50 protein-coding genes (1 of these 50 only partly in view) are annotated in these 56,595 nt (G+C 63.7%); 19 read left to right on the forward strand and 31 right to left on the reverse strand.

Annotated elements, in window-relative coordinates:
- Window positions 1–393, forward strand: a 393-nt coding sequence (locus AC0Z42_RS18635) for an integrase core domain-containing protein (protein ID WP_485469684.1), incomplete at its 5' end; no start/stop codon positions are given.
- 39 nt (window positions 394–432) lie between these two features.
- On the opposite strand, the gene epsC is transcribed toward AC0Z42_RS18635, so the two are convergent.
- Window positions 433–1,368, reverse strand: a complete 936-nt coding sequence (gene epsC / locus AC0Z42_RS18640) for a serine O-acetyltransferase EpsC (protein WP_485469685.1) — start codon at window positions 1,366–1,368, stop codon at window positions 433–435.
- 189 nt (window positions 1,369–1,557) lie between these two features.
- On the opposite strand from epsC, the gene AC0Z42_RS18645 reads away from it, so the two are divergent.
- Entirely contained in the window at window positions 1,558–2,736 is a 1,179-nt protein-coding gene (locus AC0Z42_RS18645) for a multidrug effflux MFS transporter (RefSeq protein WP_485469686.1), read from the forward strand.
- A 99-nt stretch (window positions 2,737–2,835) separates the two neighbouring features.
- On the opposite strand, the gene AC0Z42_RS18650 is transcribed toward AC0Z42_RS18645, so the two are convergent.
- Together AC0Z42_RS18650 and AC0Z42_RS18655 are read right to left on the reverse strand one after the other, a co-directional pair.
- Window positions 2,836–3,132, reverse strand: coding sequence for a hypothetical protein (locus AC0Z42_RS18650; protein ID WP_485469687.1), 297 nt, complete (start codon window positions 3,130–3,132; stop codon window positions 2,836–2,838).
- Window positions 3,133–3,211: 79 nt separating this feature from the next.
- The gene (locus AC0Z42_RS18655; RefSeq protein WP_485469688.1) at window positions 3,212–3,652 is read right to left on the reverse strand and encodes a carboxymuconolactone decarboxylase family protein; all 441 of its coding nucleotides are present in this window, start codon (window positions 3,650–3,652) and stop codon (window positions 3,212–3,214) included.
- A 96-nt stretch (window positions 3,653–3,748) separates the two neighbouring features.
- On the opposite strand from AC0Z42_RS18655, the gene pdxR reads away from it, so the two are divergent.
- Window positions 3,749–5,200, forward strand: a complete 1,452-nt coding sequence (gene pdxR / locus AC0Z42_RS18660; protein ID WP_485469689.1) for a MocR-like pyridoxine biosynthesis transcription factor PdxR — start codon at window positions 3,749–3,751, stop codon at window positions 5,198–5,200.
- On the opposite strand, the gene AC0Z42_RS18665 is transcribed toward pdxR, so the two are convergent.
- Window positions 5,201–5,782 carry a DUF1287 domain-containing protein gene (locus tag AC0Z42_RS18665; protein ID WP_485469690.1) on the reverse strand — a complete coding sequence of 194 codons (582 nt, stop codon included), beginning with the start codon at window positions 5,780–5,782 and terminating at the stop codon, window positions 5,201–5,203.
- A gap of 130 nt (window positions 5,783–5,912) precedes the next feature.
- Here AC0Z42_RS18665 and AC0Z42_RS18670 point away from each other — a divergent pair, with 130 nt between their 5' ends.
- Entirely contained in the window at window positions 5,913–6,395 is a 483-nt protein-coding gene (locus tag AC0Z42_RS18670) for a hypothetical protein (protein ID WP_485469691.1), read from the forward strand.
- 19 nt (window positions 6,396–6,414) lie between these two features.
- Here the strand turns inward: AC0Z42_RS18670 and AC0Z42_RS18675 are convergent, their stop codons facing one another.
- From AC0Z42_RS18675 to AC0Z42_RS18685, 3 genes are all read right to left on the reverse strand, one after another.
- Window positions 6,415–9,396 (reverse strand): sensor histidine kinase, encoded by a 2,982-nt coding sequence (locus AC0Z42_RS18675; RefSeq protein ID WP_485469692.1) that lies wholly within the window; start codon window positions 9,394–9,396, stop codon window positions 6,415–6,417.
- Window positions 9,397–9,510: 114 nt separating this feature from the next.
- Window positions 9,511–9,957, reverse strand: a complete 447-nt coding sequence (trxC, locus tag AC0Z42_RS18680; RefSeq protein WP_485469693.1) for a thioredoxin TrxC — start codon at window positions 9,955–9,957, stop codon at window positions 9,511–9,513.
- 121 nt (window positions 9,958–10,078) lie between these two features.
- Window positions 10,079–10,480 carry a DoxX family protein gene (locus tag AC0Z42_RS18685; RefSeq protein WP_485469694.1) on the reverse strand — a complete coding sequence of 134 codons (402 nt, stop codon included), beginning with the start codon at window positions 10,478–10,480 and terminating at the stop codon, window positions 10,079–10,081.
- 191 nt (window positions 10,481–10,671) lie between these two features.
- On the opposite strand from AC0Z42_RS18685, the gene AC0Z42_RS18690 reads away from it, so the two are divergent.
- Window positions 10,672–11,589: an AraC family transcriptional regulator gene (locus AC0Z42_RS18690; protein WP_485469695.1), complete on the forward strand. Its 918-nt coding sequence runs from the start codon at window positions 10,672–10,674 to the stop codon at window positions 11,587–11,589.
- Window positions 11,590–11,614: 25 nt separating this feature from the next.
- Here the strand turns inward: AC0Z42_RS18690 and AC0Z42_RS18695 are convergent, their stop codons facing one another.
- Window positions 11,615–12,220, reverse strand: coding sequence for a LysE/ArgO family amino acid transporter (locus tag AC0Z42_RS18695; protein WP_308921983.1), 606 nt, complete (start codon window positions 12,218–12,220; stop codon window positions 11,615–11,617).
- A 210-nt stretch (window positions 12,221–12,430) separates the two neighbouring features.
- On the opposite strand from AC0Z42_RS18695, the gene AC0Z42_RS18700 reads away from it, so the two are divergent.
- Window positions 12,431–13,321, forward strand: coding sequence for a LysR family transcriptional regulator ArgP (locus tag AC0Z42_RS18700; RefSeq protein WP_485469696.1), 891 nt, complete (start codon window positions 12,431–12,433; stop codon window positions 13,319–13,321).
- Between the two features lie 76 nt (window positions 13,322–13,397).
- The gene (locus AC0Z42_RS18705; RefSeq protein WP_485469697.1) at window positions 13,398–14,330 is read left to right on the forward strand and encodes an alpha/beta hydrolase; all 933 of its coding nucleotides are present in this window, start codon (window positions 13,398–13,400) and stop codon (window positions 14,328–14,330) included.
- A gap of 111 nt (window positions 14,331–14,441) precedes the next feature.
- On the opposite strand, the gene AC0Z42_RS18710 is transcribed toward AC0Z42_RS18705, so the two are convergent.
- The 7 genes from AC0Z42_RS18710 to AC0Z42_RS18740 form a co-directional block, all read right to left on the reverse strand.
- A complete protein-coding gene (locus AC0Z42_RS18710; protein WP_485469698.1) occupies window positions 14,442–15,074 on the reverse strand; it encodes a phasin family protein in 633 nt (210 codons plus the stop codon).
- Between the two features lie 234 nt (window positions 15,075–15,308).
- Window positions 15,309–15,623, reverse strand: a complete 315-nt coding sequence (locus tag AC0Z42_RS18715) for a DUF2628 domain-containing protein (protein WP_485469699.1) — start codon at window positions 15,621–15,623, stop codon at window positions 15,309–15,311.
- Window positions 15,624–15,630: 7 nt separating this feature from the next.
- Window positions 15,631–16,905, reverse strand: a complete 1,275-nt coding sequence (locus tag AC0Z42_RS18720; RefSeq protein WP_485469700.1) for a YncE family protein — start codon at window positions 16,903–16,905, stop codon at window positions 15,631–15,633.
- A 58-nt stretch (window positions 16,906–16,963) separates the two neighbouring features.
- The gene (locus AC0Z42_RS18725; RefSeq protein WP_485469701.1) at window positions 16,964–17,818 is read right to left on the reverse strand and encodes a creatininase family protein; all 855 of its coding nucleotides are present in this window, start codon (window positions 17,816–17,818) and stop codon (window positions 16,964–16,966) included.
- 143 nt (window positions 17,819–17,961) lie between these two features.
- A complete protein-coding gene (locus AC0Z42_RS18730; protein ID WP_485469702.1) occupies window positions 17,962–19,599 on the reverse strand; it encodes a methyl-accepting chemotaxis protein in 1,638 nt (545 codons plus the stop codon).
- Between the two features lie 62 nt (window positions 19,600–19,661).
- Window positions 19,662–20,771 (reverse strand): patatin-like phospholipase family protein, encoded by a 1,110-nt coding sequence (locus AC0Z42_RS18735; protein WP_485469703.1) that lies wholly within the window; start codon window positions 20,769–20,771, stop codon window positions 19,662–19,664.
- 291 nt (window positions 20,772–21,062) lie between these two features.
- On the reverse strand, window positions 21,063–21,980 hold the full coding sequence (locus AC0Z42_RS18740; protein ID WP_485469704.1) for a LysR family transcriptional regulator: 918 nt from the start codon (window positions 21,978–21,980) through the stop codon (window positions 21,063–21,065).
- 104 nt (window positions 21,981–22,084) lie between these two features.
- Between AC0Z42_RS18740 and AC0Z42_RS18745 the strand changes: the two genes are divergently transcribed.
- The 11 genes from AC0Z42_RS18745 (at window position 22,085) to AC0Z42_RS18795 (ending at window position 37,258) form a co-directional block, all read left to right on the forward strand.
- On the forward strand, window positions 22,085–23,599 hold the full coding sequence (locus AC0Z42_RS18745) for an MFS transporter (RefSeq protein ID WP_485469705.1): 1,515 nt from the start codon (window positions 22,085–22,087) through the stop codon (window positions 23,597–23,599).
- A 169-nt stretch (window positions 23,600–23,768) separates the two neighbouring features.
- Window positions 23,769–24,989, forward strand: coding sequence for a carbohydrate porin (locus AC0Z42_RS18750; RefSeq protein ID WP_485469706.1), 1,221 nt, complete (start codon window positions 23,769–23,771; stop codon window positions 24,987–24,989).
- Between the two features lie 413 nt (window positions 24,990–25,402).
- Window positions 25,403–26,416 (forward strand): substrate-binding domain-containing protein, encoded by a 1,014-nt coding sequence (locus tag AC0Z42_RS18755; protein ID WP_485469707.1) that lies wholly within the window; start codon window positions 25,403–25,405, stop codon window positions 26,414–26,416.
- Between the two features lie 222 nt (window positions 26,417–26,638).
- Window positions 26,639–28,279, forward strand: coding sequence for an alpha-amylase family glycosyl hydrolase (locus tag AC0Z42_RS18760; protein ID WP_485469708.1), 1,641 nt, complete (start codon window positions 26,639–26,641; stop codon window positions 28,277–28,279).
- Window positions 28,280–28,357: 78 nt separating this feature from the next.
- A complete protein-coding gene (locus tag AC0Z42_RS18765) occupies window positions 28,358–29,446 on the forward strand; it encodes an ABC transporter ATP-binding protein (protein ID WP_485469709.1) in 1,089 nt (362 codons plus the stop codon).
- 101 nt (window positions 29,447–29,547) lie between these two features.
- The gene (malE, locus tag AC0Z42_RS18770) at window positions 29,548–30,768 is read left to right on the forward strand and encodes a maltose/maltodextrin ABC transporter substrate-binding protein MalE (RefSeq protein WP_485469710.1); all 1,221 of its coding nucleotides are present in this window, start codon (window positions 29,548–29,550) and stop codon (window positions 30,766–30,768) included.
- 145 nt (window positions 30,769–30,913) lie between these two features.
- Window positions 30,914–32,425 carry a maltose ABC transporter permease MalF gene (gene malF / locus AC0Z42_RS18775; RefSeq protein ID WP_485469711.1) on the forward strand — a complete coding sequence of 504 codons (1,512 nt, stop codon included), beginning with the start codon at window positions 30,914–30,916 and terminating at the stop codon, window positions 32,423–32,425.
- Window positions 32,426–32,435: 10 nt separating this feature from the next.
- Window positions 32,436–33,326 (forward strand): maltose ABC transporter permease MalG, encoded by an 891-nt coding sequence (gene malG, locus AC0Z42_RS18780; RefSeq protein ID WP_308921999.1) that lies wholly within the window; start codon window positions 32,436–32,438, stop codon window positions 33,324–33,326.
- Between the two features lies 1 nt (window position 33,327).
- On the forward strand, window positions 33,328–34,956 hold the full coding sequence (locus tag AC0Z42_RS18785) for an alpha-amylase family glycosyl hydrolase (protein ID WP_485469712.1): 1,629 nt from the start codon (window positions 33,328–33,330) through the stop codon (window positions 34,954–34,956).
- On the forward strand, window positions 34,953–35,864 hold the full coding sequence (locus tag AC0Z42_RS18790; RefSeq protein ID WP_485469713.1) for a carbohydrate kinase family protein: 912 nt from the start codon (window positions 34,953–34,955) through the stop codon (window positions 35,862–35,864). Before AC0Z42_RS18785 ends, AC0Z42_RS18790 begins: the two co-directional genes overlap by 4 nt.
- A gap of 95 nt (window positions 35,865–35,959) precedes the next feature.
- Window positions 35,960–37,258 (forward strand): O-acetylhomoserine aminocarboxypropyltransferase/cysteine synthase family protein, encoded by a 1,299-nt coding sequence (locus AC0Z42_RS18795; protein ID WP_485469714.1) that lies wholly within the window; start codon window positions 35,960–35,962, stop codon window positions 37,256–37,258.
- Between the two features lie 6 nt (window positions 37,259–37,264).
- Here AC0Z42_RS18795 and AC0Z42_RS18800 read toward each other — a convergent pair whose 3' ends face one another.
- The 9 genes from AC0Z42_RS18800 to AC0Z42_RS18840 form a co-directional block, all read right to left on the reverse strand.
- On the reverse strand, window positions 37,265–38,296 hold the full coding sequence (locus tag AC0Z42_RS18800) for an AAA family ATPase (RefSeq protein ID WP_485469715.1): 1,032 nt from the start codon (window positions 38,294–38,296) through the stop codon (window positions 37,265–37,267).
- Window positions 38,293–39,681, reverse strand: a complete 1,389-nt coding sequence (locus tag AC0Z42_RS18805) for a phenylacetate--CoA ligase family protein (protein WP_485469716.1) — start codon at window positions 39,679–39,681, stop codon at window positions 38,293–38,295. Before AC0Z42_RS18805 ends, AC0Z42_RS18800 begins: the two co-directional genes overlap by 4 nt.
- Entirely contained in the window at window positions 39,666–40,259 is a 594-nt protein-coding gene (locus AC0Z42_RS18810; protein WP_485469717.1) for a hypothetical protein, read from the reverse strand. The genes AC0Z42_RS18805 and AC0Z42_RS18810 overlap by 16 nt, the downstream gene beginning before the upstream one ends.
- An 85-nt stretch (window positions 40,260–40,344) precedes the next feature.
- Window positions 40,345–42,111 (reverse strand): VWA domain-containing protein, encoded by a 1,767-nt coding sequence (locus tag AC0Z42_RS18815; protein WP_485469718.1) that lies wholly within the window; start codon window positions 42,109–42,111, stop codon window positions 40,345–40,347.
- Window positions 42,108–43,079, reverse strand: coding sequence for a hypothetical protein (locus tag AC0Z42_RS18820; protein ID WP_485469719.1), 972 nt, complete (start codon window positions 43,077–43,079; stop codon window positions 42,108–42,110). Before AC0Z42_RS18820 ends, AC0Z42_RS18815 begins: the two co-directional genes overlap by 4 nt.
- Window positions 43,080–43,083: 4 nt before the next feature.
- Window positions 43,084–43,551: a hypothetical protein gene (locus tag AC0Z42_RS18825; protein WP_485469720.1), complete on the reverse strand. Its 468-nt coding sequence runs from the start codon at window positions 43,549–43,551 to the stop codon at window positions 43,084–43,086.
- Window positions 43,548–45,128 (reverse strand): AAA family ATPase, encoded by a 1,581-nt coding sequence (locus AC0Z42_RS18830; RefSeq protein WP_485469721.1) that lies wholly within the window; start codon window positions 45,126–45,128, stop codon window positions 43,548–43,550. The genes AC0Z42_RS18825 and AC0Z42_RS18830 overlap by 4 nt, the downstream gene beginning before the upstream one ends.
- 72 nt (window positions 45,129–45,200) lie before the next feature.
- The gene (locus AC0Z42_RS18835) at window positions 45,201–45,806 is read right to left on the reverse strand and encodes a glutathione S-transferase (protein WP_485469722.1); all 606 of its coding nucleotides are present in this window, start codon (window positions 45,804–45,806) and stop codon (window positions 45,201–45,203) included.
- Between the two features lie 3 nt (window positions 45,807–45,809).
- Complete coding sequence (locus AC0Z42_RS18840) at window positions 45,810–46,661, reverse strand: alpha/beta fold hydrolase (protein ID WP_485469723.1); 852 nt, start codon at window positions 46,659–46,661, stop codon at window positions 45,810–45,812.
- A gap of 99 nt (window positions 46,662–46,760) precedes the next feature.
- Between AC0Z42_RS18840 and AC0Z42_RS18845 the strand changes: the two genes are divergently transcribed.
- Window positions 46,761–47,627, forward strand: a complete 867-nt coding sequence (locus AC0Z42_RS18845) for a LysR family transcriptional regulator (protein WP_485469724.1) — start codon at window positions 46,761–46,763, stop codon at window positions 47,625–47,627.
- Window positions 47,628–47,634: 7 nt separating this feature from the next.
- Here the strand turns inward: AC0Z42_RS18845 and AC0Z42_RS18850 are convergent, their stop codons facing one another.
- From AC0Z42_RS18850 to aspT, 7 genes are all read right to left on the reverse strand, one after another.
- Window positions 47,635–48,312: a DUF1906 domain-containing protein gene (locus tag AC0Z42_RS18850; protein WP_485469725.1), complete on the reverse strand. Its 678-nt coding sequence runs from the start codon at window positions 48,310–48,312 to the stop codon at window positions 47,635–47,637.
- Between the two features lie 68 nt (window positions 48,313–48,380).
- On the reverse strand, window positions 48,381–49,514 hold the full coding sequence (locus AC0Z42_RS18855; protein ID WP_485469726.1) for an ABC transporter permease: 1,134 nt from the start codon (window positions 49,512–49,514) through the stop codon (window positions 48,381–48,383).
- Window positions 49,511–50,689, reverse strand: a complete 1,179-nt coding sequence (locus tag AC0Z42_RS18860; protein WP_485469727.1) for an ABC transporter permease — start codon at window positions 50,687–50,689, stop codon at window positions 49,511–49,513. Before AC0Z42_RS18860 ends, AC0Z42_RS18855 begins: the two co-directional genes overlap by 4 nt.
- A 6-nt stretch (window positions 50,690–50,695) precedes the next feature.
- Window positions 50,696–51,670, reverse strand: coding sequence for an HlyD family secretion protein (locus AC0Z42_RS18865; protein WP_485469728.1), 975 nt, complete (start codon window positions 51,668–51,670; stop codon window positions 50,696–50,698).
- Window positions 51,667–53,079 carry a TolC family protein gene (locus AC0Z42_RS18870; protein ID WP_485469729.1) on the reverse strand — a complete coding sequence of 471 codons (1,413 nt, stop codon included), beginning with the start codon at window positions 53,077–53,079 and terminating at the stop codon, window positions 51,667–51,669. Before AC0Z42_RS18870 ends, AC0Z42_RS18865 begins: the two co-directional genes overlap by 4 nt.
- A gap of 191 nt (window positions 53,080–53,270) precedes the next feature.
- Window positions 53,271–54,869: a bifunctional aspartate transaminase/aspartate 4-decarboxylase gene (locus AC0Z42_RS18875; protein ID WP_485469730.1), complete on the reverse strand. Its 1,599-nt coding sequence runs from the start codon at window positions 54,867–54,869 to the stop codon at window positions 53,271–53,273.
- 54 nt (window positions 54,870–54,923) lie between these two features.
- A protein-coding gene (aspT, locus tag AC0Z42_RS18880) for an aspartate-alanine antiporter (RefSeq protein ID WP_485469731.1) crosses the window boundary here: on the reverse strand, window positions 54,924–56,595 show its 3' portion. It continues 17 nt past the right edge of the window; 1,672 of the gene's 1,689 nt are visible here — the last part of the coding sequence; its start codon lies beyond the right edge, outside the window; it ends in the stop codon at window positions 54,924–54,926.

Genomic DNA, 56,595 nt, shown 5'->3' on the forward strand with positions numbered 1-56,595 from the left:
CTGCCGATCGCGGCCTTGAGGATGGCCATCGTGCAGCGCAAGCCGCCTGCCAATCTGATCTGCCATACCGATCAGGGCAGTGTGTACGGATCGGCAGCCTATCGCAGCGTGCTGCAGGAACATCAGTTGCGACCCAGCATGAGCCGGCGCGGCAACTGCCACGATAACGCCGTGGCCGAGAGCTTCTTCTCGCAGCTGAAAAACGAAATCACGCACAATACGACGTATGCCACACGCGAAGAGGCCAAGGCCGCTATCGTCGATTACATCGAGGTGTACTACAATCGGATGCGCTTGCATCAAAGCTTGAAATACCGCACCCCAATCGAGGTTGAGGTGCAGTACGCATCGATTAAAAATCCCCCGCGCCGCGAGGGAGTGACTCTCCATTAAAACCGGGATACCTCAGACCCGACGGGTCTGACCCCGGTACTAATCATGTCGGCTGTGCGCTTGCGACACATTGCTGTTCGCCGGCACGCTGTGCGTCAGCCACACATTGCCGCCCACGGTACTGCCAGCACCGATGGTGATGCGCCCCAGCACCGTGGCGCCGGCGTAGATCACCACGTCGTCTTCGACGATGGGGTGGCGCGGCGTACCCTTGATCAGGACGCCCGATTCATCGGCCGGGAAGCGCTTGGCACCCAGGGTCACGGCCTGGTACAGGCGCACGCGCTCGCCGATAATGGCCGTCTCGCCGATCACCACGCCGGTGCCATGGTCAATGAAGAAGCTCGCGCCAATCCGTGCGCCCGGATGGATATCGATGCCCGTCAGGGTGTGGGCAATATCAGCCACCAGGCGCGCCAGGAATGGTGAGCCGAGTTTGTGCAACTGGTGCGCCAGGCGATGATACAAAATGGCGATGGTGCCCGGATAGCACAGCATGATCTCGGCCACCGAGGTGGCGGCCGGGTCGCCCGCGTACGCCGCCTGCACGTCGGATACCAGCAGCGCGCGGATTGCGGGCAGGCTGGCGGCGAACGCGCGCGTGATCTCGCGGGCCCTGGCGGCCAGCGCGTCGTCGCTGGCCTCGGTGTGCACATCGCCCGGCGCGACGGAAAACAGCAGGCCGCGCCGCACCTGTTCGCTCAGGCGGTTGAGGGTGGTATTGAGCGTGTCGCCGACAAAATAATCGATGCTTTCATCGGTCAGGTTGGGCCGCCCGTAATGGGTGGGAAACAGCGCCGCCGACAGGCCGTTGACGATGGTCGTCAGGGCTTCGCGCGACGGCAGTTCGCGCACGCGGCCGTTGTGGCGGATCTTGTGTTTTTCTTCGCGCGACACGCGCAGCGCGGCAATCACGGGGCCGAGGTTCCACTGGACCGTGTCGTCAACGCTGGCCGGAGTATCTATGCTGTGCATGGCTGTTCATTTCAAATAAAACGGCGCGCAGGCCGGGTCGCCCCAGCTTAGCGGCTGCTGCCTGCCAGGCCAAGGAAGCATTTCACGCTTCCATATATGAAAAACGCATAACAACTGGCGGCCGAGCGGGGGCCGACGCCCTGCGCCTTGCTAGCGTAAAATGGCGGACTAACAAAATCACTACAGAACATGACTAAATTATTAACCTGGATACTGGCGGGCCTGGCAATGGTCGGACCGCTTGCAATTGACACTTACCTGCCGTCTTTCCCCGCCATCGTGCACGATTTTAACGCCAGTCCTTTGCTGGTGCAGCAGACCCTGAGCTTTTTCCTGTTTTGCTTTGCCTTCATGATGCTGTTCTACGGCACCTTGTCCGATTCGTTCGGCCGCCGCCCGGTGATCCTGGTCTCGCTGGTGCTGTACGTGATCGCCTCGGTCGGCGCCGCGCTCGCGCCATCATTGGGCGCTCTGCTGGCCTGGCGCGTGCTGCAGGGCCTGTCCGCTGGCGCCGGCTCGGTGATCGGCCGCGCCATCGTGCAGGACCGCTACTCGGGCGCCGAAGCGCAAAAAATCCTCTCGCACATCATGATGGTGTTCGCGCTGGCGCCGGCGATCGCGCCCGTGCTGGGCGGCTGGCTGCAAGTAGGCCTGGGCTGGCGCTGGATCTTCTGGTTCCTGACCGCCTTCGGCGTGCTGATGTTCGTTGTCGTCTGGCGCGCCCTGCCGGAAAGCCTGCCAAAGGAACAGCGCCACGCCTTCCACCTGGGCAGCATTGCCGTCAACTACTGGAACGTGCTGCGCCACCGCCAGTTCCTGCTGCTGTCGACCGCCATCGGCGCGGCCTTTGGCGGCTTCGCCCTGTATATCGGCTCGGCCGCCTACTTCATCATCAATATCTTGCACCTGCCGGAAACGGCGTTTGCCTGGCTGTTCATTCCTTTGATCAGCGGCATGGTATTCGGTTCGGCCTTGTCCAGCAAAATCGCCCACCGCTACAGCCAGCGCCAGATGGTGTGGGCCGGCTTTGTGCTGATGCTGGTGGCGGCCGCCGTCAATATCGTCTACAACTACTTCTTTGCCGCCGAAGTGCCATGGGCCGTGCTGCCGCTGTTCTTCTATTCGTTCGCCCTGTCGCTGGCGATGCCGCCGATGACCCTGATGGCGCTGAACCACTTCCCCAACAACAGCGGACTGGCCTCGTCGATGCAGTCGTTCATCCAGATGCTGCTGTTCGCGCTGGTGTCGGGCCTGGTCGCGCCGCTGCTGTTCGACAGCGCGCTGAACCTGGCGTATGGGGTGATGGGCGGACTGGTGGTGGCGTTGGTGTGTTGGGTGCTGGCCCAGGGGATTCGTAGGTCGGATTAGGCTGAAGGCCGTAATCCGACACCACCGTTGGCCGTGTTAACAATGTTGTCGGATTACGCGCGTAGCGCTAATCCGACCTACGCGACCTGCACGTTGTCATCAAGGCCAGGGCGCCGGTGTCACATCGCGATACTGCGCGCCGCCATCTTCCGGCTCGGCCTCGCCCTTTTGCGACGGCTGGCTCAAGGGCCCGGCCGGCGAGCGCAGGCCGAGGATTTCCTTGCGCGACTCGACGAAGTCGGCCGAGCTCAGAGGATGCTGCTGGTCTGGCCAGTGGCCCACGGCCCATTCCTGCAAGGCCTCGAAGCGCCGCCAGAGTTCGGCGATGAACTCGCGGCGTGCCGCTTCCTGATGCTCGGACGTTTTTTCGGTAACGTCGCCCACATTTGCTTCCATGGCTGCTCCTGGCTGATAAGTCGTACTGCCAGCTTAAGCATGGCCAGGTATAGCGTCTGTACGCGAACGAACGCTCAGGCTATGCCGGCATCTTGCCAAAACCCACGGCCAGGCGGTTCCAGGTATTGATCGAGCCGATCGCCAGGGTGACGTTGACCATCTCTGCCGGCGTCAGTTCGGCCGCCAGCGCCGCATAAGCGTCGTCGGACGGATGGGCTTGCGCGATCAGGGTCAGCGCTTCGGTCCAGGCCAGTACCGCCCGTTCGCGCGGCGTGAAGAACGGCGTTTCGCGCCAGACCGACACGGCGTACAGGCGGCGCTCGGGTTCGCCGGCCTTGCGGGCGTCGCTGGTATGCATGTCGACGCAAAACGCGCAGCCATTAATTTGCGAGGCGCGCAGGCGTATCAGTTCCATCAGCGAATGTTCAACGCCCAGCTTGGCGATCGCCGCCTCGAGCGCGTACATGGCCTTGTTGGCGTCGGGCGAGGCTTGTACAAAGTCTATGCGTTGCTGTGTCATGATGGCGTTCCTTGCTAAAGTTGAGATACGCCATTGTAGAAGCGCGGCAACATGCTGCGGCAGGCCAATTTTCCCTGAAAACAGCAGACCATTACCATGGAATTACACATCAGCCTTGAGGGCAAACGCGACCTGGGCGGCCAGTTGTACCGCCAGCTGAGCGAAGCGATACGCAGCGGGCGCCTGGCCCATGGCCAGCAACTGCCGCCATCGCGGCTGCTGGCCAGCCAGCTGGGGCTGTCACGCCAGACCGTATCGGATGTGTATGACAGGCTGGGCTATGAACAGCTGCTGGTGGGCAAGGTCGGCATCGGCAGCTTCGTGCAGGCGCCGCAAGCAGCGCCGCAGCCGCGCCCGGCCGGCGCCCCGCTTGCCAGCAGCGCGCGCCTGGCGCGCTGGGAAGCCATGCCGCTGCCACTGGTGCAGGGACCGCGCAGCGAGTTTGCGCGCTACGCCTTTATCGGCGGGCGCGCCACGCCGACCCTGTTCCCGCACGATGAATGGCGGCGCTGCGTGCAATATGCGCTGCGCCAGGAACGCGGCGAGCGCGGCAATTACGGGCCGGTGGCAGGGCTGCCTGTGCTGCGCACGGCGATTGCCGGCCACGCTGCTTTTACCCGCGGCATCGTTTGCACGCCCGAACAAGTATTGGTCACCAATGGCGCGCAGCAAGCCTTGTCGCTGCTGGCCCACGCCCTGCTCGAACCTGGCGACACGGTGGTGGTGGAAGAGCCGGGCTACCCGATGGCGCGCCAGCTGTTCGAGGCGATGGGCGCGCACGTGGTGGGCGTGGATGTGGACGAGGAAGGCATGGTGGTCAGGCAGATACCGGACAGCGCCAGGCTGATCTATGCAACGCCTACCCACCAGTTCCCGCTCGGCATGCCGATGAGCATGGCGCGCCGCCAGGCGCTGCTGGAGCGCGCGGGCGCGTTGGGCGCCATCATTATCGAAGACGATTACGACAGCGCCTTTCGCTACGAAGGCCGGCCTACCGATGCGCTGCAAAGCATGGACCGCCACGGCCTGGTGGCCCATGTGGGCAGTTTTTCCAAGACCATGCTGCCGGAATTGCGCATCGGCTATGTGGTGCTGCCCGCGGCACTGGTGCGCGCCGTGCAGACCGTGAAACACCTGACGGACTGGCATACGCCCAGCCTGGCGCAACTGGCGCTGGCCCGCTTTATCGACGACGGCCACTTGCTGCGCCATATCCGCCGCTGCCACGATGTGTATGCAGGCCGGCGCGAACGGCTGCGGTACTGGTTCGACGGTCCGCTGGCGCCGTGGTTTGCACTGGTGCCGACGACAGCCGGTTTTCATGTGGCGGCGCTGGTGCGGGAACATGTGCGGCTCGACATGGTTGAACTGCTGCGCCGCGCGCGCCGGGCCGAGGTCGGACTGCTGTCGATCGCGCCGTTTTATCACGGCGCGCCGCGCCGGCAAGGACTCTATCTGGGCTATGGCGCGATCGACACGCTGGACATTGATGCGGCGCTGGCCATACTGCTGGGCATCTTGCAGGATATGCTGCCCCTGCCAGCCTGATTACTTGCCCTGCCAGCGGTAATGCCCGGTGACGGGATAGGCGAACAGGATGTTTTCTTCCTTGGTGCCGGCGCCGATATTGTGGATGATCAGCGGCACGCCGCCGCCGGCCGGCCTGTCGCTGACAATGCCGATATGGGTGAGGTTGCCTGGCAACATCCAGGTCACGATATCGCCCGGCTTGTAGTTGCGGCCGTCCTTGCTGACCGGCAGGCTGCTGCCATGGCGGCTGAAAAACGTCGCCAGGTTCGGCACGCGGCGATGGTCGATATTGCGGTCCGGCGCCTTCATCTGCCAACGCCCCTTCTTCTGGTAGACATCCCACGCCTGTTTCATGTCCTGGTGCACCAATACCTGCAAGTCGGCCCCCAGCTTGCGGTAGGCGCGCACCACCACGTCGGTGCACACGCCGCGCTCGAGCGGCACGTCGCCGCCCGGATAGGCCAGCCGCTCGTAGCGCGGATCGTAAGAGAGCGTGACGCCGACCTGGCTGCGGGCGGCGTCGACCAGGCCGGTGGCGGAGGCGCTTGCCGCAGCGGACAGCACCGCCAGCACGATGGTGGATAACAGTTTGACGAACATGCGGGGGCCTGGACGTTGAAGGAAACAGGCGGACTTTACACTATCGGCCTGCCGTGCGGCGCACCGCGCCAGCCCGGGTCGCCTGGGCTATACTGCCAGCCTTTACCTCACGCCAGAAAGTTTTTCACCCATGTCAACAGCGGCCGAATTTTTCCACGCGATACTGCGCGCGGCGATCGACGATATCAAGTCGCGCAACGTCCCCGTGTACACCTTTGCGTTTTACCATGACCACGCAGCGCGCGCCGTCTCGGTCTGCGTCGATACGAAAGCCAGCTCGCAACGCGCGGTGCAGGAGTCGAACACAGTCAGCCTCGAGTATTTCCTGGAAGCGCTGGCCGACGGCGACCTCAAGGAAGCCAGCCAGTGGCCGGCCAATGGCGGCAGGAGCCTGACGCTGAGTGACTTCGCCTTGGTCAATATCGCCCGCCAGGAGATCGTCGACCTGCGTGTCAACAAGCAGTTTCATGGCCAGATGATACGGGCCGTGATGGCGTTCCAGGATGAAATTGCCAGCTTGTCGCAGGAACCCGCGGAGCTGCTGCTGACCTGCTCGGGCGTTGACGAAGAAGTGGAGTATGTCTGGTCGCTGCCCCTGGCCGGCCAGCAATAGCCAGCCCACGCTGCGCACGTCAAAAGCGCTGCCACCAGCGCCGGCGCTGCGCATAGGCCAGGCGCGCCGGCAGCCTGACGACAATCCGCGTGCCCGGCGCCGCCGCGCCGTCGATGGTCAGCTTGCCCTGGATGCGCGCCACCCTTTCGCGCATGCCAACCAGACCCCAGCGCCCCTTGCCGGCGCAGGTCGCCATGCCACGGCCGTTGTCGCAGACGCTCAAGCTCAGCTGGCGAAAGCCGAAATCAAGCGTGACCTCGACCTGGCGCGCATCGGCGTGCTGGAAAGCATTGCGCAGCGCTTCGCGGGCAACCTCGACCAGTTCATCGGCGACGATATCGCGCAATGGCACGCGCGTGCCGCTGACCTGCAGCCGGAACGCCGTGCGTGGCGCATCGCGCATCAGGCATTCGCCGGTGTCGGCAATCGCGTCCTCGATGCCGCCGGCCGGACTGAGCCGCAAGGCGCTGACTTCGTCGCGGCCCTCGACATAGGCCTGGTCGGCGTCGACGATGACCTGCTCCAGCCGTGCGCGCACGGGGCTTCCCTCTGGCAGCGCGCCGCGCGCCACATGCAGGTGCAGGATGATTCCCTGCATGCTTTGCAGGATGGTGTCGTGCAGCGCACGGGCAATGCGCGCGCGTTCGCCCAGGCGTTCGTTCATGCGCACATGCAGTTGTGCCGACATCCGCGTCAGGCGCCAGCGGTGCAGCCGCCATGCCAGCAGCAGCAAGGAAAGCACGCACAGCACGCGGAACCAGGCAGTTTGCGTGAGCCCGGGCTGTATCTCGAACGACAGCTGCGCGCCGGTCTGGTTCCACAGGCCATCATCGTTCGAGGCCACTACGCGAAAGCGGTAATGACCAGGCGCCAGGCTGGTGTACTGCACCGAGCGCCGCCCGGCCACCTCGTGCCAGCCCTGCTCCAGGCCTTCGAGCCGGTAGCGCAGGCGCATGCGTTCGGGCGCGCGCAGGCTCAATGCGGTGAAGTCAATCGCCAGTTCGCCCACATGCGGCGGCAGGCGCAGGCCGTCATGCACGCCATATTGCTTGCCATCGGCCTTTAGTGAAGTAATGTAGACGGGCGGCACCAGGCGATTGCGCGGCAGGCTGGCCGGCTTGAAAGTGTAGACGCCGCCCAGGGTCGAAAACCACAGCGCGCCATCGTTGCTGCGCACGACCGACGGAAACGGCGTGATCGGCCCGGCCGTGCCCTGCAGGCCGTCGCGGTAGTCGAGGCGCGAAAATTGCACGCGGTAGCCGGGCTCGCGCCGGGCGCGCTGCAACTCGCCGGGCGCAATCGAGGAAATGCCGGCGCCGCCATTGATCCACAGCGTGCCATCGGCGTCAAATACCAGGCCGGTGGCGCCGGCAAACGGGTCGTCGCCAAAGCCGCTGAGCGGAATGACTTTCTGGCCTTCGACGCAGGCCACGCCATTTTCGCCACCGATCCAGGCTCCTTGCGCGGTCGGCAGTATCGCCAGCACCGTGCCCAGGTGCACCCCTTCTGCGCGGCCGATATGGCGCAAGTTGCCGCCTTCGAGCACCACCAGCCGGTCATTGGTCGAACCGAACCAGGTACGGCGCGCATCGCTGGCGACCACCGACGGCGCAAGCCCGGCCAGGCCCGGCACGCCACCGTTTTCCAGCCATGCGCCAGCGCGCAGCGTGTACAGGCCACGCCTGCCCATGCCGACCCACAAGGCGCCTGCGGCGTCGGTGGCGATCGACAAGACCACCGTGCTCGCAGGATCGGCCAGGCCCGGCGGCAGCGGCACGCTCACGCGCTGGCCCTGGTCGATGCGCCACAATGCGCCGATGCCGCCGCTCCACAGCACGCCGTCCGGCGCCGCATGCAGGGCCGTGGTCAGGTCGGTGGCGGAAGACGGCGGCGCAAACGGCTCGGCCGCTGCACCCGCATCGGCCAGGAACGAGCGGTCGGCCCAGACGCCGCCCGTGCTGCGCGGGGCCAGTGCACGCGCACCGGCCAGGTAGCGCGGCAAGGAGACTGGCGCGATCCGGTACGTGCGAAAACGGTCGAGTCCGCTTTCAGTGCCTACCCAGATATTCTGTTCGCGGTCTTCGAACACGGCAAAGCCATGCTGGCCCGACAGGCCCTGCCCGGCACCGGTACGCTGCGCTGGAAAGGCGCCGGCACCGGCCACGCTCACCACGCTCACCACGCTCACGCCGTTATAGTTGGGCATCCACAGCTTGCCTGCATGATCGAACAGAAAATAGCTGATGTTGCCCAGGCTGGCAGAGTCGGGAACCGTGGCCCCCGGTACGCCTGCCAGCAGTTGCAGGCCCGGCTGCATGGTCGCGGAAGTCCAGATGCTGCCGTCCGGATGTTCGGCCAGCTTGCCGAAACCTGCCACGGGGAGACCTGGCGTGAAGCGCGCAGCGTGTTTTTCCAGCGTGTAGACAGCGTTGCCACCACGCACCCATAACCTGCCGCCACGATCGCGCAGCATCGCGGTGGCAGCGTCCGGCGCAGCCATGGCTGGCGCCGGCTCGCGCCAGTTGCCGTCGCCACCGAGCCACTTCAGCCCGCGCGAACCGGCAAGCCATAGCCGCCCATCGCCGTCCAGTTCCAAGCCTGTGGAAGTGCCGCCCGGCATCGCATGTTCGCCGACGCGGAAATGCTGCATGCCTGCCGCCGACATCAGGCTGGCGCCACCAAACTTGTAGGTAATCCACAGGCGGCCGTCGGACAACAGGCCCAGCGCATGGATGCTGGACGACAGCGGCGCCTGCGCCCCGGTCATGCGCTCGAAACGTACGCCGTCAAAGCGGAACAAGCCCACCGCGCTGCCTATCCACAACCAGCCGTCGGCAGTCTGGGCAATCGCCGTGATGCCGGTTGGGGCACCGTCTTTCGCAGTCCAGCTGGTGTGCTGCATGTCGATCACTGGCCGGCTATCGGCGGGCAGCGACTGGGCGCTGGCGGCGAGCAGATGGCACGCCAGCACGCAAGCGGTGGCGAATCGGAATAAGTGCATGGGAAACTGCCGGGTATGTAAGTGAGCAGCATCTTACTGGAACCACGGCAGTTTTTATACTGGCAGCAAGATCAGCGCCAATGCTCCCATTTTAGGCTTTGGCATGGCATCGCGCTAGGCCTTGCTCCTGGCCCAGCTGACGATGGCATTGGCGTCTACCGCGCCCGGCTGGCGCGCCACTTCCATGCCGTTGCGGAACAAGGCCAGCGTGGGGATGCTGCGGATGGCAAAACGGGTGGCGATGTCCTGCGACGCTTCGGTATTGACCTTTACCACGCGAAACGCCGGCTCCAGGGTTTGCGCGGCCTGGGCGTAGAACGGTGTCATGGTGCGGCAGGGGCCACACCAGGGCGCCCAGAAATCGACCAGCACGGGAATGTCGGTGCGCTCGATATGCTTCAAAAAGCGCGCGCTTGAAAGATCCACCGGCGCGCCGGTAAACAGATCCTTCTGGCACTTGCCGCAGGTGGGCTGTTCGCGCAGCCGCGCGGGCGGCAGGCGGTTGACGGCGTCGCAATGGGGGCAGACGATATGCAGGGCTTCTGGCGTGGTTGAGGTCATGACAAGTCCGAAAAGCAGCCCCGGAGCGGATAGTGCCGGGGCCAGTCAGTAAAATCATACCTTAGCAGAAATCGCGCCGCGCTTCCGTTGACACGCGTACGGCGCGTCGTTCATCACCCCATCATCGCTTCCAGCGGCCCCACGCGATAAAGGTGCAGACAGCGAGAAATACCGCGTTGACCGGCAGCACCGCCATCTCCCCTCGCGCTGCATGAAAGACCATCGCACAAATCTGCAGGAAGACACAACCGAGAGCGGCGAGGCTGGTCAAGCCAGGCTTGAACCGCCAAAAAGCGGGCAGGCACACGCCGAGTCCACCGGCAAGGTCTACCCACCCCAGCAGCCTGACGGCGCTGACGGGCAAATCGCCCGTCCATGGCCAGGTGAGGGCCAGCTGCGCTATCGGCGTCGCCACTTTCATGACGCCTGCCCAGCAGAAAGAGACGGCGACAAGCGCCTGGGCAAGCCATAGCGCGCCGTGCAGGTAGCGATTGTTGACAATGCGGGTGTTCGAGTCAGTCATATGTCTATCCTTTTGATGGCCTGGCCTGCCATCGGCAAGAGCGCCATGGACAGGTACGCCATTGCATCATGGCAGCTGCCATATCGGATAAGACAAAGCTACTTGTTTACTGCACAATCCTGCCAATTACGGTGCTAACATGCACTTACACGATCGACCTTCCGGCACCATGCCCCACCCCACCATATGACATGACTACGAAAACCTTGCTCAAGCTGAAAGAATTGATCGCCAGGCATGGCACGCCGGAGCATGCTGCGTTGCGCGCGCTACCGGGTGTCACGCTCATGGCGATCGCCCAGCCGACACAGCCCTTCCTGCATGTGTGCGAGCCGGCCCTGACCATCGTGGCGCAAGGCGTGCAGCGGATCAGCCTGAGCGAGACGCCGCTCGATTGCGGCGCGGGACAATATCTGGTGATCCCGGTGGACCTGCCGCTGGCGGTGCAGGTGCTGCAGGCCAGTCCGGAACGCCCTTTCCTCAGTCTCAGCCTGTCGCTCAGTGCGGAAAAGATTTCAAGCTTGCTGCTCGATGCACAGATGGGCTTGCCGCACGATCCCGCGCCGGCAGGCCTGGCCGTCAGCGATACGGCGCACGCCCTGATCGACGCGGTGGTGCGGCTGCTCGGGATGCTGGAACAGCCGGCGGACATTCCCGTCCTGGCCGCAGCGGTCGAACGTGAAGTGTTGTGGCGCCTGATCAATGGACCGCAGGGCGCGATGGTGCGCCAACTGGGCATCGCCAATAGCCGGATGACACAGATCGGCATCGCCATCGGCCGCCTGCGAAGTAGCTATGCCGATCCGATCAGGGTGGCGGAGCTGGCCAAGGCCGTGGGCATGAGCGTCACTTCGTTTCATCGGCATTTCCGCGCGATTACGTCCCTGACGCCGATCGCCTACCAGAAGCAGATACGTTTGCAGGTCGCTCGCAGCCGTTTGATGTGCGCCGCCGAGGATGTCGCGGCACTTGGTTTTGCGGTCGGCTATGACAGCTCATCGCAATTCAGCCGCGAATACAAACGGCTGTTCGGCCATCCGCCCCGCCAGCATGGCGAACGCCTGCGGCGACAGGGCAATGCACGCTCCGAAGACCCGCCCCGGCAATGATAAAGCCGGGGCGAGTATCCAGGTCTTACAGGAACAGCGAGGCCGCAATCGCCCACATTACCAGCGCGATGATGCCGTCGAGCACGCGCCAGGCCACCGGCTTGGCAAACACGGGCGCCAGGTAGCGCGCGCCAAAGCCCAGCACGAAAAACCACAGCGCCGAGGCCATGATGGCGCCGCCGGCAAAATACACGCGGCCGCTGCCTTCGTGCTGGCCGCCGATCGAACCCAGCAAGATCACGGTGTCAAGAAAGGCGTGCGGGTTCAGCAGGCTGAACGCGAGGGCCGCGCCGATCACGGCCCAGTAGCCATCGGGCGCCTTGGCGGTCGAGGCCGTCAGGGCGGCAGGACGCCAGGCGGACTTTGCCGCCCGAAGTCCGTAGGCGATCAAAAAGGTGGCGCCGCCGGCCTTGGCCCACAGCAAAAAGCTGGGGTTGTTGGCAATGACAGTGCCCATGCCGGCCACGCCGGCCGAGATCAGCAAGGCGTCGCACACCAGGCAAACCAGGATGCAGGTCAGCACATAGTGGCGTTTCAGGCCCTGTTTCAGTAAAAAAGCGTTTTGCGTGCCGATGGCCACGATCAGGCTGGCACCCAGGCCCATGCCTTTCAAGAAGATTGCGCTATCCATGATAATTCCTTTCAATTGCTTTCCGTCAGCGCGCAGCCGCCCACGCCCGGCCGGCAAGACGCTCGGCGAGGCTGTAAAAGGTAGAAGGACGGTGGGCGCAGGCCATGCAAGACGCTGCGCGCGGAAGAAGTTGTTACCCTAAGGCAGTAGTGTAAAGAAAAAGTAAATATAAGTATAATCAATGATTCTAACCTTATATAAGAGATGCTTATGCGCGTAGTCGACTACCGCGGCCTGGCGGCGCTCGACGCCGTGGTCGGCTTGGGCAGCTTTGAAAAGGCGGCGCAATCGCTGGCCATCAGCCAGCCAGCCGTCTCGCAGCGCATCCGCACGCTGGAAAACCTGGAAGGCACTTTGCTGATCATCCGCAGCCATCCGCCGCTGCCGACCGAAGCGGGCCAGCGCCTGATCGCCCATTACCGTCAGGTCAAGCTGCTCGAAGCGGCGCTCGACACCCAGCCCGGCCCCAGCACCCGCTTGCCCGAGCTGGCGATTGCCGTCAACGCCGACAGCGCCGCCACCTGGATCCCGGAAGCGCTGGGGCCGCTGTTGACGCCGCCATCGTGCCTGCTCGATATCCGCCTCGACGACCAGGACCATACGCTGAGCCAGCTGCGCGAGGGGCGCGTGTTTGCCTGCGTCACCAGCGCTACCGATCTGGTAGCCGGCACCACCGCCACGCCGCTGGGAGGCATGCGCTATCTGTGCGTGGCCTCGCCGGCGTTTGCCGCGCGCTGGTTCGCCGACGGTTTCACGGCCGAGGCCGTCAGCCAGGCGCCCGCCATCACCTTCGGCAGCAAGGACGCGCTGCACGAGCGCTACCTTGAACACCGGCTGGGGTATCTGGGCCGCTACCCGCACCACGTGCTGGGCTCGGCGCGCGACTTCGTGCGCTTTATCGAAGCGGGCTACGCCTATGGCATGGTGCCGCTGCTGCAGGCGGAAACGGCGCTGGCCGCCGGCCGGCTGGTCGACGTGGCAGCCGGCCAGGCGCTGGATGTGCCTTTGATCTGGCATGCCTGGGATATCCAGACGCCGCTCACGCGCACCTTGTCAGACGCCGTGATCGCCACGGCCCGCAAATGGCTGCTGCAACCATGAGCCGGGCCGCCAGCAGTGTGCGCTGGCAGCGCCGCTTGGCCTACACTGAGGCAACAATAACCAACCAGCCGATCCCATGAGCATTGCGCGCACCACCATGCTGGCTTTGCTGGCCATGGTTCCCCTGACAGCCAGCCTTGTCGCCTGTTCGCCACTGAGCGCCATCAATGCGCTGTCGTCCGGCAGCGCATCGACGGTAACCGCCGGCCTGCCGTACGGACCATTGCCCCGGCAAAAGCTCGATGTATATGCGCCAAAAAGCCATGCTGGCCTGTCGCCGGTGGTGGTGTTCTTTTATGGCGGCAACTGGAGCTCGGGCGAACGGGCCGACTACGCCTTTGTCGGCCATGCGCTGGCCTCGCGCGGCTATGTGGCCGTGATCGCCGACTACCGCCTGTATCCGCAGGTGCATTATCCGGAAATACTGCAGGACGCTGCCCGCGCAGTGGCCTGGACGGCACTCGAAGTGCGCCGCTACGGCGGCGACCCGGCGCGCCTGTTCGTGATGGGCCACAGCGCCGGAGCCTATAACGCGGCCATGGTGGCGCTCGACGCCAGCCTGCTGGCGCGCCACGGCATGCGCCCGCAAGATTTGCGCGGCTGGATAGGGCTGGCCGGCCCGTATGACTTCCTGCCGGTCGAAAACCCCAACGCCAGACCGGTATTTTTCTTCCCCAACACCCCTGCTTCCTCGCAGCCGATCAACCATGTGACGGTGGACGCACCGCCGGCGCTGCTGATTGCGCCCCAGCCTGGTCACGACAAGCTGGTCAATCCGCAGCGCAATACCGGCGGCCTGGCCAACGCCCTGCGAGCACAAGGCCGGCCCGTCACGGAGCAGTATCTCGATGGCGTCAGCCACGCTACCCTGGTCGCCTCGCTGGCCAGCCCCCTGCGCATGCTGGTGCCCACGCTGGACCGGGTCAGCGCCTTTATCGACGCCAACAGCGCGCCCGACACGACCGTTACCGCTGCACCACCGCCGGAAACAAAAACGCCCGTCCGGTAAGGGACGGGCGCACAGGCGTACGAGGCGCAATTGCCTGCTCAACGGTCAGCGTGAGCTGTCAACCCGGGTCTCGGTCCCCGTGCCGGCAGCTCGGCGCTGGCCCTGTGCGACTTACTCCTTGCGACTGCCGGCTTTCGCTTGCGAGCCGGCGGCCTGGTTGCCGGGGGCAGCGGCTTGCGGGGCGGCACCATCGGTGCCTGCCTGGGCGGCATTGGCACCGCTTTGAAAGCTTTGACCGTCACGGCCCTGAGCGCCCTGCTGGTCGCGGCTGTGTCCATTGCCATTCTGGAAGCCCTGGAAAGGCTCGGCGATGCGCTGCATGGTTTCCTGCTGCTTGCGCAGGTTTTTTTCCGTTTCTTCCGAAGCTGTACGGGCCACTTCTTCGGCCAGCGCCTTGGCCGTGCGGCTGGTTTCGGACACATGCTGTTCGGCCACGCTGGCAAATTGCACCTGGGCGTCGGCAGCCACGCGCGACAATTGCTGCTGATACACACGCAGTTGTTCGGTGGCCGGCTGGCCGGAGGCTGCGGCCACGCGGAAAGCATCTTCCGGACGGTCGAGCGTGATCAGGTTATGCGTGGCGATGGTGGCTTCTTCCAGCAGGCTTTGCGCCAGCTGCACATGCAGGTCGCTCACTTGCTGCACCGATTGGAACAGCGATTTCGAGATACCGTTAAAGAACGACAACTGCGCTTCCAGATGGCTTTTGGCGGCAGGGCTGACACTACGCGAGTATGGATACATGGAGTTCCTTTGGGATAACGTTGGATAACGATGCCAAGGCGGCATCGGGCGACACGCGGGAAACATGGAAAAGATGCTTGGCAACGCGAGTCCCAAGGCTACGTGAGCACCGCAGGCGAAGGATGATCTGTATCAAAGATGCGCAGGGCTGCGCAAGGATTTTTGAGGAGTGGCGCACCGCTGTTGCCGCGCAAAATAGTGAAGAAGAAACTATGCGGGCCTGATGGAAACGTCTCAGGCAACCCGCACATAGCCCTGGCGCTGCAGCGACGCCGCCAGCCAGCGGTTGCCATACCAGCCGCGCAGCAGCAGATAGGACAGCTGCACGCTGCTGGCCAGCAGCATCGCGACCTCCCTGCCCTTGAGGTCGGCCAGCTCGCTGCAGGCCGACAAGGCCAGCTCCAGGCACAACATGGGCAGCAGCCACCACCAGCGCCGCTTGGCGATCGCCCACAGGGTGCCGAAGAAAAACGCGGGCCAGGAAAAGCCCGCGTGTACATAGGCATAACGGCCGGCGCCGTCAGCATACAGGGTACTGCCTTGTTTCATGCCATCCTTAACGCAGATTGCCCGTATGGCCCAGCGAATAGCGGCCCGGCTGCGGCCACACGGTCAGGCCATGCGGCTCCTGGCCCACTTTCACTTTCGATACCTCGCCGCTGGTGGTATTGATGCGATACACCACATCGTCGAAACGGCCGGACAGCCACAGGTATTTGCCGTCGGCCGAGACATTGCCCATGTCCGGGCTGCCGCCGCCCGGGATCACCCACTGCGTCACCACTTTTTCGGTGGCGAAATCGATCACGCTGACGCTGCCCTTGCCATTGCGCTTGCCATGGATGCGGTGCGTGCCGCGGTTGGCCACGTACAACCTTTTACCATCGCGGCTGGGGTACAGGCCATGCGCGCCAACGCCGGTCTGGATAAAGCCGATTTCCTTCAGGGTGGCGCCGTCGACGATGTGCACGCCGTCGGCGTCCATGTCGGCGATAAAGAACTTCTTGCCGTCAGGCGAAATGCGTATGTCCTGCGGCATGCCCTTCTTGACGCTGCAGATTTCATTGGCCGGGCCACCCACCGGGCCGGACTCGGCAAAGCGCTTGGCCGGCATCTGCAGCTTCAGGTAGCCATCGACCTTGCGGTTCACCAGGTCGATCTTGGCGATGGTGCCGTCGAACTCGCAGGTAAACATGGCGTAGCGGCCGTCGTTCGAAAAGTCGGCGTGGTTGATGCCGCCGCACTGCGGCGTGTCGATCGAATACTGCACCGCCATGGTCTTCGGATCCCTGAAGTCCAGGCGGTGGCGCGCTTCGGCCACCACGATGGCCGACTTGCCGTCCGGCGTGTAGTACATATTATAGGGATCATCAACCGCCACTTCCTTGCCGTGCTTGCCCGTCAACGGATCGATCGGCGTCAGGCTGCCCTTGTCGGTGCGCTCGGCATTGTTTGCCACCCACAGGGTGCGCAAGTCCCACGACGGCACCACGTGCTGCGGACCCAGGCCGACCTTGAACTTGTCGACCACTTTCAGGCTTTCCTGGTCGATCACATACACATCGTTCGAGCGCAGGTTCGGCACGTAGACGCGCGGCAGATGGTCCTTGACCACGGCGCTCATGTTGGCCGGGCCTATGCTGCCGTAGACGTTTTTCGGATCGACCAGCGGCGGCATGCCAGGCAACGGCGAGTAAGCGGGCGCTGCCGCGGGGACCGGGGCTGCAGCCGGGGCGGCGGCACCGATGACCTGGCTGGCCACGCCCAGGCCGGCCAGTGCGGCAGCCAGGGCGGAAACGGTGACGATGGTGCGTCGTTGGAGTATTTTCATGTAAGTTCGCGTATTTTCGTGGCAAATGCCGGTCGCCGCTGGCGTCCGGGTGGAAGAATTATTTATGTTGCAGCAATTGTTTGATGGCCGCCACCGAGGTGTCGACCTGCAGCTTGATGCCGATCTGGCCAAGTTCTGCCGTGGCCCGCGTGGCGTCGCCGCGCACGCCGTCGGCCACGCCGGGCTTTGCGCCATGGGCCATGGCCTCGCTGCGCACCATGGTCGGGTCGGTCGCCAGCATCAGCGCCGCGTCCGCCAGGCCCGCATGCAGGCCGATCTCGGCGGCGCTGAAGCCGCGCTTTTGCAGTTCAGCAATATATTTCGTCTGGGTAATATCGTAGTAGTCGAGCAAGGCCCAGGCGCGCGCATCCTGGCCCGTATCACCCTTGCCCTTGCTCCAGGCGCGGTTCAGTTTGGCGGCGACATTCTGTTCGTTCTTCTGGTAGCCGCCATGGTCGCCGATAAAGATAATGTCGCGAAAGCCATGCTGGCGCAGGCTGGCGGCCGCGCCTTCGAGCACGGCTTCAAAGGCGGCCGGCGGTATCGAGATCGTGCCCGCATGGCGCATATGACCGGCCGGCGGGGAAATACTGCCTTCCGGCACGTACGACACGACCGGCGCGACGATGGTATTGCCGAGCTTTTGCGCGATCTGGCGCGCCAGCATGCCGGCGCGCACATTGTGCTTGCCCAGTGCGATATACGGACCGCTCTGCTCGACGCCGCCGATCGGGATAATGGCCGTGGTGGCGCCATGGGCTATGCGCTCACGCAATTCGGTACTGGTGAGTTCTTCCAGCACCACGCTGGACGACGGCGCGGCCAGGCACGACAAGGGCAAGGCGAGGGTCAGGGACAGGGCAAGCAGGCAGGCGCGTGGCGCCAGTGGCAGGCGGTACTGCAAATTCATCATCAAACATCTTTCGTGGTCATCAGGCGTGACGCCCTGCCTGGCGAGACCAGGCAAGCTGCTGCCACGAGGAATTGTATTCCATCGGGGCAGCAACAGCACGTTAATTTGACACGATTTGGTGCGAATTGACTACAGGCAGGTTTTTAAGCCAGCAGGCGCTGCGCACGCTCCGATGGACGGCGTGGCGCGGCCTGTGCCGGCAAGCCGCCGGCCACGCTGAGCTTGCGTCCGCTGGCGTCGCCGCGCAGGCGAAACACCGCCACCACGTCGACCAGTTCCACGGCGCGGTCCTGCAGCGAGGCGGCGGCGGCGGCAGCCTCTTCCACCAGCGAGGCGTTCTGCTGGGTCACCTGGTCCATCTGCGAGATGGCCTGGTTGACCTGCTCGATGCCGGCGCTCTGCTCATGGCTGGCGTTGGCGATCTCGCCCATGATGTCGGTCACGCGGCGGATGCTGGTGACGATCTCTTCCATCGTGGCGCCGGCCTGGTCGACCAGGGCGCTGCCGGTGTTGACTTTCTCGACCGAATCTTCGATCAGGCCCTTGATTTCCTTGGCCGCCGCCGCGCTGCGCTGGGCCAGGTTGCGCACTTCGGTGGCGACCACGGCAAAGCCACGGCCCTGCTCGCCGGCACGCGCCGCTTCGACCGCCGCGTTCAGCGCCAGAATATTGGTCTGGAAGGCAATGCCGTCGATGACGCCGATAATGTCGGCGATCTTCTTCGCCGAGGCGTTGATCGAGCCCATCGTTCCGACCACCTGCGCCACCACGGCGCCGCCCTTGCTGGCCACTTCCGAAGCGGACACGGCCAGGGTATTGGCCTGGCGCGCATTGTCCGTATTCTGGCGTACGGCCGAGGTCAGCTCTTCCAGGCTGGACGCGGTTTCTTCCAGCGACGAAGCCTGCTGCTCGGTGCGTACCGACAGGTCGGCATTGCCGGCCGTGATCTGCCCGGCGGCCACGCTGACCGTATCGGCCGAGGTGCGCACGGTGGCGATTACCTCGACGATGCGTTCGAGGAACTGGTTGAAGGCGGTCGCCGTGCGGCCCACTTCGTCCATGCGCTCGACCGGCATCGCCGCCGACAGGTCCAGGGTGGAGCTGACGCGCTCGAGCGTGCTCTGGATATTGCCCAGGCCGCCGCTGATGGTGCGGTAGATATGCCAGGCCAGCGTGCCGGTCAGCAGCACGGCCACGGCCAGCACCGCCAGCATGGTGTACAGGGCGGTGTCGTAGGCGGCCAGGCTGTCGGCCTTGACGTCCGACACCAGTTTGTTGTTGTAGGCGATATGGTCATCGAGGCTTTTCTTGGCGGCAGCTGCCGTCAGGGCCAGCGGCGTGCCGGCGAGCAAGGTGGCGCGCACGCCCTCGATGTCGTCCGCATACGCGGCGGCAAAGAACGGCACCAGTGCGCGCCGATATGCTTCCATCGCGGCCTGGTCGGCGTCGAGCATCTTGCGGTCGGTTTCATCGTAGATGCGTTCGGCACGGTATTTCGCGACCAGATCATCGAAATCCTTGTTGGCGGCGGCCAGCGCCTTGTCCAGCGCGGTCTTGTCGGCCAGATTGGAAAACACCGACAGGCGGTAGCCGGCCAGGCGCGAATCGGTCAGGGCGGCTTTCGCCGCGTTCAGGCCCTGGATGCTGGGAATGATGCGGTTTTGCACGGTGTCAAAACGTTCTTGCGCACGCTTGAGCTGGATGGCGCCGCCACTGCCCAGCAACAGCAGGGCCAGCAAGGCGATGGTCAAAGTAAGTATTAATTGCTTGGTGATATTCATGATGTGCTCGTCAGTGAAGCAGGGCTGGATAAATAAGGTAATTGCGTCATTCAATCAGTGGTTCAGGCCGCTAGCGCGGTGTCCTTGGCCGCGCGGCGCAGCAAATCGCCATGCTCCTGGCAAAACGCGGCGCCGGCCTTGTAGCCCACGTCGAACAGCAGTTGCATGTTCGAACTGGACCAGTCCAGCGTATCGGGCCAGTGCTGTTCCGGGATGCCACCCATCAGATCGAGCTTGAGCAGGCGGCGCTTGGGCTGGCCCGTGCGCGCATCCGTGTTGTGCTCGAGCTCGAACAGGCGCAGTTCGGTCTTGGAAATTTTCACCAGCGGCGTGATGATGGAACGCACCCAGGCGTCGTACAGGTTGCGCGGCTTGCGCAGCAGGCGCTCGTCGCCGAGGATGTCGAGGATGACCAGCGTGTCGGCATCGTGATGTTCGCCCTTGCCTTCGATAAACGGGTCGAAATTGAGGGTATCGAGCGCAGCGCCTTCGATATAGTCGTTGCCGGCGATATTGGTCGGCGCGTACAGGAAGGGAAACGACAGCGCCGCGCGCACGTGCTCCGGGGCGATTTCATGCTTGCCCCAGTTCTGCATGCGGTGTTCGGTCAGGTTGTAGGCATTGATGTAGAACTGCGGGCGCATGGTTTTCACGCCGGAAAAGTCCACCGCCTTTTCCAGGAACGGCAAATGCGCGCACAGGCCCAGGCTTTTCGACGACAGGTCCGACGGCGACAAGGACGACAGCATCAGCTTGCCCCAGTCCGACCAGGCTGTCGGCGCACCCGCAAACGTTTGCTTGAATGCCTGTACGAAAGGGTTGCTGGCCGGTGGCTGGAACGCGTCGCGGAAGGTGCTGGCCTGCATGCCCGGCTTCTGGAAAATCTTGTAGTTAATCGGGATCATCTTGTAGATGCTGTCGGCCACGCCCGTATCGGCCCAGCTTTGCAGCGCCTGGCGCGGCGTGGCCTCGTGCGGCGTGGTGTACAGCAAACCCATCAACACACCCGCACCGGACGCCGAAATCACGTCGAACTCCAGCCCATCGTCGACAAAGGCGGCCAGCGCACCGGCGATCAGGGTGGAATTGGGGGCGCCGCCGCCCAGCAGCAAACCGGTTTTGCGGGCTGGCACCGAACTCACGGCGGGGGTTTTTAAGTGGACAGATTTCATGCACAACTCCTGTATGGCGGAGCAGTCATGCGCCCCTGGGATCAATAACCACTCGACTTGTATGCCGCACTATTCCACTGGAACAATGTTGCAAAATGAGATAGTAAATTAACATAAATAAATTCCACATGGCAATTTAGTTAACGTATATGTGACATTCAGAAAGGCCATAAGTCGTCCCCATGCGGCTTGCAGGTGTTGCATTGCAGCAAAAAATATTATGAAATCCTGATAATAAGTGTTGCTACATAGAAAATTTAGCAACTTCGAGAGGACGGCGGATGCGCAGTCTCAGGGACTCGCAGAGAAATGCAGATGAGCACACAGGAAGTCGACAAAGACCCGCAATTTGGGCGACAAGTGACGGCTCGATGGCCACAATATCCAGAACTTGCTCGACGTTAGTAGATATTGCTGCAATACCGGGCGCAGCTCGCCGCGCGCAACGGCATCCGCCACGATAAAGTCCGGCAAATAGGCCAGTCCGACGCCCTGGCTGGCCGCGCCGATCAGCGCTTCGATATTGTTGCAGGTAAGCGCGGTACGCAAGCGCAACTCCGGCGCACCTGCGTTTTCAGCGTCGCCATGCTGCAGCGCCCACTCCTGCAGCTTGCCGGTGCTGGGAAATTTGTAGCGCACGCAGGCATGCGACTCCGACTCCAGTGCCAGCGGCGTGGCTGGCACGCCATGGCGGGCAAAGTAGGCTGGCGAACCGACGATGGAAAATGCAAATGGCCCCAGTTCGCGCGCCATCAGGCGCGAATCGGTCAGGGTACCGCTGCGCACGGCCACATCGACGCCCTCGGCCACCACGTCGACCAGGCGGTCGTTGAAGTCGAGATCGAGTTCTATTTCGGGATACTTGCGCGTGAATTCGGCCAGCAAGGGCAGGATGATGCGGTAGCCGATCACCGGCAGGCTGACCTTGAGCTTGCCACGCGGCGCCTCGGCCAGATGCGACAGTTCTGCCTGCGCATCGTCGATATCGGCCAGGATGCGCAGGCAGCGCTCGTAGAACAGCGCGCCCTCGTTGCTGAGGCTGATGCGCCGCGTGCTGCGGTTGAGCAGGCGCACGCCCAGCTTTTCTTCCAGCCGCGCCACGCTCTTGCCCACCGCCGAGGCCGACACCCCGAGCTTGCGCCCGGCCGCCACATAGCTGCAGGTTTGCGCCGCCTGCACGAAGGCAGCGATGCCGCTCAACTGATCCATGGCCATGATTAAGGAATTTTTCTCCGTTATGAGTGGATTTACAGCCACTTTTTCAATGATTAAAGACATCCTATCATCGAATTCCCTCTTTTCGGAACACGATCATGACCAACCTTACTTCCGATAAACCGCGCAGGCTGCAGGTGCTGGCCGCGGTCTGCCTGGCCGCCCTGTGCATGCCGCTCAGCTTTACCGGGCCCGCGATTGCCATCCCGGCGATGGCGGCCGAATTGCACGGCAGCGCGCTGGCGCTGGCCTGGATCAGCAATGCCTTCATGCTCAGCTTTGGCGGCTGCCTGATGGCGGCCGGCGCCTTGGCCGACCGCTATGGCCGCAAGCGCTTGTTCCTGCTTGGCTTGTCCGTCTTTACCGCTGCGGCCCTGGCCCTGGCGTGCGCGCCCACCATCGCCGTGCTGAGCCTGCTGCGCGCCGTGCAGGGACTCGGTTGCGCGCTGGCCCTGTCCAGCGGCCTGGCGGCGCTGGCGCAGGAATTCGATGGCGCGGCAAGGGCGCGCGCCTTCAGCCTGATCGGCACTGCCTTTGGCACTGGCCTGGCCTTTGGCCCCATCGTGGCCGGCACGCTGGTCGAAGCCAGCGGCTGGCGCAGCCTGTTTGTCGTCACCGCGCTGGTGGGCCTGGCGGCGCTGCTGCTGGCGGCGCGCACCTTGCGCGAATCGCGCGATCCGCAGGCAGGCGGACTCGATATCGCTGGCGCCCTCAGCTTCACGGGCGCCCTGTCGCTGTTGACGTATGGCTTGCTGCAGGCACCCCATGGCGGCTGGAACAGCCTGGCCAGCCGGGCCTTGCTGGGTGGCGCGGCGCTGTTGCTGGCGCTGTTCGTGCTGGTCGAACGGCGCCAGCCGCGCCCCATGCTCGACCTGTCGCTGTTTCGCCTGCCCGCCTTTGCCGGGGTGCAACTGCTGGCCGCCGCGCCGGCGTTTTCCTTTGTCGTTCTGCTGGTGCTGCTGCCGGCGCGCCTGATCGGCATCGAGGGCTACAGCGCGACGAAGGCCGGCGCCCTGATGCTGGCGCTGTCGGCGCCGATGCTGGTGCTGCCGATGCTGGCCGGCCTGGCCGCGCAGCGCCTGGCGCCCGCTATTGTCTGCAGCGCCGGCCTGTTGATCACCAGCGGCGGCCTGCTGTGGCTGTCACATTGTGCGCCGGGATTACCCGCCGCCACCCTACTCGGCCCCTTGTTGCTGATCGGCGCAGGCATCAGCCTGCCCTGGGGTTTGATGGATGGCCTGGCGGTCAGCGTGGTACCGGTAGAGCGGGCCGGCATGGCGGCCGGCATCTTCAATACCACGCGCGTGGCCGGCGAAGGCATCGCGCTGGCCATCGTCGCCGCACTGCTGGCGTCGTTCACCATGGCGGCGCTGCGCGCCCTGCCCGGCGTGAATGCACAGGACGCGGGCCTGGCGGCGCCCCTGCTGGCGATCGGCGAACTGCGCCAGGCGGCCACGCTGCTGCCGCACGCCAGCGCGCAGGAACTGGCACAGGCCTATGGCGTGGGCTTTCGCCATCTGCTGCAGGTGCTGGCCGCGATCAGCACGGCCTCGGCGCTGTTGATACTGGCCTTCCTGCGCCAGCCTGCCAGCGCCCCGGCAAGCGTGCGCTGACGTTTCTTCGCAACACGCGTCAAAATCTCCTGCTCTAAACAAGTTTACTTATCAAAGCGCTTTGAACTATAATCCAAAGCGCTTTGAAATATAACTAAAGCGCTTTGGCTACGTCGATTCAGGCAATGAACGGCGCCCGCCCTGCCCCTATAAAAATACTGGAGATAAGATGAACAAGCATTTCTTGAAGACCTTGCCGGCCGCCGTCGCCCTGACCTTGAGCGCCTCCGCGGCCCAGGCCGCCCTGCCGATCGATTTCGGCGGCTACTTCCGCTCGGGCTTCGGCACCAGCAGCGAAGGCGGCAAGGAATCGTGCTTCGGCCTGGCTGGCGCCTCGTCTAAATACCGCCTGGGCAATGAGTGCGAAACCTACGGCGAACTGAAATTCGGCGGCGAAGCCTTCAAGGCTGCCAACGGCACCACCTTCCGCATCAATACCCTGGTGGCGTTTTCCGTCAACCAGAACTTCGACTGGGAACAATCGGACCCGGCCTGGCGCGAACTGAACGTGGTGGCCGACAAGATCGGTACCGGCGCCTTTGCCGAAGCGCGCGCCTGGGTCGGCAAGCGCTACTATGACCGCCAGGACGTGCATATCACCGATTACTACTTCTGGAATAACAGCGGCCCTGGCGCCGGCCTGGAAAATATCGACCTGGGTGCGGCCAAGCTGGCCTACGCCATCGTGCGCACCGCCGACGACACCGACAGCAAGCGCATGGTGTTCTCGCATGACCTGCGCTTTTCCGGCATCAAGGTCAACCCGGACGGCGAACTGACGGTCGGCGCGCAATTCAACCAGAAGCGCAACGCCGACGGCGCCGCGCCAGTCGCCAGCGGCCATCTGCTGACGCTGATGCACACGCAGGGCAATCTGCTGGGCGGCTACAACAAGGTCGCGCTGCAGTACGGCAAGGGCAGCGGCGCCAATACGGGCGGCGCCAGCCTGTCGGCCAACCGCGACGACAAGGTCGTGCGCCTGACCGAACAACTGATGGTGCAGCCAAAAGGCGCTTGGTCGGGCATGGCCACGTTTGTCTATGAAGACAAGGAAACGGCGGGCGTCAGCAGCAAATGGACCTCGGTCGGCGCGCGTCCGATCTACCACTTTACCGACAACTACAGCCTGGCAGTGGAACTGGGCCATGACATCGTCAAGCCCGAAGGCGACAAGACCCGCAACCTGACCAAGCTGACCATCGCACCGCAACTGTCGGCCGGCAACAGCTTCTGGTCGCGCCCGGTGCTGCGCGCCTTCTACACCTATGCCAAATGGAACAAGGCGGCGCAGTCGGCAGCCGTGGCGGAATCGGCCCTGTCGTCGACCGGCGTGTTTGGCGGCAAGACCAATGGCAGCTCCATGGGTTTCCAAGTGGAATCCTGGTGGTAAGAACACTGAAAAACGTCCATGGCGGCGTTGCAAGGCCTTGCCGTACTAGCGTACTGTCTGCGCCCTTGCGCCTTGCCCTGAACGTTTTGTCAGTCGTTCTTTAAAGTCAGAACACTGGCCGGTTTTTCATCAACTGGCCACTGGGAGCAACACCGCCTGCAGTGACGGGGCACGCAATACCGGAACCACCATCGCGCTGCTCCATGCCATGGCCGGCAGTTTCATTGTAGTGATTCAGCAATCCTCTTTTTGCGCGGGCGCCCTCGGGTTGGCCCGCGTCTTTTTTTGCGCAGGCTCCGGCCGCAGTTCTCTGATCAAGCTTGCCATTATCAGATAAACTACCTGCCATTACATCGTCCCCGCCTGTCCACCGGCCAGTGGCGGCGGCTAGATCCACCCCTGACGCAGCATCCATGAACCTCAAAAATCTCGCCAAAACGCTAGGAATTTCCGAAACCACCGTCAGCCGCGCCTTGAATGGCTATCCGGAAGTGAGTGAACGCACGCGCGAGCGGGTGCTGGCCGCTGCGCAGGCGGCCGGCTACCGGCCCAATCCGATGGCGCGCAGCCTGGCCGTGGGCCGCACCAATATCGTCGGCATCATCTACCCGCTGCTGCCAAATGACCTGGCCGACCCGATGTTCATCGATATCGTCGGCGGCATGTCGGAAGCGCTCGAAGCGCAGCAGATGGACATGATGATCTCGCCGGCCTCGGCCACCAACGAGTTCCATACCTATGAACGCATGGTCAAGGGACGCCGCATCGACGGCCTGATCGTCGGGCGCACCAAGCCCTTCGACGAGCGCATCGCCTACCTGGCGCAGCAGAACATGCCGTTTGTCGCCCACGGCCGCACTCAGCTGAACCAGCCGCATGCCTGGTTCGACTACGACAACGAGGCCGGCATGCGCCTGGCCGTCGAGCGCCTGATGTCGCTGGGGCACCAGCGCATCGGCCTGATCAGCGCCACGCCCGACCTGAACTTCGTGCGCCAGCGGGTCGAGAGTTTTCAACATGCCATGCGCGACGGCGGCCTGACTGTCGATCCCGACAACCTGGTCGACAACGCCCACGACCGCCGCGCCGGCTACCAGGCCATGCAGCGCCTGCTGGCCCGCTCACCGCGCCCCACCGCCATCATCGTCGACAACCATATGTCGGGTGTCGGCGCCATCCGCGCCCTGCTCGACGCCGGCGTGGCCATCGGCAGCGAGATGTCGCTGATCGTCTGGGGCGTGATGGAAGATTCCCTGGCCGGCCACAACGTCACCACCGTGGTCCAGCCCGACCCGCGCGGCGCTGGCGCCAAGATGATACAGATGCTGTTGGCGCTGCTCGATGGCACACCGGCCACCGACTTGCAGGAGCTGTGGCCTTGCGAGTTGTTGCCGGGGGAGTCGGCTGGAGCTGTCGTAAAAACCTGATTTACCTCTTCACTGTGAAACCCGCGAACAGCCGGGGTCGGACCCTAGGGTCCGACCCCAGTCTTCGTTCAGGGTTTCGACTTACCATCATCTAAAAATTTCCCAAGTTCTGGTACCTATTCGCTTTACTTTTCAAAGCGCTTTGAACTATACTCATTTCAGACCCAAAGCGCTTTGAATTACTCAAGACGCCGCCTTCCAACCAGCGTTCAGAAATCATCCATGCCGACCATCAAGAACAATCTCGCCAACCTGCCCGCCGACTGGTGGCGCAGCGCCGTCATTTACCAGGTTTATCCACGCAGCTTCCTCGACAGCAATGGCGACGGCATCGGCGACTTGCCCGGCATTACCAGCAAACTCGATTACATCGCCGCCCTGGGCGCCGATATCGTCTGGATCTCGCCCTTCTTTACCTCGCCGATGAAAGACTTCGGCTACGACGTGGCCGACTTCTGCGATGTCGACCCGATGTTTGGTACGTTGGCCGACTTCGACCGCCTGGTGGCGCGCGCCCATGAACTGGGCCTGAAAGTGATGATCGACCAGGTGCTGTCGCACTCGTCCGACAATCACCCGTGGTTTGTGGAAAGCCGCGAAAGCCGCGACAACCCGAAAGCCGACTGGTATGTCTGGGCCGACCAGCAGCCGGACGGCACGGCGCCGAACAACTGGCTGTCGGTGTTCGGTGGCTCGGCCTGGCAGTGGGAACCGCGGCGTGGCCAGTATTACCTGCACGACTTCCTCGTCAGCCAGCCCGACCTGAATTTCCATAACCCGGCCGTGCAGCAGGCGCAACTGGACAACCTGCGCTTCTGGCTGGAACGCGGCGTCGACGGCTTCCGTTTCGACTCCTGCAATTTTCCCTACCACGACCAGCTGCTGCGCAACAATCCGCCAGCGGTCCAGCGCGACGCCAGCAGTGTCTCGGCGATCAACCCTTACGGCATGCAGTCCCACGTCTACGACAAGACCCAGCCGGAAAACATCGGCTATCTGCAGCGCGTGCGCGCCGTTCTGGACGAATACCAGGCCATCTCGATCGGCGAAGTGGGCGACGACGATGCGCTGGCCACCATGGCGGCCTACACCACCGGCGGCGACAAGCTGCACATGGCCTACAGCTTCAATTTGCTGACGGCCGAGTTTTCAGCTGCGCATATCCGCAAGCAGGTCGAAGAATTCGAAGCAAAAGTGACCGACGGCTGGGCTTCCTGGTCGGTCGGCAACCACGACAGCGTACGCGTAATGACGCGCTGGGGCGGCGCCCACCCCTCGCCATCGCTGGCCAAGGTGGTGCTGGCGGTGCAGGCGGCGCTGAAAGGCACGCCCTGCCTGTACCAGGGCGACGAACTGGCGCTGACGGAAGCGGACATTCCTTTCGAGGCCTTGCAGGACCCGTACGGCATTCCGTTCTGGCCGCAGTTCAAGGGCCGCGACGGCTGCCGCACGCCGATACCCTGGGTCGGCGACGCCGCAAACGGCGGCTTCAGCACCGCCAAGCCCTGGCTGCCGGTGCCGCCCGAACACCTGGCGCGCGCGGTTGACGTGGAAGAAAAAGACAGCGCCTCGGCACTGCAGTTTGCGCAGAACATCCTGGCCTGGCGCCGCACCCAGCCGCAGCTGCTGCGCGGCGAGATCGTCTTCTTCGACGCACCGGAGCCGGTGCTGGCCTTCAGGCGCGACCTGGACGGCCACCCTGGCATCCTGGCCGCTTTCAACCTGGGCGCGGAGGCGACCAGCTTCAGCTGGCCGGCCGCTGCCGAAGCGAGCGCCCTCGCCGGCCACGGCCTGGCGGGCAGCGCGCAAGGCGCGGCAATCACCCTGCCGGCGCATGGTGGCTGGTTCGGCACGCTGGTTTAAGGACACCCTGGCGGCATGGCCGCCAACTACAATAATGAGCCCCGCGTTTCAGCGGGGCCGGATTGAGTGAGGAAGACAATGGCAGGATTGAAATTGAGTGGCCTGAAAAAGGCGTATGGCGACGTGCAAACCCTGCACGGCATCGACCTGGAAATCGCCGATGGCGAATTCATGGTCTTCGTGGGGCCGTCCGGTTGCGGCAAATCGACGCTGCTGCGCAGTATCTGCGGGCTGGAAGAAATCAGCGGCGGCGACCTGTATATCGGCAAGACGCGCATGAACGACGTGCCGCCCGCCAAGCGCGGCATCGCCATGGTGTTCCAGAGCTATGCGCTGTACCCGCACATGAGCGTGGCGCAGAACATGGCCTTCGGCCTCAAATTGGCCGGCATGAACAAGGTGCAGATCGCCGACGCCGTGCAGCGCGCGGCGCAGATCCTGCGCATCGAGCCGCTGCTCGAACGCAAACCGAAAGATCTTTCAGGCGGCCAGCGCCAGCGCGTGGCGATTGGCCGCGCCATCGTGCGCAAACCCGACGTGTTCCTGTTCGACGAACCGCTGTCCAACCTGGACGCTTCGCTGCGCGTGCAGATGCGCATCGAACTGGCGAACCTGCACCGCGAACTGCGCTCGACCATGATCTACGTCACCCACGACCAGGTCGAAGCGATGACGCTGGCCGACCGCATCGTGGTGTTGAACGCCGGCCGCATCGAACAGGTCGGCGCGCCTTTGGCCCTGTATCACCACCCCGCCAACCTGTTCGTGGCTGGCTTTCTCGGCTCGCCGCGCATGAATTTCCTCAAAGGCAAAATCCAGTCGTACGCCGATGGCGTGGCGACGGTCGCCACTGCGGCCGGCGGCCTGCTGCAGGCGAACCTGACGCAGGCGCTGCCGAATGGCGCCGCCGTCACGGTCGGCGCGCGCCCGGAACACGTGCAGGCATGCGCGCCGGGCACGCTGGCTTCGGCTATCACGGCAAGCGTGCAGGCGGTGGAAAAACTGGGCGACATCAGCTATCTGTACGTGATGGTCGCCGGCGCCGACGAGCCGCTGGTGGTGCGCGCCGATGCCGAAACCGACTGGGCCATCGGCCAGCAGGTGGCATTGCAGGTGGCAGCGGCGCGCGTGCACGTGTTCGACGAGCACGGCCAGACGCGCACCTGATTATCTTGCGGGCCAGGCGCTACAGGCGCCGCCTGGCCCGGTTTCAGCTTTCAGCCTTGACGCAAATTGACACACCCATAAAAACAGCACTGGAGATCGACATGTCTTTACTGAACACCAAACGCACCCTGATCAAAACTACCCTGCTCGCCGCCGCACTGGCCGGCATTGGCAACCTGGCCGCCGTCTCGACGGCCACTGCGGCCGAAGCGGGCACCCTGCTGATCTGGATCAATGGCGACAAGGGCTACAAAGGCCTGGCCAAGGTCGGCGAGGAATTCACCAAAAAGACCGGCGTGAAAGTCGTGGTCGAGCACCCGGAAGACGCGCCGAACAAATTCCAGCAGGCCGCTGCCGCCGGCAAGGGCCCGGACATCTGGATCTGGCCGCATGACCGCCTCGGTGGCTGGATCGACGCCGGCCTGCTGCAACCGGTCAATCCTGGCAAGGAGGCGCGCGCCGCCATCCTGCCGCTGGCGTGGAACGCCTTTACGGTCGGCGGCAAGACCTGGGGCTACCCGATGTCGATCGAAGCAGTGGCGCTGGTCTACAACAAGGACCTGGTACCGACCCCGCCAAAAACGTTTGAAGAAATCGCCGCACTGGACAAGAAACTCTCAAGCCAGGGCAAGAAAGCCATCCTGTGGGACTACACGAATACCTATTTCACCTGGCCGCTGCTGGGCGCCGGTGGCGGCTTCCCGTTTGAAGTCAAGGCCGATGGCCGCTACGATGCGGCCAAGACGGGCGTGAACAATGCCGGTTCGGTGGCGGGCGTGAATGCCGTGATGAACCTGATCAACAGCGGCGCCATGGCCAAGGGTGCTGGCTACGCCGAAATGGAAGCGGGCTTCAACCAGGGCAAGATCGCCATGATGATCAACGGCCCATGGTCGTGGGACAATGCGCGCAAGTCGAAGATCAACTTCGGTGTGGCGACCATTCCTACCGTGGCCGGCAAGACCGCCACGCCGTTCGTGGGCGTGCTTGGTGCGATGATCTCGAAAGCCAGCCCGAACAAGGACCTGGCCGTCGAATTCCTGGAAAACCAACTGTTGCAGATCAATGGCCTGAAAACCATCAACGCCGACGTCCCGCTGGGCACGCCGGCCAACAAGGCGCTGTTCGCGGAACTGAAGTCGAATCCGAACATCCAGGCCACCATGGAAAGCGCCCAGGCCGGCCGCCCGATGCCGAACAATCCGGAAATGGGCCGCTTCTGGTCGTCGATGCAGTCGGCGCTGGAAAACATCACGCAAGGCCGCCAGAGCACCAAAGAGGGGCTGGATGCGGCGGCGAAGCGGATTACGACGGCCAATTAAAACCTCGCGTAGGTCGGATTAGGCCCGAAGGGCCGTTATCCGACAACATTGTTGGCGGCTGATGTCGGATTACGCGGCATAGCCGCTAATCCGACCTACGCCAAAATGCATCACATCGAGCATCCATCTTCACAGGTATCCCATCGTGCGCAAGTTTATCGGCCCTACGGTACTGACCATCAGCATGGCGCTGGGTCTGTACCTGCTGTTTTTGTTATATATCTCCGGCCAGACCATGCTGGCCGCCGTCTTTCTCGGCCTGCTGACCCTGACGACGTTTGTCTTCACGTCGCCGCGCGCCTATGCCTACCGCTATCTGTTCCCCGGCATTACGGCGGTCATCGTCTTCGTGCTGCTGCCGCTGGTATACACGGTGTCGATCGGCTTTACCAATTTCAGTTCGCGCAACCTGCTTACCTACGAGCGCGCCACGCAGTACCTGCTCGATGAAACCCAGCGCGTGGAAAGCGCCGGCTATGCGATGACGGTGCACCGCGACGACAATCAATACCGCCTGCGCCTGGAAAGCCCGGACACCGGCGAAGTGCTGGTCACCGCCCCGCTGGCCCTGAAACGCGCCGTGCCGTTGACCGTGGAAGTGGCTCCGATCGATCCGGTGCAAGCGCCCGTGCTGGCCGAGCCGCTGGGCATCAAGGACATCATCGCGCTGCAAAAGGATTTGAAGCTGCTGACCCTGGTGCTGCCAAATAAAATCGAGCTGCGCATGGTCGGCCTGCGCGAATTCGGCCCCGTCGCGCACGTGTACAAGCAGCTGCCCGACAAGACCCTGAAAAAAGTCGCCACCGGCGAAATCGTGCAAGCCAATTTCAAGACAGGCTTCTATGAAATGGCCGATGGCACGAAGCTGGAACCTGGCTTCAAGGTCAATGTGGGCTTTGCCAACTTCGTCAAGATCTTCTCGGACGAAGCGTTCCGCGGCCCCTTCCTGCGCATTTTCGTCTGGACCATCGTGTTCGCGCTGATCAGCGTGGCCACCACCACGGGTCTGGGCATGGTGCTGGCCGTGCTCTTGAACTGGGATGCGCTGCGCTTCCGTGGCCTGTACCGCACCCTGCTGTTCCTGCCGTATGCGGTACCGGGCTTTATCTCCATCCTGGTGTTCAAGGGCCTGTTCAACAATAACTTCGGCGAAATCAACCTGGTGCTCGACGCCCTGTTCGGCATCAAGCCGGCCTGGTTCTCCGACACCACGCTGGCCAAGGCTATGATTTTGATCGTCAATACCTGGCTCGGCTACCCCTACATGATGGTGGTGTGCATGGGCCTGATCAAGGCAATTCCATCCGACCTGTACGAAGCCTCGGCGCTGGCCGGCGCGGGACCGCTGACGAATTTTTTCAAGATCACCCTGCCCCTGATCATCAAGCCATTAACGCCGCTGATGGTGGCCAGCCTGGGCTTCAATTTCAATAACTTCGTCTTGATCAGCCTCCTGACGGGCGGGCGCCCGGACTTCCTCGACACCACCCTGCCGGCCGGCACCACCGACCTGCTGGTGTCGTACACCTACCGCATCGCGTTCGAGGACTCTGGCCAGAACTTCGGCCTGGCTGCCGCCATCTCGACCCTGATTTTCTTCCTCGTGGCCGCAATTTCGCTGGTCAACATGCGCCTGACGCGCATGAACAAAGCATAAGGAACAAGCCATGGCCATCGTTGTCGACCGTTCCAACCGCTGGCGCATTGTCGCCGCCCACGTCGCCGTCATCGCGCTGATCGCGCTGGTGATGTTTCCCTTCCTGATGATCCTGTCGATCTCTCTGCGCCCAGGCAATTTCGCCTCGGGCAGCCTGATCCCGCCCGAGATCAGCTTCGAGCACTGGCGCCTGGCGCTGGGCATGTCGTACCAGGCGCCCAACGGCACCTTGGTCGAACCCGACTTTCCCGTGCTGCTGTGGCTGTGGAATTCGATCAAGGTGGCCACCATGAGCGCAACCCTGACCGTGCTGCTGTCGACCACCTGCGCCTATGCGTTCGCGCGCATGCAGTTCCGCTTCAAGTCGCAGACCCTGTCGGCGCTGCTGCTGCTGCAGATGTTCCCGGCCGTGCTGGCGCTGGTCGCCATCTACGCCATCTTTGATCTGCTGGGCAGCTACGTGCCATGGCTGGGCATCGACCATCACGGCAGCCTGGTGCTGGCCTACACGGGCGGCATCGCCATGCATATATGGACCATCAAGGGCTACTATCAAACCATTCCGATCGAGATCGAGGAAGCGGCCAAGGTCGACGGCGCCTCGCAGTGGCAGGCCTTTGTCTACGTGCTGCTGCCGATGACGGTGCCGATCCTGATGGTGGTATTTTTGCTGTCGTTTATCGGCGCCATTATCGAATATCCGATCGCCTCCGTGCTGCTGCATGAACAGAACAACCTGACCCTGGCGGTCGGCTCCAAACTGTTCCTGTACGAGCAAAAATACCTGTGGGGCGACTTCGCCGCCGCAGCGATTTTGTCCGGCCTGCCCATCACGGCCGTGTTCCTGCTGGCGCAGAAGTGGATGATTTCCGGCCTGACGGCTGGCGGCGTAAAGGGCTGACATGAAGACCGTGCTGACCACGCTGGCCGCCCTGATGCTGGGGGTGTCCGCTCAAGCCGCAAGCTTCGCGGACAACCCCATCGTCTACTTTGCCGTCACCGACCGCTTTGCCAATGGCAACCCGGGCAACGACCACTCTTATGGCCGCAGCGCGGACCCGGATGGCGGCGACATCGGCAGCTTTCATGGCGGCGATATCGCCGGCATCACGCAGCAGCTCAAAGCGGGGTATTTCAAGCAGCTGGGCGTCAACGCCCTGTGGATCACGGCGCCCTACGAACAGATCCACGGCTGGGTGGTCGGCGGCAAACAGCAGTTCAAACACTATGCCTACCACGGCTACTGGGCGCTCGACTACACCACCATGGACGCCAATATGGGCACGCGCGAGGAATTGCGCGAGATGATCAATACCGCGCATGGACAGGGCATACGCGTACTGTTCGACGTGGTGCTGAACCACCCCGGCTACGCCGACCTGCGCACGCTTGCCCAGTACAAGGTGCCGGTGCTGTGGCCGGGCCATGAAAAGGCCAACCTGCGCGACTATCACAGCTTTGTCGACTATAACAATTTCGACTTCACGCAGTGGTGGGGGCCGGACTGGGTGCGCGCGGGCCTGCCCGGCTATCGCGAAGGCGGACAGGATGACACCACCATGCAGCTGGCCTATCTGCCGGACTTCCGTACCGAAAGCACGCAAGCGGTGGGACTGCCACCGATTTTGCAGCGCAAAGCCGATACGCGCGCCGTCGCATTGAAAGACACCACCGTGCGCGGCTACCTGGTTCACTGGCTGGCCGACTGGGTGCGCGAATTCGGTGTCGACGGCTTCCGGGCCGACACCGTCAAGCATGTGGAACCGGCCACTTGGCTGGCCCTGCGCGCGGCCGCCACCGAAGCATTGAAAGACTGGAAGGCGCGCCACCCGGGAGAGGCCATCGACGATGCACCGTTCTGGATGACGGGCGAAGCCTGGGGCCATGGCCCCGAGCGCAGCAGCTGGCATGACGCCGGTTTCGATTCGATGATCAATTTCGACTTCCAGGCCCGCGCAGGCAGCGACTGGAAAACCATCGACGGCGTATATCACCAGTATGCGCAGCTGCTGGGCAAAGGTCCCCGCTACGATATCCTGTCGTATATCTCCTCGCACGACACAAGCCTGTTCCCGCGCAAGGAACTCAAGCATGGCCTGTCCGCCCTGCTGCTGGCGCCCGGCGGCGTGCAGCTGTTCTATGGCGATGAAAGCGCCCGCCTGCCAGGCACCGCGCCAGCCGGCGACGAGCAGCAGGCGACCAGGTCAGGCATGAACTGGGCCTCGCTCGATACCACGATGCTGGCCCATGCGAGGAAACTCGGCCAGTTCCGCTTGCGCCATCCTGCGCTGGCGCGCGGCGAGCATCGATTGATCAATGAGGCGCCGTATGCGTTTGCGCGCGTGACGGATGGCGACAAGGTCGTCGTCGCGCCCGATGCGCAAGGCGCCATGACCCTGAAAGTGCACGGCGTGTTTGCCGAAGGCGCCACCGTGCGCAACGCCTATTCCAATCAAACCACGACCGTGAAGGACGGCGCCGTCGCCATCAATGCAAACGGCACCGTCCTGCTGGAGACAACAACACCATGAGCACCTATGATATTTTAGTGGTCGGCGGCGCCGGCATCGACACCATCGTGCGCGTGCCCGACCTGCGCCTGCCCGTCGCCGATTCCGTGCATGTGCCGCCCATCCGCGACTATGTAGCGCACACGGGCAATGGCGTGGCGCTGGCCAGCCATGCGCTGGGACTGCGCTGCAAATTCATCGACTTTATCGGCGACGATGCGCAAGGCGCGGCCATCCTGCAGCGCTATAAAGAGGTCAAACTCGATTTCAGCCATCTGGTGGAGCCGTCCGGCACGCGCCGCAGCGTCAACCTGGTCGATCCGCAAGGGCGACGCATGTCGCTGTACGACGGCCGCCATCCGGAAGAGCTGCGCATGCCGGCCAACTTCTACCTGCCCTACCTGGGCCCGGCGCGCCATGCGCACTTTTCCATTATGGGATGGGTGGCGCACCTGTTTGACGATGCGCAGCGTTCTGGCACCACGGTCTCGACCGACCTGCACGACTGGGATGGCGTCAACCCGCACCACCGGATGTTTGCGCTGCGCGCGGACCTGGTGTTTCTCAGCACGGCGGCGCTCGGCGAGCGGCGCGACGAGGTCATGCGCGCCATCGTGGCCCAGGGCCGCGCGCAGGCAGTGATCGCCATGGCCGGCGGCAACGGCGCGTACCTGCTGGAACGGGGCGAGGATGAAGTGCGCCATTTTGCATGCGCCGAACTGGACCTGCCGGTGGTCGATACCAACGGCGCGGGCGACTCGTTCGTGGCGGCATTCCTGCAGGCGTGGCTGGCCGGCAAAGGCGTTGACGCCGCCATGCGCCAGGGCGCAATAGCCGGCGCGTTTGCCTGCGCGCAGCATGGCACGCATGAGCGCTTCGTCACGCAGGAAGAACTGCTACGCTTAGATCAAGACCGTACTAGCTTATGACTTAAAATTCTATCAAGCATGCCGGCCTGGCAAGCACCTCATGGCACAATGGCTGCGGATTTCACCAAACCAGAATTTGAAACCGGAGACCTGCAATGAGAATCGAAACCCTGGCCGTGCATGCCGGCTATTCCCCCGACCCGACCACCAAGGCCGCCGCCGTCCCGATCTACCAGACGGTGGCCTACGCTTTTGATAATGCCCAGCACGGCGCCGACCTGTTCGACCTGAAAGTGGCCGGCAATATCTACACGCGCATCATGAACCCGACCCAGGACGTGCTGGAAAAAAGGGTGGCGGCGCTTGAAGGCGGCGTGGCGGCGCTGGCCGTGGCCTCGGGCATGGCGGCGATTACCTATGCGATCCAGACGATTGCCGAAGCGGGCGACAACTTCATCTCGGCCAGCCAGCTGTATGGCGGCACCTACAACCTGTTTGCCCACACCCTGCCGCAGATCGGCATCGAGGTGCGCTTTGCCGATGCGCGCCAGCCCGACACCTTCGCCGCGCTGATCGACAGCCGCACCAAGGCGATCTTCTGCGAGTCGATCGGCAACCCGCTGGGCAATGTAACGGACGTGGCCAAGCTGGCCGAGATCGCCCATGCACACGGCATTCCGCTGATTGTCGACAATACCGTGCCGAGCCCCTATCTGTTCCGCCCGATCGAGCACGGCGCTGACATCGTGGTCCACTCGCTGACCAAATACCTGGGCGGCCATGGCACCACGGTGGGCGGCGCGATTGTCGACAGCGGCAAGTTCCCGTGGGCCGAACACAAGGAACGCTTCAAGCGCCTCAATGAACCGGACGTGTCGTATCACGGTGTGGTCTACACGGAAGCGTTCGGCCCGGCCGCCTTTATCGGCCGCGCGCGGGTGGTCCCGCTGCGCAATATGGGTGCGGCGATTTCCCCCTTGAGCGCCTTCCAGCTGATCCAGGGCATCGAAACGCTGGCGCTACGCATGGACCGCATCTGCGACAACACGCTGGCGCTGGCCAAACACCTGAAACAACATCCGAAAGTCGCCTGGGTCAATTATGCGGGCCTGGAAGACCATCCCGACTACGCGCTGGTGCAAAAATACATGCAGGGCCGCGCCTCGGGTATTTTGTCGTTCGGTTTGAAACTGGCCGAGGGTGCGAATGTCAACCCGGACCCACGCGCGGCCGGCGCCCGCGTGCTCGACGCGCTGCAGCTGTTCACGCGCCTGGTCAATATCGGCGACGCCAAGTCGCTCGCCACGCATCCGGCGTCGACCACGCACCGCCAGCTGAACCCGGAAGAACTGGCCAAGGCGGGGGTATCGGAAGACATGCTGCGCCTGTCGGTCGGCATCGAGCATATCGACGATTTGCGCGAGGATCTGGAACAGGCGCTGGCGGCGGCGTAAGCGCGCTTACGCCAGCAGGCGCGCAACCTGTTTGACGCGCTCGTCCACCGTGCCGGACACGGTGACAGCGGCGATGCCGCGCCGCGCCAGCTCTTGCTGGTACCAGGCATGCTGGCGCGCGCGAAAGTCCTCGTCGCGGCGCGTGCCGTCCTGGATAAACGGAAAATCCGGTGCGCACAGCAGCACCAGGTCGTAGCGGTGTTCGGCCAGTTGCGCCAGTTCTGGCTCGGCGTGGCCGAACATCTCGACGCAGTAGAAAAACGTGGTCATCGGCGAGGTGTCGCAAAACAGCCAGCGCCGTGCCTGCCCTGCCGCCAGCGCCTCGCGCTTGATCTGTTCGCGGCCTATCTTCAGCAAGTCATCGTAGGCCAGCACGCCGTCCTGGCTTTCCCACAGTTCGCGGCCATATTCGGCCACCCAGCTGGTCTCGAAATGCGCGGCCAGCGCGGCGGTGAGCGTGGTCTTGCCGCTCGATTCGCCACCGAGCACGCAGATGCGCGTGACCAGGCTGGCATACACCAGCGGCGACAGAAAGGCGCGCTGCCCATGCGGGTCCAGGCGCACCGCCGTGCCGGAAACGGGTACCAGGTTTCTGGCCCGGTCCACGCTGACATGCGCCACCGCCGACTTTGCATAAAACTCGGCCAGCACGGCGGCAAAACCGGGACCATAGTCTTCGCTGGAAAACACCGCGTCCACCGGCAGGTTCAATACCTTCCAGCATAGCCAGCCCATGAAGTGACGGTGTACATCGCCATCGTCCAGGTCATTGTGCGGCACAGTACGGGCAGGAACACCACGCGCCGCACACAGCGCAGCGAGGCGTTCATCATCGAGCACCACGATGGTCGCCTGCGGAAACAGCGCACGCAGCCAGCCTTCCCGACGCGCCGGCGCCAGGCCGGGAAATTCGGGCTTGGTGTAGCTGACGATCAGCAGTTCTTCGCAGGCGTCCTGCGCGCGCTTGAGCAACAGTTCGTGGCCCCGGTGCAGCGGGCAGAATTTGCCGACCACCAGGGCGCGTTTGTAAAGGTTCATGCTGATGCTTCCTGCAAATCCGAGGTGTATTGAATGATCTTGTCTTCCGCCAGCAAGGCTGCCACCGTGATCTTGTCAAAGAATGGCGCGAGCAAGGCACGCGCCTGGTCTGCTTGCGCCATGGCGCCGGGCGCCAGGCGCAGCACGATGGCGCCGTCCTGCTGCTGGTGCACGCCGAACAGCGCGATGGCCAGCGGTTTCAGGGCGTGCGTAATATCGATATTGTTGATCCAGGCGCCGCTGCTGCTGCGATAGCGCAGCGGACTGCGCCCGGCCAGTCCCACCAGCACCGGGCCGTGTGGTCCATGCGCCAGCGAGGCATGGTCGCCGGTGCGGTAGCGCACCAGCGGCAGGCAAAAGTTGAAGCCACCCGTCACCGTGATTTCGCCACGCGCGCCCTCCGGCACCGGCTTGCCTTCGGCATCGAGGATTTCCACGTACAGCCGGTGCTGCAGCAGCACATGGCCACCAGCGGCCTCATCGTGGACCGCCACCGGTCCCACTTCATTGAGCGAATAGATATCGAGCACGGGACACTGAAAACGCTGTTCCAGCCGTGCGCGCATGCCAGGCAACAGCATCATCGACACCGACATCAGCGCGGCGGGCCGGTGCGTCATCGGCAACGTCAACAGCTCGGCAAACGAGATCGGGTCGCCCGCGATCAGCTCGGGCGCCATCGCGTCCAGGTAGCGCGCACGGTCATCGGCATGGCGCCAGTCGTCCACATGCAGGTTCAGTTTGGCCAGCCCCGATTCGCCCATGGTAGGGGTCACCGAAACATAGGTAAAGCAGCGGCGCTGGTGGCCCAGCAGCATCACGCCGACCTGGCCGGCGCCATGGCGCAGTGTCACGCCAAAGCGGCGCAGTGCACGCTTGTGGAACGCCAGGTAGCGCCCCGCCACCACCGGGTGCGAAGCGATCAGCAAGGGGTGGCCTGTCGTTCCCGTGGTGTGGAAATTGATCATGCGCGCCACGTCGGCGTCATCCGGCACAAAAGATGCGATATCGTGCGACAGGTCGGCGCGGCTGATCGGCGGCACGTCAAGCAGGCGCGCGGGCGGCGAGCCGCAGGCGCGGTAATGCGGCACCGTGGCCCAGGCATGGCGCAGGAAAGCCGCCATCCAGCCTGGCGGCTGGCCAGGCTGCCATGCAATCTCGGCGTCCATCACCTCTTGTTCGTACACGCGCAAGGCCGCCACTTCGTCCGCCTGCAGCTTGTTGCCGCTGCGGTTGCGATAGACGGGCGCGGCCGGGTGGCTGCGCAAGTGCGCCAGCATGCGCCGGCCCGCCTGCGTCAGGGTGGGACAGTAATCGAGGTCGCTGTCCCAGGCGCCGGCAGGCAGGTTCGCGTCACTGTGCAGCAAGCTCATTCGCGCGACCATTTGTCAGCCGATTCCTGTGCCGCTTTCTTGGCCAGCGCTTCGCGGATCTCGCGCGAGCGCTGTTCGGCCACGCGGCTGGCCTCCAGCAGCCGGCGCCGTTCGGTACCGCTGATCGCCGACAGCCGGTCGATGGCTTGCGCCTCGCTTTCGTCGCGGGGCCGGAAAGCGAGGCGCGCGAGCACGATGCGCGCCAGTTCTTCGCGCCGCTCGGGGTCTTGCGTGTACTGGTGCGCGGGCGACGCCGCCGCCAGCTCGCGCGCCGCCTCGCCCAGCACCTGCAGCACGTCCTGCTGCGCCAGTTGCTGCGCAAGGAACCAGTCGTCGGCCAGCAGCCAGCACATGATCATCACCAGCGCCAGGCGGTTGCGGTCGGCCCTGACCTGGGCGCCGTGAAAACCCTGCAACGACGCGGCAGGTGCACGCGCGCCATGCAGGCGCAGGATATCGTTGACCAGCGCGGCCACATGGACCGCCTGCGGGTTGTGCACGCCGGCGATGCGCGGCTCGCGCAGGAATTCGGCGGGCGTATCGGCCAGGCGATGGGTGAGGGTTTCGAGGTGGGGGCCAGGGGTTTGCATTGATTTTTATACTCAGTCAAACCCAAGAGCGAGTGCCGGGGTCGGACCCTGAGGGTCCGACCCCAGTTTCTGCCCTTGGGTTAATTTACACATAATGCCGCTGGCTGAACAGGCGCGCAAATTCCAGCAAATCCTCGAACTGCGCCACGGCATGGATATCCCAGCCCTGCTCGGCGCGCGCGCGTTTCAAGTGGTCATGGGTCTTTTGCATCCAATGGTTGCCACCCGCCTGATCCCAGTCGGTGGCGATGTTCAGCGCCATGGTGCCGCCCGCGCCGCCGTGCTCGATCGCCTTGGCCGAGACATCCCAGCCGCTGTTGCCCAGTTCATCCTGATCGAACATGGTGGTGATGCCGTCGTCGGAAATCATCAGAATATGCGTGGGCCGCTGGCGTTTTACCGCATACGTCTCGCGCAGGCAGTGGATGGGAAATGCCGTGCCGCCGCCATAAAAATCGGTCAGCACGCCAAGAATCATGTCTTCGTCGCGCACGAAACCGGGGGTGCGCATCACCTCGCGCTTGCCGCTCCATAAGGTCACCTGTACTTTGGAGCCGGCGCGCAGTGCGGACAGCGCGATCACGGCGCCGGCCAGGGTCAGGAACGAGGTATGCTGCTGCGGGTTCGGCATGGAGCCGGAGCTGTCGACATACATGTCAAGGTCGACGGGAGCATGGTCCACGTCGCGCGCCGGTTCGCGCCCGTATTCGCGGCGCACGGTGGTCACGCCGGGGATCGGGCGCGGCGACTGCATTACCGACTGCAGCCAGTCGATTTCATCGAGCGGATCGCCGATATCCCATGGCGACAGGCCTTCCATCTGCGGCTCGGTCGATTCGGGCGCGGGTCGTGAAGGAAAGCGCACCAGGTGCGGCAAGGCCCGTTCGCGGTAGTAGCGGATGGCGATTTCATGGTCGGTGAGGTCGATGCCCGACGCCTTCAGAATATCGCCCAGCTCGAACGGTTCGCGCAGCTGGCCGCCGCCCGGCTGGCGTGCTTGTTCAGCGGACGGTTCCGCGTCGTCTTCCAGCCCCGAAATGCGCTTGTCGTGCACCGGGTGGATGGCGCCGTTTTCCTCGTCGTCCTCGATCTGCTGCGCGCCATAGGTCTGGCAGCCACGCGCGGCGTCGCGGGTATCGTGGAAATAGCGGCTCGGATCATCACCCTTCAAGGCGCCCGTATCGTCGACCAGGTAAGGCAGCAGCAAGGTGGCAAAGCGCCCCGCCGCCAGCATCCAGTCGTTGGCATAGACGCGTATCAGGCGCGCGCCCAGCCACGCGTCCGTATCGAGCCGTTCATCGGCCGCGCCGCCGCCAAGATCGCCCTTGGGCAGCTGCCACAGGTTTTCATAGATGCGCATATACAGCAGCCATACCTTGCCCGACGCCGGGCTGTCTTTCGCCTTGCCCTGTTCAAGCTTGCGATAGATATCGGCCATGCGCAGGCTGGCCTGGCGCTGCAGGCGGTCATTGATGAACAGGTCGGTGTACAGATTGGCCACCATCGGCGCATGCTGCTCCAGGGTCGGCAAGGCGCGGCGCATGCGCGCCAGCAGGCGGAACTGGTCGCCGGCGCTGCCGGGCGCCAGGATATGGTGGCCAATCTCGTGGGCGAGGATTTCCAGGCCATAGTCCTGCAGCCCCAGTTCGACCACCAGCGGCAGGTCGACCACCACGCTCTGGTCCAGCAAACGGATCATGGCAAAGCTGCCGCTCAAGCCTTCCTTGGCGGCGGCAACGCGGCTGGCGCACAGGGCCGGGTCGCGCAGGCGCGTGAATTTGCTCCACACGGCCAGCGCCTGCGGCCAGGCGGCGCGCCATTGTTCGATCAGTTCGGCGTGCTGGCTTTTCATGACAGCGGCAGCAGGCGGATCGCATGCGTATAAGGCGAGGTGACGGCCAGCGTCTGCGCATTGGCGACCAGCGCGATATCGCCGGCCGGCAGGTCCAGCGCCAGCACGCGCGCACCGATATGCAAGCTGGCGCCGGCCAGCCGCAAGGACGCCGGCACGTTGGTCGATGCCTGCGCAAATTCGTCTGCGGTGGCGCCATGCAGCACGGCGCCATGCGCGTCGGCTACCAGCAGATAATAGCGCTCGCCGGCGCTGACGACAAAGCCGTCATCGGTCGCGCGCACCAGCGGCGGCGTGTCGAATTCGCCGCCCAGGCCGGCAAACGCGCCAAACTCGATGCCCTCCGGATTGCCGCGCCAGGGCTGGTTCAACAATTGCGTGCGCAACGATGGCCAGTCGAGCTGCGACTCGCCGAAAGCTGCCAGCGCCAGCGCCGCTGGCAATGTATCGGCGGCGGCAATCGCGCCCAAACGGAAATGCGCCACGCCGGCGCGCCACGCCAGCACCTGACCGACGGCGCGCAGCTGCGCCAGGGTAGTAATTTGCGGCGCGATGGCGACCAGCTCGTCCTGCCACTGCCGGGTGCGCGCGCCAGGCACGCCACCCAGGTGAATGGCCGCATTGCTCAGCATGCCCAGCGCATCGACGGGCGCCACCGCCAGCAGCGGCGCAAAACACGGCGCCAGCTCGCGCCAGACATCGGTAAGAAACGGATTTTTCGCCGCCGGACCGGCCAGGCCGTGGCCGACCAGTTCCAGCGCCATGTCGTAAGCGGCCAGGGTAAAACTGCCGGCACGATCAGGCGCGCTTGCTGCCACCGCCTGCACCAGGGGATCGACGCCATCGTGCAAGAAAGCGCCAAAGGCCTGCATGTCGAGCGAAGGAAAGCTGCGCCGCGCTTCCAAGGCGCGGGCGTTGAACTGGGCGCGGCCACTGGCCAGAATGGCGGCAAAGGATGAAGAAATCATGACGTCAGTCGCTATGCGAAAAATGCAGCAGATAACGGTCACTGCCCCGCTCGAACGCGATCTCGTCCCAGTGGATGGCGTACCACATGGGCGGCGTCATCGTTACGGTGTGCATGGTGTAGCCAGCCAGCGCGTCTTCCAGCAACTCGATGAAGGCGGTCGTCAGATTGGCGCGAAAGCCCCCGTCCGGCGCCGCCTGCATATGCTGCGACGAAAAAAACCAGCGCTGGCAAACCGCGATCAATTGCGCGCTGTCGCACGGTGCCGTTGCAATTTGCCATAGCGGCGCAGGCAGTTCGCGCGCCGGGCTGATCACGTTCAGGGCGACATCCTCCACGCGCAAGCCGAGCGCCGTGGGCAGGTCCGGCGCCTCGGGCAGCCGCACCATCTCGTAGATGGCGCACAGATCACTCGCTTCGCCGTTGAGCAGCGCCAGCGCCTCGAGGAACCCCTGGCAGCGATCCAGGCTCATTGAGAACGCAGCCAGCTACGGTAGTTGGTATAGCGCTGGTGCAGGTACTTGAGCTTCAGCAGGTCGTCGTACAGCGGGCCGTACAGCTTGCGCCCTTTTGTGCGTTCGCCGATCAGCTTTTCGATGCGGTTCAAACGCGCCAGCGTATCGCGCTCGCTCAGGCCATCGAGGCCCAGGTCGAATTCGGCCGACAGCACGCCGACCGGATCGTCGCGGTCCAGGTCCAGGCGGTTGAATTCATCGTTCGAGAGATCGAACAGGCGGCGCAGCCAGCCCAGCCTGTCGCTGCGGTAAGCGGCGTTTTCGGGCAGGGCAAAAAACGGTGCATCGAGGTCTGGCTGCAGCTTGTTGTGCAGCACGAAGGGCAGCACCTGGCGCAAGTCCTCCAGAGCCACTTCGCCGTTGCCACGGAAGTAAGCCATCGCCTTGGCGTAGATCAGCAGCGCCATCAGGGTGCGCACCGAGATGCCGTTGAGGGTCTGGCAACCGAGGTCCTTCAGGCGGTCGCGCCCGTTGTCGGCCGCCTGCGCGGCGTTGCGGTCGGTGCCGGACAGGCGCGCCGTATCCTTGGTCATGTATTCGAACTGGCCGCCGGCCGTTTCGAACAGCTCGAACTGGCTGGCGAAAAACTCCAGCCGGCGGCGCACGGCGTCGGGCACGGCTACCTGGCGGATATCGTTGCCGATCTGGTCCACCTCGCCTTCCGTAAAGATGATATCGGGCGGCACCAGCTCTTCGGGGCGCACGTTTTCTTCCACGCGCAGCAGCAGTTCGTTCAAAAAGCGCGGGTTGAAGGCCAGTGCCTGCACGGTGACGTCGACCCGGTCGCGCAGCGCTTCGATCACCTGGTAGGTGCCGCCGCCCTGGTCGTCATTGGCAGTCAGGTACCATGCCGCTTCCGGGCATTCGTAGATATGGTTCAGCACTTCGGCGTAGTTGTCGCCCATGACGGTGAGCAGCGCGCTTTGCGTGCGCGTCGGGATGCGGTTGTATTCATCGACGATTTTCACGCGCATGCCCAGCCAGGCGCGCCAGGCGATGCGAATCTCGTCCATGCTTTGCGCACTGACCAGGTCCGCCGGCAGCGGGTTGCCCAGCAAGTCGGCAATCGTCATCTGCGGGTGGCCATGCTGCATTGCGCGCTTGACCTCTTTCACGGACGATCCAGCCAGCACGCCCATCAGCAGCGCGCTGGCCGTCTTGCCGCGACCCGGACCGCCGACAAACAGGCATTTGCGGCGCGTGGCAAACGTCAGCAAGGGCAGCAAAATAAAGCTCGAATAACTTTGCGCCGACGGCAAATTGAGCGTGCGCCGGCTGTCGCCCACCGCGTAGGTCTGCGCCGGCCCATCGTTGTATTCGATATCGTAATGGGGGCTGATGATGGCGTGGTTGACGATCCAGAAGTAGGCCTGGCGCAGCTTCTCGTCAAACGGCCGCGTTGTGGCTTCCCCTTCCCCGCTCAGGGCCACCGGCCCCTGGTACAGGTCCGCCACATCGAACTGCCGCGCCACGGGCGCCGCCTTGGGTTTGGTGGGGGCCTGGGACAGGCGCTGGAACAGGTTAAAAGGCGGCATGGCAACACTCTTCCGTTAAGGAAATGAAATTATTGCACAAGCCGCCTGCAAGCACTGTTTCAGATGGAAAACTCAGCCCGCCATCGGCGTGGCCAGAAACACCGGCTGCTGTTCGGCCAGGGCCGTCAACGCAGCAACGCTCGGATAGTCGCTGCCTGCCATCACGTCGGGCACCAGCTGCTGCGCAAAACTCCAGGCCACGGCGATGGTGATGCCGGCAATACTCAGGCAGTCCGGCGCCTCTTCGCGCAGCGACGCTTCCAGCTGCGCCCAGGCCCCATGCAGCTGCACCTGGACACGGTCCAGCCAGGGCTGGTGCTGTTTTTCCTGCGGCCGCAAGCGGCGCTCATAGACGATCTGCACGGCTTTGTCGCAGGCCGCCAAAGCATAGCTGGTCTGGCAAAGGGCGCGCAGGCGGGCCTGGCCCGGCTGCGCACTGATGCGGGGAGCATGCGCGGCCAGTTCTTCCAGATACACCAGTATCAAGGTGGAGTCCATCAGCACCTGGCCGTCGTCGGTGACCAGGGTCGGCACTTTGACGGCGGGATTGATGCCTTGTACCTGGGCGAAATCGGAAAACACCGACAAGGGCCGGTGCTCATGGTCCAGGCCCAGCACTTTCATGGCAATGGCAACGCGCCTGACGTAGGGCGAATCGAGCATTCCGATCAATATCATGGTCTACATCCTCTCCAGATGATTCACAAACGCGATGACTTGTGCAGCCACGGGCAGCGGCGCATCCTCCATCAGGAAGTGCCCGGCCTGTTCGTAAAGGTGCAGCGTCGCGCCGGGAATGTCGCGCTGCAGGCGATAAGCATACGCCACCGGCTGCCACTCGTCCTGCTTGCCCCATAATATCTGCACTGGGACCCTCAACTGCGGCAGTTTTTCAGCAAAGTCCATCGTGTAGCACGCGTTATAGTGCGCCACCTGGTGCTGGTAGAACGAGGGCTGACCTACCACGCCGCACAGCGGCTCCAGGTAGCGCATCAAGGTTTCTCCTTGCATCCTGTCCTTGTGGAAAACCGCCATGCCGAGCTGGCGCGCCATCGTGCTGCGATGCTCACTGGCCGGCGTCAAGGCACACTGCACGTATTCGTCGCGCATCTGCTTCCAGGTGGGCGACGGCCAGGAATCGTAGCTGGGCGCATCCGCGATCGTCAGGCTGCGCAGGCGCGCGCCCTGTTCGAACGCCAGGCGCAAGGCAATGGCGCCACCGATATCGTGGCCGAACAGATGGGTGGTCGGCAGTTGCCAGTGGTCGAGCAGCGCGGCCAGCAAGGTCACCTGCGCCGCCACCGAGGTATCGGCATCGACCGGCCGTTCGGATGCGCCAAAGCCCAGCAAATCATACAAATGCACTTGGAAGCCGGTGCCGACAAACAGCGGCACCAGCTCGCGCCAGATGATGGCATGCGCCGGCGTGCCGTGCACCAGCACCAGCGGCGTGCCCCCGCCATGGATGCCGGTGGCGATACGGTGGCCGGAGATCACGGCATGGCCGTTCAACAGTGGTTCTTGACTCGTCATCAGATGTCCTTTTGTTTTCAGAAGTTGCAGGCTAACGCTTGACTCAACATGACACCAGTGACATTCTTTTGACTTTCAATCCTGCTTTTGTCATACCTTATGAACTTGCGTCTTTCTATCGACGCGCTGCGTGTATTCAGGGCGGTGGTACAAACCGGCAGCATGAGCCAGGCCGCCAGCCTGCTCCATTTCAGCCAGTCGGCGGTGAGCTGGAAAATCAAGCGGCTGGAGCAGCAGCTCGGTTGCCAGCTACTGGCAAGGAGCGGCGGGCTGTTCGGCACCACCGACCAGGGCGCTGTGCTGCTGCGGCATGCGGTCAACATACTCGACGCCCACGATGACGCCGTTGCCCACTTTTCGCCATCGGCAATGCATGGCCGGCTGCGGATCGGCGTGACGGAACAAATTTCATTGACGGACGTGTGCGCAGTACTGTCGCAATTCTCGCATCAGCATCCCAAGGTGGACGTTCAGCTGATGGTGGAACAAAGCCAGGTCCTGCGCCAGCGCTTTGTCGACGGTGAGCTGGATCTGATCCTGCACCAGGATTTTGCCAGCATGGCGGCGCCGGGCGACATGCTGCTATGGACCGAAACGCTGCACTGGTGCGCTGCCACGGCAGAGCAGCCACTGCCTGCAGACAGCGTTAAATTGATCACCTACGGGCCGCAATGCTTTTACCGCCGGCTGGCCGAGGAAAAGCTGGGCCAGGCTGGCATCGCGTGGAACGTGAGCCTGGAATGCCCGTCGGTCGCGGGCACGCTGACCGCCATCGCCGCCGGTTTGGGCGTGGCCGTGGTGAATGAACGCAATCTGGTCCAGGGCGTACGGCCGCACGCGACACTGGAACAGCTGGCCCCGCTACCCCGCGTCGCCAGCCTGCTGCGGTCCAACGACAACCTGCCCGATTCGGTGCGAGAGACTTTTTGCCAGATGCTGCTGGCGGCACTGCAAAAAACGACCTGAGCGTTTGTCAGCCAGCCCTGATCCACCACTGCGGCACGCCACCCAACTCGTCCACCATGGTGGTATCGACATCGATGGACAGGCCATTGACGGTGCCGGACTGCGGCCTTTGCATCATCTGGTAACCACGGCCGGGTATGGCCGGCACCGTGCTTTCCGAATGCCAGTAGTGCTGGAACGGCAGGTCGTAGAGCTGCTGGCCATCGAGGCCGCAATTGGCGCCGACGTAGATGCCGGGCAGGTAGTTCCCTGCCGCCACGGCATTGAACCAGCTGGTGCAATAGCCAATCACCTCCTGTGCCGTGGCAGTGGCGCTGACGCCTTCCAGGTCGAGCCATAGATTGACTTGCGGCGGCACGCCGATGGCCAGCGCCTGGGCTGCGGCATTCGCGCCGTGCTCCTGGCCGAGCTGCGCCGTGGGCCGCCAGCCCGGTTCCAGCACATGCTGCACCGGCATCAGGGCCAGGCCGCCTGCGAGTATGCCTTGCGCTTCGCTGGCGGTAAGGTCGCCCGGCGCGGTTTGCGCCTGCAGCGACAGGTAGCGCGCGCAAAAGCGGTAACCCTGGCTGGCGAAGGCCTGCGCCGTATCCTGGCTTACCGGACAATCGGCATCAAAACCCAGGGATTGATCGGGCGCCGGCTGGACAACTCCCGGGGAATTGCTGATGGACTGGCTGGCTGGCATTGCCATCCTCGCAAAATGATTTGATCGGCTCACGATCGTACCACCTGCACGCCAAAAACAAAGCCCCGTCAGCCGGTTTTTTCCGCCATGCGCCAGCGCCGCCATCCCAGCGCCATGCATGCCAACAAAAGGCCCAGCAGCCCCGCCACTTCATGGCGTATGTCGTACAACGAGGCGCCCAGCTGGTTCAGCGCGACGAAACCCTGGATGCCGGCCGTCGACGGCAACAGCCAGCGCAGCGCCTGCAGCGGCGCGGGCATGGAGCTGACGGGCCAGGTCAGGCCGGCCAGGAACAGCACCGGCATCGAGGTGGCGATCATCAGCTGGGTGCCCCGTTCACGCGTGCGAAACAGCATCGCGACCAGCATGCCGAAGGCTGCTTCGGCCAGCGAAAACAGCAGCAGCAACAGCATCATGCCGCCAAAATTGCCACCGCGCGGGTAGTCCTGGAACCAGAACACGAAACCGAAAAAATAGCAGCAGTTCAGGAATACCACCGAGGCGAACGCCAGCAGCATGCCGATATAGCCGCCTGCCGTGCGGCTGCCGGCCAGCGGAAAGGTCTTGCGCTGGTACCAGGTGCCGAACAGCATGGTCATGCCGATCAACAGCGTCTGCTGCACGATCAAAGTAGCCACGCCCGGCACCACATAGGCGCCATAACCTTCCTTCACATTAAACAGCGGCACGGCGTCAAATGCGATCGGCGAGCGCTGGCCAGCAGCCTGGTAGTTCGATGGCGTGGCGGCCGCCAGGCGTTTGAGTTCGATGCCGGCCGAGACCGTGCCCACCACTTCGGCCAGGCCGTTCAGGACCACCTTGTTGAGCATCAGGTACAAGCCGTTGCCCGCCACCTGCGCCTGCGCCGCGCGGCCGGCCAGCACATCGCTCTGCAAGCCTTCGGGGATGATCAGCACGCCCATCACCTCGCCGCGCCACAGCAGGTGCTGGGCGGCCGGCAGTTCGGGCGTGACGGCCACCACCTGCAAGGCCGGATGGGCCATGGCAAAGCGCGTCATCTGGCGCGACATGCTGCTGCGGTCCTGGTCGACCACGGCCACCGGCACGCGCTGCACCACTTCTTTCGTGTAGGGCAGCGGATAAAAAAACGAATATAAAACACCGCCGACAAACAGCAAGGTCAAGGCGCCTTTGTCGGTCAGCATGGCGCGCCAGGTAGCCAGGAAAGCTTGCCACATCATGTGCGTCCCCAGGCAGCGGGCGCATTGGCGCGGCGCGCCAGCAGCAGCATGCCGAGCAGGCCGCAGCCGATGGTAAAAACGGCCAGCACCAGCAACTGCGGCGCGCCATAACGCCACGGCGCACCACCGAGCCAGTAGATCGTCTGCAGTTCCAGGTAATGCGTGAGCGGCAGCGCTTGCGCCCAAGCGCGCGCCAAGGGCGGCATGGCCATCAGCGGAAACGCCTGGCCGGCAAAGGCAAATGCCGGCGCGGTAATAAACGCCGTGCCGGACAAGGACAGGCGCAGCGACAAGGTGGCGGCGATCAGCAGCAGACCCAAGGCGCAATACGCCAGCACCAGCAGCAGCATGCCCAGCAACAGGCCGGGCAAGCTGCCCGCCACCGCCCAGCCCCGTGCCAGGCTGAAAAACAGCAGATACAGCAGCGCCAGCGCCATATACGCGGCCAGCGGAAACAGCAGCTTGGCGCCTACCGCGCGCCACCAGTTGCCGTTGGCCGAGGCCAGCCATTGCGGCACGGTGCCGTCGCGCAGTTCGCGGCCGATGGTGGTGACGACCGCGATCACGATAAAGATCTGCAGCATCGACGGCATCAGCGCCAGGGTCAGAAACGCCTCATAGCTGATGTTCTCGTTATACAGGCTGTTCAACTGCGTGCGGACCGGTTCGAACTGGGCGGCCGCCTGCACGCCGGAGACGCCTTTCTTTGCGCGCGCCGTCATTTCCACGCCGGCCGACAAGGTGGTCGACACCGTGCGCACGTCGCGCAGCAAGGCCCCCGCGTGCGAGGAAAACTGCGCGTTGTACAGCCACTGCACGGTGGCCTGGCGACCAGCGAGCAGTTCTTGTTCAAAGTCAGACGGAATCACCAGGTAGCCGAAAGCGCTGCGCTCGCGCAGCAGCTGCAATGCTTCGTCGCTGGAGCCGACCTTGGCGGCCACCTTGATGCCGGGCGAGGCGTCGAGCCAGCGCGTGAGCTGGCGCGACAAGCTGGAGTTATCGTTGTCGATGACGGCGATCGGCAGGTCGCGCGCGACGCCGGCCGAGAAAATCCACCACAGCAGGCCGCACAGCAGCAGCGGTATCGCGCTCAGCATGGCCAGGTCCCAAAAATCGGCACGCAGCCGCGCCCATTCGCGCGCCAGGGCCGCTGGCTGCTTGATTGCTTCAGCCATGGAGCTTCACAGCGGCGGAAACACGACCGACATGCCGGGGCGCAGGCCTTCGACCCTGATGGCCGGGCGCAAGCGTATCTCGAAGGTGCGCAAGTCGGTGCCGCCCGGGCGAGCCGCGCGCCAGGTGGCGAAGTCCGGCATCACGGCCACCGAACTGACCTTGAAGGTCAGCTGCTGTTTCAGTGCCGGCACATTGGCCGTGTGCGTGCTGCCCATGGCGAACGCCGCCATCTCGTCCTCGCGCACCTGCAGCACGGCCCAGGCGTCGGCCAGGTTGACCAGGGTTATCACGGGAAAGCCCTGCGGCGCCAGTTCGCCGGGCTGTATCTGGATCTTGCTGACCTGGCCGGCCACCGGTGCGGCGATTTTGGTTTCGGCGAGCGCCACCTGCGCTTCGGTCAGCACGGCGCCCACCTGGCGCGCCTGGGCGTTCGCGGCATTCCTGTCCTCGGGCCGCGCACCGGCATTGGCCATGTCGTACTGCGCGCGCGCGGCCTGCGCCTGCTGCTCGGCGGCGCGCCACTGGGCTTCAGCCTCGTCTCGCTTCTGGCGCGCGATCACGCCCTCGGCAAACATATTATTCACTCTGTCATACGTGGTCCTGGCGATGGCCGCGCCGGTCTGCGCGCGCTGCCAGTTGGCCTTTGCCGCCCGTACTTCCTCGGGCCGCGCGCCGGCCTGCGCTTTCTGCGCCACGGCGTCGGCCGCCTGCGCCGCGGCGGTGGCTTGCGCGACCTTGGCGTCCACCTCCAGGCTGGTCAGCTGGAACAGCAGCTGGCCCTGGCTGACCGTGTCACCGAGCTTCACATTCACCTGGCCGACCCGGCCCGCCACCTTCGACGAGACATTGACTTCCTGCGCATCCATCTGCCCTTGCAAGGGCAGGCGCTGCGGCTGGAAAGCCTGGTACAAGCCCCAGGCGACAAAGATCAGGATAACAATGCCGAGCAGCCCGGCAAGCTGTTTTTTGGTCTTGCTCATTGTGCGGTATCCATAGGTAAATGCAGGTCGGCTTGCGCGGCCAGGCTGGCCAGGCGCTGCGTCTCGCCGGCCGCTTCGAGCAGCTGCGCCAGCGCCAGCACATAGTTGTAGGCGCTCTGCGCGCGCTGGGTCTCGATCTTCGCCAGGTTCAGGCGCGCGTCGACCACTTCCAGCGACGTCACCTGCCCCTGCTGGAAAGCCACCGTCTGCAGGCGGATGTTTTCACGCGCCAGTTCCACCGACGAGCCGGTGGAAAGGAACTGGATGCGCGCGTTTTCCAGTGCGCGCCAGTTCTTTTCGATCAGGGTGGGAATATCGCGTTCGGCCTGGCGCGCCGTCACTTCCACCCTTTCCTGGTCCAGTTTCGCCGCTTCGATCAGCTTGCCCGTATTGATGCGGTGGACCAGCGGTACCGATACCACCACCCCGACCGCCCAGTTCGAGCGCACCACGCGCTCGCCGCCCCGGTTCAGGTTGTAGTTACCGACGGCGAACACGGTAGGGCTGTACTCCTTGCCGTGCAGGCGCAGCGCCTGTTCCGACTGAAAACGCTTGCTGGCGATCTTTTTCCAGGCCGCGTTCTCGCGCATGCCGGTATCGATGAACGATTGCAGCGAGCCCACCGGCAGCGAATTGACGAACAGAGGCGTGGCCGGACGCACCTGGGCGCCGGTATTCAGCAGGCGGTCCAGCGCCACCTGCGCGATTTGCGCCTCGCTGCGCGCCTGGGCTTCCTCGCTGCGCGCCCCGTCGAGCGCCACGTCGGCGCGCAGGCGTTCGGCGCGCGAAATCAAGCCGCCCTTTTCCAGCCTGGCCGCGTCGCGCTGGTGCTCAATCACCCCCATCGTCACTTCCGCGCGCACGGCCACCACCCGTTGCGCCAGCAGCAGCTGAAAATAGCGCTGCGCCACCTGGGTGGACAGCTTTTCCTCGGCTTCGGCCTGTTCGGCATCGGCCTCCTGCGCCATGCCGGCCGCCACGCCCTTGACGGCATCTAACCGCCCGGCCGTATAAATCGGCCACATGCCGACCAGGCCGAACGAGGTGAGATTGGTCACCACGTCGCGGTCCAGCGAATTCGGTATTTCCGGTATCGGCAAGTTCGGCAGCGCCGCGCCGATGCCGCCCGCGACGCCGGCAAGCCGGCTGGTATCGAGGGAAAGGTCGGTCGACAGGCGGCCGCGAAAGGCCGTCAGGTCCAGCGAGGGGCCGTCGATATTCGACAAGGTCTCGGCCTTCAGCGTCTTGGCGCGCACCTCGAGCGAGGCGCCCTGCACGGCGCCAGAAGCGGCGGCCGCCTGGCGCAGCGCTTCGCCAAAGCTGAGCGTCTGCGCCTGTGCGGGAAGCAACAGCACCAGCGCCACGGCGCCGGCAAACAATCGCAAACAAGGTACTGCAGTGGGGCCCATGTGGTGTCCTGTCCATAAAAAAGCGAAAGCACGCGATGGCGATGTTTATACTTTCACAATAGCAATTATAGGCAAGGATGTCCACGCCAGCCTGCACTGCAGGCCGTGCCGCTGCCACGCGAAAACGGGCGCCTCTTGCGAAGGCGCCCGTGCCTGTCATTCTCTACACATTACCGCTTGTTGCCTTGACTTCAAGCCATGATTGTCGCATTTTCCTTTTCAAACACGGCAAAGAACTCGGTCGCCATGTTACGGATGGCACGGCCGATATTGGCGTAGTCGTATTCGTTCAGGTTGGCTAGCGAGATCCGGCCCGATGGATGCGTGGTGCCGAAACCGCGGCCCGGCAACAGGATGACGCCGGTTTCCTGGGCAAGACGAAACAGCGCTTCGTTCGGCTTGAGCTTTTTCAGCAGCCATTGTGAAAATTCCACGCCATGCATCTGCGCGGCCAGCAACTCCATGTCCAGTAAATGGTAGTAGCGCACGGAATTGGCGTCGTGCACCATCGGCAGGCCCAGTTCGCGGTACAGCGCTTCCTTGCGACGCAGCACGATGCGTTTCATCGATTGCTTGTACTTCTGCTCTTCGTCCATCAGCGAGAACAGCGAGAACAGGGTCATCTGCGCTTGTACGGGCGTTGACAGGCCGGCCGTGTGGTTTAACGCCACGGTGCGGCTGTCGGCCACCAGGCGGTCGATGAATTTCAGTTCGCGAGGCTCGGTGGTAATCGAGTGGTAGCGTTCATCCAGCTGTTGCTTGATCGCTTCCGGCAATTTGGCGATCTTGTCGTCGATCACATTGTTTTCGTGCGTGGCCACCACCCCCATGCGCCAGCCCGTCGCGCCGAAGTATTTCGAAAACGAGTACACGAGGATGGTGTTGAACGGACAAATGGCGAACAGCGAGACGAAATTGTCGGCGAACGTGCCGTACACATCGTCAGTGAGGATGATCAGGTCCGGGCGCTGGCGGATGATCTTGGCGATGTATTCCAGCGTGTCGTCATCGATCTTGACGGATGGCGGATTGCTGGGATTGACGAGAAAGAAGGCCTTCACTTTCGGGTCCAGCAGCTTGTCCAGCTCGGTCTTGGTGAATTGCCAGTTGTTCGATTGCGGTGCGTCGATGTGCACGGTATTGAGCTTGTAATCATTAAGCTGGGGAATTTCGATATACGGCGTAAAGATCGGCATGCCCAGGGCGATGGTGTCGCCTTCCTGGATGATGTGGTTCGATTTCAGGCTGGCGAACAGGTATGTCATGGCCGCCGTGCCGCCTTCGACGGCGTACATGTCGAAGTTGCCCACGAACGGATGTTTGCCGATCATTTCGCGGTGAATATACTGGCCGACGATTTGCTCGGACAGGCGCAGCATGCGGTCCGGCACGGGATAGTTGCAGCCGAGGATGGCTTCGCACATCTCGTAGATGAAGTCGCCCGCGCTCAGGCCCAGCTGGTCGCGCACATATGACACGGCCGCTTCGATGAAGTGCACGCCCGGCGTGGCGGCCTGCTGGCGCACGAAGATTTCAAAGCGGGCCTCGATGCCCTGGCGTGTGGGAAAGCCGCCCACGTCGTCCATGTACACATAGGAACGCTCCGCCTCCGTCATGGCGAACTGGCCGAACTGGAAAAAACCATGGCGTGGCGTGGTGGCCAGAAAATTCGGGTTGCCGCGGCCCGCATTAAGCATCAGGCGGTTGCTTTGCATGGCCGTCTGAATCAGCGCATCCTTCAATTCGAATGGGCTCAACAGGGCGAGTTTGGCGGGGTTCGTGAAATCCATTTTTGCTACTCCTTCAGAATGAAATTGTTCGGGTTCTTGCAACGACATGGGAACTCAGACGAAGGCCACGATCAGCGGCCCCAGCAAGGTCAGGAAAACGTTGGCCAGGGCGTACGTAATGGCGAACGGCACGGTGGGAATAGCGTTCTGCGCCGCGTTAAGCACTTCGCCGAACGCGGGATTGGCGCTGCGCGAACCGGACAAGGCGCCGGCAAATACAGCCACGTTGTCGTAACGTAGGATGTAGCGGCCGATCAGCATGGTCAGTATCATCGGCACAATGGTCACGACGACGCCCACGCCGAACAGGGTCAGGCCATGATCGCGCACGGTTTGCACCGCTTGCAGGCCGGACGTGAGGCCGACCACGGCGACAAAACCGGCCAAGCCCAGGTCTTTCAGGATTTGCACGGCGCCGCTGGGCATGTAGCCGAAACTCTGGCGCCGGGCGCGATACCAGCCAAATACCAGGCCTGACAGCAGCACACCGCCACCGCTGCCCAGTGTCAGCGGAATTGCGCCGATGCGGGCCACCAGCAAGCCTGCCAGCAGCCCCACGACGAGGCCGGCACCCATGTAGACGAAGTCCGTCTTGGCGCTCGGCATGATCATGTAGCCCACCTCGGCCGCCACGCGCTTGACGTCCTGCTCGGCGCCATAGATGGTCGCCACGTCGCCCGTCTGCACCACGGTATCCGATTGCATGGGCAGTATCTTGCCCATGCGGCTCAGTTGCACGACAAAGATGCCATGGCGTACGCCGGGCCCCGTGGCGCTGCGGATTTCGCCCACCGTCTTGTTGTGGTAAGCCTTGTTGGCCAGGACCATGTCGCGCCGCTGCATCACCAGTTCCATGCCTTCGACGGCATCGAGTTCCTTGCCCAGCTGCGAGGAGACGCTGAGCATCGCTTCGCGCCGTCCCACCAGCAGCACGATATCGTCGGCCGCCAGCACCAGGTCCGGGGTGACGTCATGGATCTGGCCATTGCGCCTGACCCGTTCGATGGTGATGGCCATGTTCGGATGGGCGCTTTCGATGTCCGCCACCGAGCGGCCGGCGCCCGGACCCACGCCGTAGATGCGGCCGATCAGGTCCGGTGCGGCCGGCGTCTGGCCCGGCCCCAGCACCTGCACGCCAGACTGCAGCGCCGTTTCCGCCTTGATCGCATCTTCGCGGATTGTGCGCCCCATCAGTTTTGGCAGGATATTGACGCAGACGATGATGGCGCCGAACGAGCCGAACACATACGTCACGGCATAACCGACGGCGACGTTGCCCTGCAGGCGCGCCACCTCGTCGGCCGCCAGGCCCAGCTTGGCGATCGCGTCACCGGCCGTGCCGATGATGGCCGATTGCGTCAGGCCGCCTGCGGCCACCCCGGCCGCCAGCCCCTTGTCGAGGCCGAAGACCTTGGCCAGGATCACCACCGTCAGCAGTGCCGTCACGGCCAGCACCACCGCCAGGATGATTTCACGCACGGACTGGCGCCCCAGCGAATTGAAAAACTGCGGTCCGCTTTCATAGCCGACGGCGTAAATGAACAGGGCGAACAGCACCGATTTGACGCCGGGGTCGATGGCGACGCCGACTTGGCTGACGAGGACCGCCACCAGCAGTGAACCGGCGACCCCGCCAAGCTGGAATGAACCGAACTTGATCTTGCCGATGTAGTAACCCGCAGCCAGGGAGAGAAACAAGGCAATTTCAGGGGATTTCTTGAATAAT

The sequence above is a fragment of the Janthinobacterium sp. 1L-D-8-B-C4 genome (assembly GCF_057291295.1).

What these genes read in the sequence shown, in the direction of transcription:
- epsC (WP_485469685.1), bottom strand. Translation starts at nt 1,368, where the DNA reads ATGCACAGCATAGATACTCCGGCCAGCGTTGACGACACGGTCCAGTGG.
- AC0Z42_RS18645 (WP_485469686.1), top strand. Translation starts at nt 1,558, where the DNA reads ATGACTAAATTATTAACCTGGATACTGGCGGGCCTGGCAATGGTCGGA.
- AC0Z42_RS18650 (WP_485469687.1), bottom strand. Translation starts at nt 3,132, where the DNA reads ATGGAAGCAAATGTGGGCGACGTTACCGAAAAAACGTCCGAGCATCAG.
- AC0Z42_RS18655 (WP_485469688.1), bottom strand. Translation starts at nt 3,652, where the DNA reads ATGACACAGCAACGCATAGACTTTGTACAAGCCTCGCCCGACGCCAAC.
- pdxR (WP_485469689.1), top strand. Translation starts at nt 3,749, where the DNA reads ATGGAATTACACATCAGCCTTGAGGGCAAACGCGACCTGGGCGGCCAG.
- AC0Z42_RS18665 (WP_485469690.1), bottom strand. Translation starts at nt 5,782, where the DNA reads ATGTTCGTCAAACTGTTATCCACCATCGTGCTGGCGGTGCTGTCCGCT.
- AC0Z42_RS18670 (WP_485469691.1), top strand. Translation starts at nt 5,913, where the DNA reads ATGTCAACAGCGGCCGAATTTTTCCACGCGATACTGCGCGCGGCGATC.
- AC0Z42_RS18675 (WP_485469692.1), bottom strand. Translation starts at nt 9,396, where the DNA reads ATGCACTTATTCCGATTCGCCACCGCTTGCGTGCTGGCGTGCCATCTG.
- trxC (WP_485469693.1), bottom strand. Translation starts at nt 9,957, where the DNA reads ATGACCTCAACCACGCCAGAAGCCCTGCATATCGTCTGCCCCCATTGC.
- AC0Z42_RS18685 (WP_485469694.1), bottom strand. Translation starts at nt 10,480, where the DNA reads ATGACTGACTCGAACACCCGCATTGTCAACAATCGCTACCTGCACGGC.
- AC0Z42_RS18690 (WP_485469695.1), top strand. Translation starts at nt 10,672, where the DNA reads ATGACTACGAAAACCTTGCTCAAGCTGAAAGAATTGATCGCCAGGCAT.
- AC0Z42_RS18695 (WP_308921983.1), bottom strand. Translation starts at nt 12,220, where the DNA reads ATGGATAGCGCAATCTTCTTGAAAGGCATGGGCCTGGGTGCCAGCCTG.
- AC0Z42_RS18700 (WP_485469696.1), top strand. Translation starts at nt 12,431, where the DNA reads ATGCGCGTAGTCGACTACCGCGGCCTGGCGGCGCTCGACGCCGTGGTC.
- AC0Z42_RS18705 (WP_485469697.1), top strand. Translation starts at nt 13,398, where the DNA reads ATGAGCATTGCGCGCACCACCATGCTGGCTTTGCTGGCCATGGTTCCC.
- AC0Z42_RS18710 (WP_485469698.1), bottom strand. Translation starts at nt 15,074, where the DNA reads ATGTATCCATACTCGCGTAGTGTCAGCCCTGCCGCCAAAAGCCATCTG.
- AC0Z42_RS18715 (WP_485469699.1), bottom strand. Translation starts at nt 15,623, where the DNA reads ATGAAACAAGGCAGTACCCTGTATGCTGACGGCGCCGGCCGTTATGCC.
- AC0Z42_RS18720 (WP_485469700.1), bottom strand. Translation starts at nt 16,905, where the DNA reads ATGAAAATACTCCAACGACGCACCATCGTCACCGTTTCCGCCCTGGCT.
- AC0Z42_RS18725 (WP_485469701.1), bottom strand. Translation starts at nt 17,818, where the DNA reads ATGATGAATTTGCAGTACCGCCTGCCACTGGCGCCACGCGCCTGCCTG.
- AC0Z42_RS18730 (WP_485469702.1), bottom strand. Translation starts at nt 19,599, where the DNA reads ATGAATATCACCAAGCAATTAATACTTACTTTGACCATCGCCTTGCTG.
- AC0Z42_RS18735 (WP_485469703.1), bottom strand. Translation starts at nt 20,771, where the DNA reads ATGAAATCTGTCCACTTAAAAACCCCCGCCGTGAGTTCGGTGCCAGCC.
- AC0Z42_RS18740 (WP_485469704.1), bottom strand. Translation starts at nt 21,980, where the DNA reads ATGGATCAGTTGAGCGGCATCGCTGCCTTCGTGCAGGCGGCGCAAACC.
- AC0Z42_RS18745 (WP_485469705.1), top strand. Translation starts at nt 22,085, where the DNA reads ATGACCAACCTTACTTCCGATAAACCGCGCAGGCTGCAGGTGCTGGCC.
- AC0Z42_RS18750 (WP_485469706.1), top strand. Translation starts at nt 23,769, where the DNA reads ATGAACAAGCATTTCTTGAAGACCTTGCCGGCCGCCGTCGCCCTGACC.
- AC0Z42_RS18755 (WP_485469707.1), top strand. Translation starts at nt 25,403, where the DNA reads ATGAACCTCAAAAATCTCGCCAAAACGCTAGGAATTTCCGAAACCACC.
- AC0Z42_RS18760 (WP_485469708.1), top strand. Translation starts at nt 26,639, where the DNA reads ATGCCGACCATCAAGAACAATCTCGCCAACCTGCCCGCCGACTGGTGG.
- AC0Z42_RS18765 (WP_485469709.1), top strand. Translation starts at nt 28,358, where the DNA reads ATGGCAGGATTGAAATTGAGTGGCCTGAAAAAGGCGTATGGCGACGTG.
- malE (WP_485469710.1), top strand. Translation starts at nt 29,548, where the DNA reads ATGTCTTTACTGAACACCAAACGCACCCTGATCAAAACTACCCTGCTC.
- malG (WP_308921999.1), top strand. Translation starts at nt 32,436, where the DNA reads ATGGCCATCGTTGTCGACCGTTCCAACCGCTGGCGCATTGTCGCCGCC.
- AC0Z42_RS18785 (WP_485469712.1), top strand. Translation starts at nt 33,328, where the DNA reads ATGAAGACCGTGCTGACCACGCTGGCCGCCCTGATGCTGGGGGTGTCC.
- AC0Z42_RS18790 (WP_485469713.1), top strand. Translation starts at nt 34,953, where the DNA reads ATGAGCACCTATGATATTTTAGTGGTCGGCGGCGCCGGCATCGACACC.
- AC0Z42_RS18795 (WP_485469714.1), top strand. Translation starts at nt 35,960, where the DNA reads ATGAGAATCGAAACCCTGGCCGTGCATGCCGGCTATTCCCCCGACCCG.
- AC0Z42_RS18800 (WP_485469715.1), bottom strand. Translation starts at nt 38,296, where the DNA reads ATGAACCTTTACAAACGCGCCCTGGTGGTCGGCAAATTCTGCCCGCTG.
- AC0Z42_RS18805 (WP_485469716.1), bottom strand. Translation starts at nt 39,681, where the DNA reads ATGGTCGCGCGAATGAGCTTGCTGCACAGTGACGCGAACCTGCCTGCC.
- AC0Z42_RS18810 (WP_485469717.1), bottom strand. Translation starts at nt 40,259, where the DNA reads ATGCAAACCCCTGGCCCCCACCTCGAAACCCTCACCCATCGCCTGGCC.
- AC0Z42_RS18815 (WP_485469718.1), bottom strand. Translation starts at nt 42,111, where the DNA reads ATGAAAAGCCAGCACGCCGAACTGATCGAACAATGGCGCGCCGCCTGG.
- AC0Z42_RS18820 (WP_485469719.1), bottom strand. Translation starts at nt 43,079, where the DNA reads ATGATTTCTTCATCCTTTGCCGCCATTCTGGCCAGTGGCCGCGCCCAG.
- AC0Z42_RS18825 (WP_485469720.1), bottom strand. Translation starts at nt 43,551, where the DNA reads ATGAGCCTGGATCGCTGCCAGGGGTTCCTCGAGGCGCTGGCGCTGCTC.
- AC0Z42_RS18830 (WP_485469721.1), bottom strand. Translation starts at nt 45,128, where the DNA reads ATGCCGCCTTTTAACCTGTTCCAGCGCCTGTCCCAGGCCCCCACCAAA.
- AC0Z42_RS18835 (WP_485469722.1), bottom strand. Translation starts at nt 45,806, where the DNA reads ATGATATTGATCGGAATGCTCGATTCGCCCTACGTCAGGCGCGTTGCC.
- AC0Z42_RS18840 (WP_485469723.1), bottom strand. Translation starts at nt 46,661, where the DNA reads ATGACGAGTCAAGAACCACTGTTGAACGGCCATGCCGTGATCTCCGGC.
- AC0Z42_RS18845 (WP_485469724.1), top strand. Translation starts at nt 46,761, where the DNA reads ATGAACTTGCGTCTTTCTATCGACGCGCTGCGTGTATTCAGGGCGGTG.
- AC0Z42_RS18850 (WP_485469725.1), bottom strand. Translation starts at nt 48,312, where the DNA reads ATGCCAGCCAGCCAGTCCATCAGCAATTCCCCGGGAGTTGTCCAGCCG.
- AC0Z42_RS18855 (WP_485469726.1), bottom strand. Translation starts at nt 49,514, where the DNA reads ATGATGTGGCAAGCTTTCCTGGCTACCTGGCGCGCCATGCTGACCGAC.
- AC0Z42_RS18860 (WP_485469727.1), bottom strand. Translation starts at nt 50,689, where the DNA reads ATGGCTGAAGCAATCAAGCAGCCAGCGGCCCTGGCGCGCGAATGGGCG.
- AC0Z42_RS18865 (WP_485469728.1), bottom strand. Translation starts at nt 51,670, where the DNA reads ATGAGCAAGACCAAAAAACAGCTTGCCGGGCTGCTCGGCATTGTTATC.
- AC0Z42_RS18870 (WP_485469729.1), bottom strand. Translation starts at nt 53,079, where the DNA reads ATGGGCCCCACTGCAGTACCTTGTTTGCGATTGTTTGCCGGCGCCGTG.
- AC0Z42_RS18875 (WP_485469730.1), bottom strand. Translation starts at nt 54,869, where the DNA reads ATGGATTTCACGAACCCCGCCAAACTCGCCCTGTTGAGCCCATTCGAA.